This window comes from Paenibacillus wenxiniae, assembly GCF_039822605.1.
Lineage (GTDB): Bacteria > Bacillota > Bacilli > Paenibacillales > Paenibacillaceae > Saccharibacillus > Saccharibacillus wenxiniae.
The window spans coordinates 251,156-308,826 of sequence record NZ_JBCGUH010000004.1 but is presented as its reverse complement, the minus strand read 5'-3'; the positions used below and the strand labels follow the sequence as shown (position 1 = coordinate 308,826).

At 44.8% G+C, this 57,671-nt stretch carries 56 protein-coding genes (1 of these 56 cut by a window edge); 8 read left to right on the top strand and 48 right to left on the bottom strand.

Annotation, left to right across the window (positions count from 1 at the left end):
• Nucleotides 1-466 carry the end of a D-2-hydroxyacid dehydrogenase gene (locus AAHF22_RS10095; protein ID WP_347324867.1) on the top strand. The gene continues 488 nt to the left of window position 1, outside the view, so the window shows 466 of its 954 coding nt (coding positions 489-954); its start codon lies off the left edge, out of view; the stop codon is at nt 464-466.
• 619 nt (nt 467-1,085) lie between these two features.
• Here AAHF22_RS10095 and AAHF22_RS10090 read toward each other — a convergent pair.
• The 5 genes from AAHF22_RS10090 to AAHF22_RS10070 form a co-directional block, all read right to left on the bottom strand.
• On the bottom strand, nt 1,086-2,039 hold the full coding sequence (locus tag AAHF22_RS10090; RefSeq protein ID WP_347324866.1) for an MsnO8 family LLM class oxidoreductase: 954 nt from the start codon (nt 2,037-2,039) through the stop codon (nt 1,086-1,088).
• 31 nt (nt 2,040-2,070) lie between these two features.
• A complete protein-coding gene (locus AAHF22_RS10085) occupies nt 2,071-3,489 on the bottom strand; it encodes a deoxyguanosinetriphosphate triphosphohydrolase family protein (protein ID WP_347324865.1) in 1,419 nt (472 codons plus the stop codon).
• Between the two features lie 689 nt (nt 3,490-4,178).
• Nucleotides 4,179-5,075, bottom strand: a complete 897-nt coding sequence (gene nikC, locus AAHF22_RS10080) for a nickel transporter permease (RefSeq protein WP_347324864.1) — start codon at nt 5,073-5,075, stop codon at nt 4,179-4,181.
• Between the two features lie 10 nt (nt 5,076-5,085).
• Nucleotides 5,086-6,090, bottom strand: coding sequence for an ABC transporter permease (locus AAHF22_RS10075; RefSeq protein ID WP_347324863.1), 1,005 nt, complete (start codon nt 6,088-6,090; stop codon nt 5,086-5,088).
• A gap of 115 nt (nt 6,091-6,205) precedes the next feature.
• On the bottom strand, nt 6,206-7,816 hold the full coding sequence (locus AAHF22_RS10070) for an ABC transporter substrate-binding protein (protein WP_347325006.1): 1,611 nt from the start codon (nt 7,814-7,816) through the stop codon (nt 6,206-6,208).
• Nucleotides 7,817-8,313: 497 nt separating this feature from the next.
• Here AAHF22_RS10070 and AAHF22_RS10065 point away from each other — a divergent pair, with 497 nt between their 5' ends.
• Complete coding sequence (locus tag AAHF22_RS10065) at nt 8,314-10,194, top strand: 5'-nucleotidase C-terminal domain-containing protein (protein WP_347324862.1); 1,881 nt, start codon at nt 8,314-8,316, stop codon at nt 10,192-10,194.
• 418 nt (nt 10,195-10,612) lie between these two features.
• On the opposite strand, the gene AAHF22_RS10060 is transcribed toward AAHF22_RS10065, so the two are convergent.
• From AAHF22_RS10060 to AAHF22_RS09880, 37 genes are all read right to left on the bottom strand, one after another.
• Nucleotides 10,613-10,894, bottom strand: coding sequence for a holin (locus AAHF22_RS10060; protein ID WP_347324861.1), 282 nt, complete (start codon nt 10,892-10,894; stop codon nt 10,613-10,615).
• A gap of 472 nt (nt 10,895-11,366) precedes the next feature.
• Entirely contained in the window at nt 11,367-12,323 is a 957-nt protein-coding gene (locus tag AAHF22_RS10055; protein WP_347324860.1) for a glycoside hydrolase family 25 protein, read from the bottom strand.
• Nucleotides 12,324-12,665: 342 nt separating this feature from the next.
• Nucleotides 12,666-13,268 (bottom strand): phage holin family protein, encoded by a 603-nt coding sequence (locus AAHF22_RS10050; RefSeq protein WP_347324859.1) that lies wholly within the window; start codon nt 13,266-13,268, stop codon nt 12,666-12,668.
• Nucleotides 13,269-13,353: 85 nt separating this feature from the next.
• Nucleotides 13,354-13,494 (bottom strand): CD1375 family protein, encoded by a 141-nt coding sequence (locus AAHF22_RS10045; RefSeq protein WP_347325005.1) that lies wholly within the window; start codon nt 13,492-13,494, stop codon nt 13,354-13,356.
• Between the two features lie 10 nt (nt 13,495-13,504).
• Entirely contained in the window at nt 13,505-13,828 is a 324-nt protein-coding gene (locus AAHF22_RS10040) for a YomQ N-terminal domain-containing protein (RefSeq protein WP_347324858.1), read from the bottom strand.
• Nucleotides 13,829-13,840: 12 nt separating this feature from the next.
• Entirely contained in the window at nt 13,841-16,084 is a 2,244-nt protein-coding gene (locus AAHF22_RS10035) for a hypothetical protein (RefSeq protein WP_347324857.1), read from the bottom strand.
• A complete protein-coding gene (locus AAHF22_RS10030) occupies nt 16,074-16,694 on the bottom strand; it encodes a putative phage tail protein (RefSeq protein ID WP_347324856.1) in 621 nt (206 codons plus the stop codon). The genes AAHF22_RS10035 and AAHF22_RS10030 overlap by 11 nt, the downstream gene beginning before the upstream one ends.
• Entirely contained in the window at nt 16,687-17,826 is a 1,140-nt protein-coding gene (locus AAHF22_RS10025) for a baseplate J/gp47 family protein (RefSeq protein ID WP_347324855.1), read from the bottom strand. Before AAHF22_RS10025 ends, AAHF22_RS10030 begins: the two co-directional genes overlap by 8 nt.
• 1 nt (nt 17,827) lies before the next feature.
• On the bottom strand, nt 17,828-18,286 hold the full coding sequence (locus AAHF22_RS10020) for a DUF2634 domain-containing protein (protein ID WP_347324854.1): 459 nt from the start codon (nt 18,284-18,286) through the stop codon (nt 17,828-17,830).
• Nucleotides 18,279-18,650, bottom strand: a complete 372-nt coding sequence (locus AAHF22_RS10015; RefSeq protein WP_347325004.1) for a hypothetical protein — start codon at nt 18,648-18,650, stop codon at nt 18,279-18,281. The genes AAHF22_RS10020 and AAHF22_RS10015 overlap by 8 nt, the downstream gene beginning before the upstream one ends.
• Nucleotides 18,651-18,681: 31 nt before the next feature.
• Nucleotides 18,682-19,665, bottom strand: a complete 984-nt coding sequence (locus AAHF22_RS10010) for an XkdQ/YqbQ family protein (RefSeq protein WP_347324853.1) — start codon at nt 19,663-19,665, stop codon at nt 18,682-18,684.
• Nucleotides 19,662-20,306 carry a LysM peptidoglycan-binding domain-containing protein gene (locus AAHF22_RS10005; RefSeq protein ID WP_347324852.1) on the bottom strand — a complete coding sequence of 215 codons (645 nt, stop codon included), beginning with the start codon at nt 20,304-20,306 and terminating at the stop codon, nt 19,662-19,664. The genes AAHF22_RS10010 and AAHF22_RS10005 overlap by 4 nt, the downstream gene beginning before the upstream one ends.
• A gap of 37 nt (nt 20,307-20,343) precedes the next feature.
• Nucleotides 20,344-22,254: a hypothetical protein gene (locus AAHF22_RS10000; protein ID WP_347324851.1), complete on the bottom strand. Its 1,911-nt coding sequence runs from the start codon at nt 22,252-22,254 to the stop codon at nt 20,344-20,346.
• A gap of 47 nt (nt 22,255-22,301) precedes the next feature.
• On the bottom strand, nt 22,302-22,424 hold the full coding sequence (locus AAHF22_RS09995) for a hypothetical protein (RefSeq protein ID WP_347324850.1): 123 nt from the start codon (nt 22,422-22,424) through the stop codon (nt 22,302-22,304).
• A gap of 23 nt (nt 22,425-22,447) precedes the next feature.
• Entirely contained in the window at nt 22,448-22,882 is a 435-nt protein-coding gene (locus tag AAHF22_RS09990) for a phage tail assembly chaperone (RefSeq protein WP_347324849.1), read from the bottom strand.
• Between the two features lie 423 nt (nt 22,883-23,305).
• The gene (locus AAHF22_RS09985) at nt 23,306-23,713 is read right to left on the bottom strand and encodes a phage tail tube protein (RefSeq protein ID WP_188773551.1); all 408 of its coding nucleotides are present in this window, start codon (nt 23,711-23,713) and stop codon (nt 23,306-23,308) included.
• A gap of 100 nt (nt 23,714-23,813) precedes the next feature.
• The gene (locus tag AAHF22_RS09980) at nt 23,814-25,271 is read right to left on the bottom strand and encodes a phage tail sheath subtilisin-like domain-containing protein (protein WP_347324848.1); all 1,458 of its coding nucleotides are present in this window, start codon (nt 25,269-25,271) and stop codon (nt 23,814-23,816) included.
• Between the two features lies 1 nt (nt 25,272).
• Complete coding sequence (locus tag AAHF22_RS09975) at nt 25,273-25,611, bottom strand: YqzN/YkzM domain-containing protein (RefSeq protein ID WP_347324847.1); 339 nt, start codon at nt 25,609-25,611, stop codon at nt 25,273-25,275.
• Nucleotides 25,604-26,491 carry a hypothetical protein gene (locus AAHF22_RS09970; protein WP_347324846.1) on the bottom strand — a complete coding sequence of 296 codons (888 nt, stop codon included), beginning with the start codon at nt 26,489-26,491 and terminating at the stop codon, nt 25,604-25,606. Before AAHF22_RS09970 ends, AAHF22_RS09975 begins: the two co-directional genes overlap by 8 nt.
• 487 nt (nt 26,492-26,978) lie before the next feature.
• On the bottom strand, nt 26,979-27,140 hold the full coding sequence (locus AAHF22_RS09965; protein WP_347324845.1) for a hypothetical protein: 162 nt from the start codon (nt 27,138-27,140) through the stop codon (nt 26,979-26,981).
• A 1-nt stretch (nt 27,141) separates the two neighbouring features.
• Entirely contained in the window at nt 27,142-27,465 is a 324-nt protein-coding gene (locus AAHF22_RS09960) for a YomQ N-terminal domain-containing protein (protein WP_347324844.1), read from the bottom strand.
• A gap of 12 nt (nt 27,466-27,477) precedes the next feature.
• The gene (locus AAHF22_RS09955) at nt 27,478-29,601 is read right to left on the bottom strand and encodes a hypothetical protein (RefSeq protein WP_347324843.1); all 2,124 of its coding nucleotides are present in this window, start codon (nt 29,599-29,601) and stop codon (nt 27,478-27,480) included.
• Nucleotides 29,602-29,603: 2 nt separating this feature from the next.
• Nucleotides 29,604-29,885 carry a ketopantoate hydroxymethyltransferase gene (locus AAHF22_RS09950; protein WP_347324842.1) on the bottom strand — a complete coding sequence of 94 codons (282 nt, stop codon included), beginning with the start codon at nt 29,883-29,885 and terminating at the stop codon, nt 29,604-29,606.
• Nucleotides 29,882-30,469, bottom strand: coding sequence for a putative phage tail protein (locus AAHF22_RS09945; RefSeq protein WP_347324841.1), 588 nt, complete (start codon nt 30,467-30,469; stop codon nt 29,882-29,884). Before AAHF22_RS09945 ends, AAHF22_RS09950 begins: the two co-directional genes overlap by 4 nt.
• A complete protein-coding gene (locus AAHF22_RS09940; RefSeq protein ID WP_347324840.1) occupies nt 30,462-31,541 on the bottom strand; it encodes a baseplate J/gp47 family protein in 1,080 nt (359 codons plus the stop codon). The genes AAHF22_RS09945 and AAHF22_RS09940 overlap by 8 nt, the downstream gene beginning before the upstream one ends.
• Nucleotides 31,542-31,545: 4 nt before the next feature.
• Complete coding sequence (locus AAHF22_RS09935) at nt 31,546-31,956, bottom strand: DUF2634 domain-containing protein (RefSeq protein ID WP_347324839.1); 411 nt, start codon at nt 31,954-31,956, stop codon at nt 31,546-31,548.
• Nucleotides 31,953-32,228: a DUF2577 domain-containing protein gene (locus AAHF22_RS09930; RefSeq protein WP_347324838.1), complete on the bottom strand. Its 276-nt coding sequence runs from the start codon at nt 32,226-32,228 to the stop codon at nt 31,953-31,955. Before AAHF22_RS09930 ends, AAHF22_RS09935 begins: the two co-directional genes overlap by 4 nt.
• Nucleotides 32,229-32,230: 2 nt before the next feature.
• Nucleotides 32,231-33,196: an XkdQ/YqbQ family protein gene (locus AAHF22_RS09925; RefSeq protein WP_347324837.1), complete on the bottom strand. Its 966-nt coding sequence runs from the start codon at nt 33,194-33,196 to the stop codon at nt 32,231-32,233.
• On the bottom strand, nt 33,193-33,945 hold the full coding sequence (locus AAHF22_RS09920) for a LysM peptidoglycan-binding domain-containing protein (protein WP_347324836.1): 753 nt from the start codon (nt 33,943-33,945) through the stop codon (nt 33,193-33,195). Before AAHF22_RS09920 ends, AAHF22_RS09925 begins: the two co-directional genes overlap by 4 nt.
• A 1-nt stretch (nt 33,946) precedes the next feature.
• Nucleotides 33,947-35,833 carry a hypothetical protein gene (locus AAHF22_RS09915; RefSeq protein WP_347324835.1) on the bottom strand — a complete coding sequence of 629 codons (1,887 nt, stop codon included), beginning with the start codon at nt 35,831-35,833 and terminating at the stop codon, nt 33,947-33,949.
• 181 nt (nt 35,834-36,014) lie between these two features.
• Nucleotides 36,015-36,437 carry a phage tail assembly chaperone gene (locus tag AAHF22_RS09910; RefSeq protein WP_347324834.1) on the bottom strand — a complete coding sequence of 141 codons (423 nt, stop codon included), beginning with the start codon at nt 36,435-36,437 and terminating at the stop codon, nt 36,015-36,017.
• Nucleotides 36,438-36,952: 515 nt separating this feature from the next.
• On the bottom strand, nt 36,953-37,414 hold the full coding sequence (locus AAHF22_RS09905) for a phage tail tube protein (protein WP_347324833.1): 462 nt from the start codon (nt 37,412-37,414) through the stop codon (nt 36,953-36,955).
• A 1-nt stretch (nt 37,415) separates the two neighbouring features.
• Entirely contained in the window at nt 37,416-38,732 is a 1,317-nt protein-coding gene (locus AAHF22_RS09900; RefSeq protein WP_347324832.1) for a phage tail sheath family protein, read from the bottom strand.
• Complete coding sequence (locus AAHF22_RS09895) at nt 38,733-38,906, bottom strand: YqzN/YkzM domain-containing protein (protein WP_347324831.1); 174 nt, start codon at nt 38,904-38,906, stop codon at nt 38,733-38,735.
• 56 nt (nt 38,907-38,962) lie between these two features.
• Nucleotides 38,963-39,382 carry a phage tail terminator family protein gene (locus AAHF22_RS09890; RefSeq protein WP_347324830.1) on the bottom strand — a complete coding sequence of 140 codons (420 nt, stop codon included), beginning with the start codon at nt 39,380-39,382 and terminating at the stop codon, nt 38,963-38,965.
• 642 nt (nt 39,383-40,024) lie between these two features.
• Nucleotides 40,025-40,489: a hypothetical protein gene (locus AAHF22_RS09885; protein WP_347324829.1), complete on the bottom strand. Its 465-nt coding sequence runs from the start codon at nt 40,487-40,489 to the stop codon at nt 40,025-40,027.
• Between the two features lie 237 nt (nt 40,490-40,726).
• Nucleotides 40,727-41,233 (bottom strand): ArpU family phage packaging/lysis transcriptional regulator, encoded by a 507-nt coding sequence (locus tag AAHF22_RS09880; protein ID WP_347324828.1) that lies wholly within the window; start codon nt 41,231-41,233, stop codon nt 40,727-40,729.
• Nucleotides 41,234-41,725: 492 nt separating this feature from the next.
• Between AAHF22_RS09880 and AAHF22_RS09875 the strand changes: the two genes are divergently transcribed.
• Complete coding sequence (locus AAHF22_RS09875; protein WP_347325003.1) at nt 41,726-42,169, top strand: helix-turn-helix domain-containing protein; 444 nt, start codon at nt 41,726-41,728, stop codon at nt 42,167-42,169.
• Nucleotides 42,170-42,262: 93 nt separating this feature from the next.
• Nucleotides 42,263-42,676 (top strand): ImmA/IrrE family metallo-endopeptidase, encoded by a 414-nt coding sequence (locus tag AAHF22_RS09870; protein ID WP_347324827.1) that lies wholly within the window; start codon nt 42,263-42,265, stop codon nt 42,674-42,676.
• 500 nt (nt 42,677-43,176) lie between these two features.
• On the opposite strand, the gene AAHF22_RS09865 is transcribed toward AAHF22_RS09870, so the two are convergent.
• Nucleotides 43,177-43,896 carry a metal-dependent hydrolase gene (locus AAHF22_RS09865; protein WP_347325002.1) on the bottom strand — a complete coding sequence of 240 codons (720 nt, stop codon included), beginning with the start codon at nt 43,894-43,896 and terminating at the stop codon, nt 43,177-43,179.
• 196 nt (nt 43,897-44,092) lie between these two features.
• Between AAHF22_RS09865 and AAHF22_RS09860 the strand changes: the two genes are divergently transcribed.
• Nucleotides 44,093-44,611 carry a hypothetical protein gene (locus AAHF22_RS09860; protein WP_347324826.1) on the top strand — a complete coding sequence of 173 codons (519 nt, stop codon included), beginning with the start codon at nt 44,093-44,095 and terminating at the stop codon, nt 44,609-44,611.
• 296 nt (nt 44,612-44,907) lie between these two features.
• Here the strand turns inward: AAHF22_RS09860 and AAHF22_RS09855 are convergent, their stop codons facing one another.
• Nucleotides 44,908-45,741, bottom strand: a complete 834-nt coding sequence (locus AAHF22_RS09855) for an EcsC family protein (protein WP_347325001.1) — start codon at nt 45,739-45,741, stop codon at nt 44,908-44,910.
• Nucleotides 45,742-45,998: 257 nt separating this feature from the next.
• Nucleotides 45,999-46,166 carry a hypothetical protein gene (locus AAHF22_RS09850; protein WP_347324825.1) on the bottom strand — a complete coding sequence of 56 codons (168 nt, stop codon included), beginning with the start codon at nt 46,164-46,166 and terminating at the stop codon, nt 45,999-46,001.
• Nucleotides 46,167-46,928: 762 nt separating this feature from the next.
• Here AAHF22_RS09850 and AAHF22_RS09845 point away from each other — a divergent pair.
• The 3 genes from AAHF22_RS09845 (at nt 46,929) to AAHF22_RS09835 (ending at nt 49,612) form a co-directional block, all read left to right on the top strand.
• Nucleotides 46,929-47,342 (top strand): hypothetical protein, encoded by a 414-nt coding sequence (locus AAHF22_RS09845; RefSeq protein ID WP_347324824.1) that lies wholly within the window; start codon nt 46,929-46,931, stop codon nt 47,340-47,342.
• 545 nt (nt 47,343-47,887) lie between these two features.
• The gene (locus tag AAHF22_RS09840) at nt 47,888-48,595 is read left to right on the top strand and encodes an AIM24 family protein (RefSeq protein ID WP_347324823.1); all 708 of its coding nucleotides are present in this window, start codon (nt 47,888-47,890) and stop codon (nt 48,593-48,595) included.
• A gap of 351 nt (nt 48,596-48,946) precedes the next feature.
• The gene (locus tag AAHF22_RS09835) at nt 48,947-49,612 is read left to right on the top strand and encodes a toxoflavin lyase-like VOC family protein (RefSeq protein ID WP_347324822.1); all 666 of its coding nucleotides are present in this window, start codon (nt 48,947-48,949) and stop codon (nt 49,610-49,612) included.
• 433 nt (nt 49,613-50,045) lie between these two features.
• Here AAHF22_RS09835 and AAHF22_RS09830 read toward each other — a convergent pair whose 3' ends face one another.
• The 3 genes from AAHF22_RS09830 to AAHF22_RS09820 form a co-directional block, all read right to left on the bottom strand.
• Nucleotides 50,046-50,651: a hypothetical protein gene (locus tag AAHF22_RS09830; RefSeq protein ID WP_347324821.1), complete on the bottom strand. Its 606-nt coding sequence runs from the start codon at nt 50,649-50,651 to the stop codon at nt 50,046-50,048.
• Nucleotides 50,652-51,385: 734 nt separating this feature from the next.
• Nucleotides 51,386-51,718 (bottom strand): hypothetical protein, encoded by a 333-nt coding sequence (locus tag AAHF22_RS09825; protein ID WP_347324820.1) that lies wholly within the window; start codon nt 51,716-51,718, stop codon nt 51,386-51,388.
• A 216-nt stretch (nt 51,719-51,934) separates the two neighbouring features.
• Complete coding sequence (locus tag AAHF22_RS09820) at nt 51,935-57,496, bottom strand: fibronectin type III domain-containing protein (protein WP_347324819.1); 5,562 nt, start codon at nt 57,494-57,496, stop codon at nt 51,935-51,937.
• Between the last annotated feature and the right edge of the window lie 175 nt (nt 57,497-57,671).

The window sequence follows — 57,671 nt, the reverse complement described above, 5'->3', positions numbered from 1 at the left end:
GACGGTTGGTGTACGTCGCTCTGGAGCACCGCTGGACGAATTTGATACGATGTATCGGATGGAGCAGCTTGATGAAGCGCTAGGTGTTGCTGATGTAGTGGTGAATATTTTGCCACTGACAGAGCAGACAGAAGGCCTGTTTGATAAGGGACGCTTTGCTGCGATGAAGCCGGAGGCGTTATTTATTAACGTTGGACGCGGAGCTACAGTACAAACGGATGATCTGGTCACTGCTTTGCAACAAGGATTGATTGCCGGTGCGGGTCTGGACGTATTTGATCCGGAGCCATTGCCAGCGGATCATCCGCTGTGGTCGATGGAACAGGTTATTATTACGCCGCATATTGCAGGTAGCAATGAGCATTACACCGAGCGCGTAATGGACATTTTTCTAACGAATCTGAAAGCGTACCAGCAGGGCGAAACATTGCCTGTCAATTTGGTGGATTATTCCAGCGGATATTGACAGACAGTAATAACTACTAAAAATGGGCAGAATAGTAGGAGTCAGTTGTTCGGTTATCGATTAATCTATAAACATCATTTTTTACAATTTAATATAAAATGAATAAAAAAAGGCTCGATTCCTTTATATGGAAGAGAGCCTTTTTTTATTCACTTTTATGTTTAAATGGATCGGACATATAGCTAAGTGACAAAGCTATTTTATAAGCTATCGTATTCGGCGAAATTGGGTAAATTGCCCAGCTAGTACATGTAATGCTGCTGCAAGATTGCTCACTATGACAGCCAAATCGAGCATACGCTTCTTTTCATATAAAAAAGGAGCGGTGCAGAAATGCTCAAACCTTCTGCTGACAACTACATGGTAACAATGCTCTATATCACCATTCATCACGCTGCATAAATATGACTTGTCAGTACTTTTATTGTTGCATTGTGCACCGCCAGTCAAAAAGCACTGCATATGCTCTACCTACCTGTTTCATCTCTATTACACTGCACCTCGAATTGCGACTATAGCCATACAAAAACGGTTCCTTTCGACTGCCATAGCTTGCATATATCTGCAACATTTTTGCTTGTCCCTGTTACTAATGAAGCATAATGATGGGGGTATACGATTAGCTCAGCGATTTGGGAACCGCTAACCATCTGGCAGCATGTTCATACACATGCATACGATCATCATAATGATCCAACGGACAAATCAATAGTAGTTCATCTGCATCATAATCGTTTACTAGTTGATGCATTCGTTGGGGTAACGTATGAGGCCCCCCTACGATCGGCTCTGGCATCTCTTCACCGGTTGCCGCAAGACCAGCTGGCGACTGCTTCCACCGTTTATACAGCTCCTCTGCTTGTTGCTCGGTCGAAGCCGCGATCACCTTTGTTGCCAGTATCACTCTAGCTTCCTGTTGCGACTGGGAAGGCTGAAATTGTTCGCGATACTGGGCAATCGCCGCCTGTCCATCATTGGAACTCATAAAATGACCAAATACATACCCTGCTCCATGCTCAGCTGCCAGTGTAGCGCTTTTGCGATTCGTGCCAAGTAGCCATAGCTGCGGGCTGTATGCAGCGATTGGGCGAGCTGTCACTTGCGCCCCTTCTACGGTATAACGATCCTCTAACAAATGACGCAGATCCCGTACACGTTCTGGCATTTCGGCGACATGAGCGAGATAATTACCGCTCAGTCCAATCGTTGCATGAGCAGAGCCGCCAGGTGCTCGTCCAATGCCTAGATCGATACGATCCGGATACAATGCTGACAGCATGCGAAATGTCTCGGCAACTTTCATCGCGCTGTAATGCGGCAACAACACAGCTCCTGATCCAAGCCGAATCGATGACGTGCGCACACCGATATGCGCAATCAATATTTCTGGCGCTGTGCAAGCAAGCTGAGTCATATCATGATGCTCAGATAACCAGAATCGATCATAGCCCCATTGTTCTGCTGCAATCGCGAGCTGCACCGAACGTTCCAGCGCCTCTTCTGGCGATGCCTGTTCCAGTAGTGGCGACATATCCAGTATGCCCAGCGGAATGGGTAAATAGGGCTGATTCATGCTGCTTCCTCCTTCCGCTGACGGTCCACCTTCAATCCACATCATAGATCGAGCCGACCTTTAGACCGTACAGCTCGTTATAAATTTTCTCGGCAAACGCATCGGTCATGCCGGCAATATAATCAATAATCATACGTTCCCACGTCCATACCGGATGCTCGCTTGCTTGATCCTGCTGAAAACGTTGCAGCCAATCGGAAGGCATAATCGCCATCGACGTTTCCTGATCGATAAAAGCCTTCCATAAACGACGAATAATCCATTCGCTGCGTTTTTGCAGACGCTGTACGCGCAGATCGCGAATCATCGTTACCCAGGCAAAACTTTTAAGTACACTCACCGTGCGCAGCATATCGTCATCCTCATGACCTTGACTAACAAACGTAATCTTTTTCCAATCCGCTTCATCAATCACACCCAGCTGGCTTACAAAATGATTTACCCAGTATGCCTTCACCTCACGCCGGGTGCGGGAATAATCGTTGCCACATGTCGGTAACTTCTCACGCCATATGCGCAAATAAGCGGTCAATACCTGTTCTACTTTTACCGCGATCCCTTCATACTCCCAATCTTTCCAGAACCAATCTTCCAGCGTCATAATCTTCTCAATAATCAACTTATGAATATGCGGATCATTCATAAAATGCTCATGCACTTCAATCTTACCTGCTTTGATACCATCTTCCAGATCATGTGCCGAATACGCGATATCATCGCACAGATCCATCAGTTGCGCTTCTAACGTTGTTTTCTTGTCGGGAATGCCCCAGCGCTGGCGAATATCGCGGATATATTGCCACTCACGTTCATACAATCCTTTTTTATTATCCATACCTGAATACGGATATTTATTAATGCCAAGCAACACCGCATCACACAGATTCAATCCATCTAAGTTTTCGCGTTTTTCCAAAAACATAATGAGCCGGAAATTGTGCGCATTGCCTTCAAAATGCTCATATTTCGCGCGCATCTCTGCATGAATACGCTCATATTCCTGCTCGGTTACCGATTTGCCGCGCAGCGCCTCGACCGTTTTGCTGGCAATCCAATCATCAAGTATGCTTGCCAGCACCTCTTCACCTTTATGACCAAAAGGCGGATGACCAAAGTCATGCGCAATCGAGGCGCATTCCACCACTTCGGGATGAATGATCAAGCCCGGATTATCCGCTTGTTCCTCACGAATTTCGGGATGGCGGGTAAGCAATGTCTTTGCTGCCTGACGAGCGATCTGGGCGACCTCCAGCGAATGCGTCAGGCGTGTGCGATAATAATCGCCTGTTCCCGCACCAAATACTTGCGATTTGCCTTGCAGACGACGAAAGGTTGGGGAATGAATTAAGCGCGAATAATCACGTTCATACGCTTCGCGCGAAGCTTCATGTTTATCTTCAGCATACTGACGATGCTCGCGCAGCGTCTTTAATTGTGCAAATTTGTCCATAGCATTGTTCTCCTGTCAGTTCGGCATCTTATGTGTTCATAGTTGGAGTGATTATACACGCTTTTTGCATTGGCGAAAAGATCAATAGACAAATCTGTTTGTTGCTTGATGTGTGTAAGCCTTCTCTTTTATGGAAATGAAGTTGTTAGCTTAGGGGAGTTGTGTGCATAGTGGATATGCGCACATTGTATATCGTTTGCTGCGTGAGCATTCCTTTTTATTCGAACATGTGTTAGAAGATCGCTACTGCTATATCGTGTTAACTAGTTTACTCGGCAAATAGCCCTTTGATTGGAACACGTATTAGGCAGGCACTACTATTTTAGAATAGGTTATGTTACAGCTATTAGCGAGTGTACGTGCAAGCTGGCATCCCATTTAAAATAGAAGTCATTCTCGCACATGCAGTATTGTTTATTTTCAAGCATTAATTTACACGTATATTATAGAAGAAAAAAATCCGAACCCTGGGGTCCGGATTTTATAAAACGGTCATTCGAGCACAATTCGGCTGCTTCTATACATACCTTTTGCAGGGACTAACTAGCTATATCAACTACATTGGATACTCTAATTAGATGTTACAGTAGAATATAGTAGAAGAAATCAGATTCGCCTTGCTTGCTATAGTATTTCACTACCAAATTACACTCTACTTTATTACACTCCACTTTCGCTACAGCCATTACCTAGCGATTTTTCAGCTTCGGATCAAACGTATCTCGCAGTCCATCTCCCATCAAATTAAAGCCAAGTGAAGTGAGCAAAATACAGATGCCCGGGAAAATAACCGTCCACGGTGCTGTCTGGATAAACTGGCGTGAATCGGATAGCATTTTGCCCCATTCTGGCTCAGGTGGCTGTGCGCCCAGACCGAGAAAGCCAAGACCTGCTGCTTCGATAATAGCTGTCGCTACGCCTAACGTCCCCTGTACAATAAGCGGTGTTAGACTGTTCGGTAAAATGTGCCGGAACAGCAATCGTGTATCCCGCACACCAATCGCTCGTGCTGCTGTAATAAATTCTTCCTGCCGTAGCGATAGTACACGCGCACGTACAAGCCGACCATACGTCGGTATATTGACGATCGCAATCGCATACAGTGCATTTTGCAGCGATGGTCCGAGAATCGCAACGATCGCAATCGCCAGCAAAATCCCCGGAAACGCGAGCAAAATATCGAAGAAACGCGAAATGATCATATCGACCCATTTGCCATAAAAGCCAGCGATCAGACCTAGTAATGTACCGATCACAATCGAGCCAATAACGGATAGAAAGCCGACCCATAACGAAATGCGTGCGCCATAAATCGTCCGGGTGAAAATATCCCGTCCCAGATCATCGGTCCCAAACCAGTGCTTGGCAGAAGGAGGTTGAAGCCGATCCGCCAGCACTTGAGCTGTATATTCATAACGGGTAATCCACGGTGCCAGCAGTGCCAGCACGATAAACATGAATACGATAACTAACCCCACAACAGCGGTACGGTTACGCATAAATAGACGGATGCCGTCACGCCACGGACCATAACGAACCGTTTGGACGGGTTTGTCTGATCCTGTACCCAGCGAAGCTTGTGTCATACCATCACCTCTACTTGTACTGGATACGCGGATCAAACCATGCGTACAGAAGATCCACCAGCAGATTAATAAGAACGAAGATTAGCGCAATGATCAGAATGCCGGATTGAATGACCGGATAGTCCCGATTGCTGATCGCTTCATAAATATAACGTCCGACACCAGGCCAGGCAAAAATCGTCTCGGTCAATACCGCGCCGCCCAGCAACGAGCCTGTCTGAATGCCAATGACGGTGAGTACCGGAATGAACGCATTTTTCAGACCGTGTCGGTAAATGACTAGAAATTGTGAGATGCCTTTGGCTTTGGCAGTACGGATATAGTCAGATTGCATAACTTCGAGCATGCTGGAACGTGTCATCCGTGCAATGACTGCCATCGGAATCGTACCGAGTGCTACAGACGGCAAAATCAGATGCTTGATTACCGTCCATAGCTGTGACCATTGACCCGACAACATCGCGTCAATCACGTAAAAGCCGGTGATACTTTCCAGTGGATCACGCTGATTCATGCGCCCGATCGATGGCAACCAGTGTAGCTTATTCGCAAAAATCCACTGCTCCATCAAACCAAGCCAGAAGATTGGCATCGATACACCAATCAGCGCAATGAGCATACAGATATAATCGAACCATGATCGATGCTTCCAGGCGCTGATAATGCCTGCATTTACGCCGATAATAATCGCAAACAACATGCTCGCAAACGTTAATTCGATCGTCGCTGCCAAATACGGACCGATCTCCTCTGTAATCGGCGCTCTTGTCCGAATCGAGTTTCCGAGATCGCCTGTGATCAGATCACCCAGGTAGGCTGTATATTGCTCCAGCCACGGACGATCCAGTCCAAGCTGCTGACGAAGCGCTTGCTTGGACTGTTCTGTAGCTTTTTCGCCTAGAATAGTGTCTGCCGGATCGCCCGGAATCGCATGAATGATCGAGAACACGATCAGCGTCATTCCAAATAGTACCGGAATCAGCACCAGCAGTCTTTTTACAATGTAGGAACCCATATGGATGCTCACCCGCTTTGTACTTTATACGTTTGGTGTAGGAGGCGTATTCCAAACGGTGCTATGATGCATCAGCTGAGTTTGTATACACGCCCTAACCGATTTGATTTTACAATTATTGTTCCATGTACACATCTGCGTAAGGCTCAGAACCGGTAGGTGAAGGCGTATAGCCTTTCACTTTAGCACTTGCCGCCAGCAATGGTGTGGAGTGAACAAGCGGAATCCAGGGTGCATCTTCTTTGACAATCACTTGAGCCTGCTCATACAGCTTGGCGCGTGCGTCTTGATCGGTTTCGCGTTGTGCTTGAACAAGCAGTTTGTGGAATGGTTCGCTGGCATACTGACTGTAGTTGTTACCGCCAATCGAATCTTTATCCAGCAGTGGGTAGAAGAAGTTGTCCGGGTCACCGTTATCTCCCGTCCAGCCGATCATATACAGATCATCCTTCTCACCTTTGCTCAAGTCATCCAGATAGGTTGCCCATTCTGGCGATTGAATGTTTACTTTGACACCGATTTGCGCAAAGCTGGCTTGAATAACTTCAGCAACTTTTTTGCCATCTGGCATGTATGGACGCGATACAGGCATTGCATAGAAGGTCAGCTCCTGATCGATACCGTTCGGGAAGCCAGCTTCGGCGAGCAATTGTTTTGCTTTTGTCAGATCATAATCATAGTCTTTGACATTGGAGTTATAGCCCCATAGCGTTGGCGGAATTGGGTTTACCGCTGCTTCAGCCTGTCCTGCATAGAACGCATCGATGATGCTTTTCTTATCGACAGCATGGTTAAGGGCTACACGTACTTTTGCATTATCAAACGGCTTCTTCGTCAGGTTGAAGCCGATATAAGCCACGTTAAATGGAGGACGGTTAAACTTCTGTAGCTCGGAATTGCCTTCCAGCGTAGCCAGATCATCCGGGCTTAAATCTTCCATCAGATCGATCTCGCCATTTTGCAGCGCATTAAAACGAGCGGTGTTATCTGGAATCGAGCGAATGATCACCTGATCCATTTTAGGCAAACCTTGTTGCCAGTAGTTCGGGTTCTTTTCCAGGGTGATCGAGTCGCTGCGTTTCCATTCTTTAAATACGAATGGACCGGTGCCGACTGGATTTGATTTGAATTCGGCTCCTTCCTTTTCAACGGCTGTCGGGCTAGCAATGGAGAATGGAGGCATAGCGAGATTTTGTAGAAATGGCGCCTGTGGATGGTTGAGCTTGAACTCTACCGTATGATCATCTACCGCTTTCACACTGGCGATAATCCGCGCACCTTCTGGGCCAAACATGGAGTCATAATAATCGAATGAGTCACCTTCGAACTTATACTTGCTCTTCGGATCGTTCCAGCGCTCAAAGTTAAAAACGACCGCTTCCGCATTGAAATCTGTTCCATCATGGAACTTCACGCCCTGACGCAGTTTGAATGTATACGTCAAACCATCGTCAGAGATTTGCCAGCTTTCTGCGAGTGCTGGTTCTACTTCAGTCGTTCCGGATTTATAAGCAAGTAAAGGATCAAATACTTGCTGCGCAATTTTGATCGATTCGCCATCCGTAACGATCGCCGGATCGAGAGCTGCCGAGTCGCCGCCACGTCCAACAATCAGCGTACCGCCCGCACTTGCAGTCTCTCCTCCTTCTCCAGATGCTGTAGGTTCAGACGATGTGTTGCCACCTCCACCACTGCAACCGGCAACGATCAAAGCAAAGGACAACATAAACACGATGACAAAGATTCCGTATTTTCTCAAATTCCTTTTCCCCTTTCAGCATATAGATCTGAGTCTACCCATCCTATGTACACAATTACTGTGTATCATTATGTAATATTGTATATATTCCAATGTTTGGAATAGACCGTGAGTGAATACAATGTACATTACATATCTTCTTTTGGCAATATATTTTACAGCACTTCGCTTTATTTATATTTTTATAACTTTAAATGTCACATTTCAAAAGATACCACCTATATTTTTCTAAATTATATATAATATTTTGGATGTTACGTTATAATTCGTATATCAGCTCGGGGCAGGAATTGTACATCAAATGATGTATATTACATTATCATCATTATTATTGTGTATTTTATTCCATATATAGTGTATCAAATCAATTTTTTTACATACTCAACCAATAAATCTATTCCCAGCGTTAATATAAAGCTGATAGAATGAATAAGAACTGATTCAAAAGGAGGCTTATCCTATTTATGTTTAAAGGCAAAACGATTTTCGCACTCGCTATGTCAGCATTTATGACTTTTAATGCTGCAAGTCTGGTAGACGCTGCGGCTCCAGCGACATTGACTGTGGATGGAATCAAGCAGCAAATGCAGCAGGATGCTGGCACAGGCACACATATTACCCTGTTACATACGAGCGACGTTCATGCTCATGCAGTGGAGGAATCCCCATCTATGGGTCTGGCCAAAATCGCTGGCTTAGCTGATCTGTACCGTGCAGCGAATCCGAATACACTGCTGCTGGATGATGGCGATGCGGTACACGGCACTTCTTTTGCCACACTCGTGCGTGGTGAAAGCATGATTCAAGTGATGAATAAAATGGGTTATGCGGCGATGGAGCCAGGTAACCACGAGTTCGATTATGGTTATGAGCGCCTGCTGGAACTTGTCAAAATGGCAAACTTCCCGGTCATTTCTTCCAACATCGTGCAAAAGGATACAGGCAAAAATCCATTTGAGCCGTATATTATTCGTGAAGTGAATGGCGTAAAAATCGGTATTTTCGGTCTGGAAACACCGGAGACTGCCTACAAGACGAATCCAAACAATGTGAAAAATGTAGAGTTTACCGATCCGACTGAAGCTGCTCGTAAAATGGTAGCTGAGCTGAAAGGTAAAGTGGATGTGATCGTGGCACTTGGACATATCGGTATGGACGAATCAACCGAGCAGACGAGCGTTGATATTGTCAAAGCTGTACCCGGTATCGATGTGTTCATTGACGGTCATAGCCATACGCTACTGACGAATGGACAGACTGAAAATGGCACACTCATCGCCAGCACAGGCGAATATGGTGAGCATCTCGGTGTTGTTGATCTGTGGGTCGACAAAGGCGCGGTTACGAAAAAAGAAGCTTACACCATCGATGAAAAAGCAGCTGCTAACGTTGCTCCAAATGCCGAAGTCGCTAGCCTGATCAATTCGATTAAAGCATCCCAGGAGCCGATCCTGAATGAAGTGGTCGCTCAATCTCCAGTTGCCCTTGAAGGTGCACGCGAAAAAGTGCGCGCTGGCGAAACGAATCTGGGCGATCTGATCACCGATGCAATGCGCTCCATCTCCGGTGCGGATGCAGCGATCACAAACGGTGGTGGTATCCGCGCTTCCATCGATGCAGGCCCGGTGACCAAAGGCGAGATCGTGACGGTTCTTCCATTTGGCAATCTGGTCATCTCCATCAAAGTAACAGGTAAAGATATTCTAGCTGCACTGGAAAATGGAGCAACTGACTATCCAACGCCAAAAGGTGCATTTGCTCACGTATCCGGCATCACGTACAAAATCGATCCGTCCAAGCCGGCAGGTAGCCGTGTGCATTCTGTAACGGTGGACGGTAAAGCATTGGACCCGAACAAAACGTACAATGTTGCAACGAATGACTTCCTCGTAGCAGGCGGTGACGAATACAAAATGTTCGTCGGTAAGCAGCAAACAGGTACGTACGGTACACTGGATGAGGCGCTGATCGAATATATGCAGAAAAAAGGCAGCACCAGCCTGACTTCCGGTAAACGCATTACCGAAGCAGCCATGTCTGCTACTGCACCAGCTACAGGCACACCGGCGAAGCCTGTCACGCCTGCAAAACCAGCAACACCTGCCAAACCGGCAACGCCAGTTAAGCCACCTGCGGCTACAAAGCCAGCAGAGCCAATCAAAACTGTACCGGCACCACCGATTCATAGTGATAGCGATGTATATGTAGTGAAAAGCGGAGACACACTGTACTCGATCGCCAAAAACCACGGCACAACGTGGAAAGTATTGCGCGATCTGAATGATCTGAAAAACCCACACTGGATCTATCCAGGTCAAAAACTGGAATTACCAGCTGCATCGTAAGTAGATGTAGATGTAAGGATGGAGATGGAGATTGAGAGATCTATTTCAGATCAACAAACAACGGTCAGTGGATTTAGTGAACACAGTAACGGTAGTTAAACGGAAATAGCAAAAAGGCGATCCAAAGCTTTGCTCATTGGTATAAACTCTTTTGCAGACTAACAGCAGATCAAGTTCCGATAAAAAGGAACGTATGCTAGCTAAAGTCATGCCAAAAGAGCGCTACCGAATGAGCAGAGCGCGGACCGCCTTTTTACTTTTCGTGCTTCGTGCTTCGTGCTTCGTGCTTCGTGCTTCGTGCTTCGTGCTTCGTGCTTCGTGCTTCGTGCTTCGTGCTTCGTGCTTCGTGCTTCGTGCTTCGTGCTTCGCAAGGATTGTATTTTCCGCTAACGCATCTGTCAACTTTTATTGTTGTGAATTAGCCTTCGCGAGTCGTACCATTTTTCGGATTGAAGGCAAGTTCAAACAACCCTGTGGCAGCAAGCCCGGCCAGACCGCCGGACCATAGTCTTGGCACAAGCGCCAATTCTGTAAATGGATACGCCACCGCTCCGATCAATAAACCGACGACCAGTCCAATTAAAGGCACCCCGTTTTTCGGTACATTGACCGTTGTTTTCACCAGCTGCACGAGTGCAAGCACCACTACCGCTAACGTAGATGAGAATGCGAGTACGCTGTTCAGTAAATCGTTTGTCATAGAGTTATCCTCCTTGCGTATTTTTTATACATATTTCATGCAGGAAGTGTCCGAAAACTTCAAAGGCTACCTGCTTTTCAACCTTGTCCCCTTCCTCTATAGAGTCCAGAATTACAGAGTCCAGAATTTTGCTACAGGTTTTGTCAGGCTACATCAAGAAAAATGAACATAGTGAAGGCGAACAGAACGTAGAAGATACACAGGAGCAAATTTTCAGACACAAGCTCATGCTTTGACCATGTTAAATTTCAACTTGGATTGTATGCTGGCATGTCTATCATTCCGAACTTGAAGCCAATTTAAATTTAAAATTAATCTCGGTCAAGATACTAGAATTAGAATGGAATTAAAACGAATTAGATTGAATATACTTGTTGCTAATGAATTTTATGTCATCATGCCTTTCATGTTTGCTACTTATATTTGGATTAACTTACTTTCCTGGTGGGCTGCCGGCTATACTTCTTTCTGTTCAGATCAGTCCTTTGCGATCAAGCACGGTCAGCAGACGGTAAAAATCATAGCTCCCGCCATCGCTCTCGTGAATTAGTCCTGCCGCTTCGGCTTTTTGTACCGCTTCACTTGCCCAGGCTGGAATCGGCATCGCATGGTTTTGCTCCATCTTTTGTAGACGCTGATCCACACCGGAAATGCTTGTTTTTAACAGATCACGGCTGTCTGTTAGCGTAGCGATCCGATCGGATTGTGCTTTTACCGTCGCTTGCAGTGCAGCGAATGCTTTCTGTTCATCTGTAGTCATTGGATTATCCCCTCCCTGTTCTCCACCCGTGCTAGTATAACGTGCCTTCAACTCATCCAGCGTCCCACGATACACATTCACATCGACACCACCACTAATGCCGCTCACCTGACCAGAATCGGTATATTGCCAAAAATGCCATGCCTTCCAGGCAGGTGCGTCGTCCGGTACACGTGTATTGCTGTAACGGGCGATCCATAGATCGTAGCTGCTGAGTGCAGAACTGAAATTTTGAGCAAACGCATTGCCGGTATACACGATCGGCTTACGACCGCTTAACCGCTCCACCTCCTGCAAAAAAGCAAGTGCAATCGCATCGATCGCACTACGACTCAAATTGCCGGGATTACTCTCATAATCCATTACCGGCGGCAATTCAAAGCGATTCGCCCCACCTGCATCCTGTAAACGACTCACAAAATTAGCCGCCTCCAGCTTCGCATCAGCAACATTCACCGCATTGACAAAATGATACGCACCTACCAGCATCCCTGCCATCCGCGCACCGTTTACATTGACCAAAAACTGCTGATCCCGATAGCGCTTACCCTCGGTCGCTTTAATAAAAGCAAATTGTTTACCGGATGACTTCACCCGGTTCCAGTCGATACTTCCCTGCCAGTGGGATACGTCAATGCCTTGAACCTGACTATTCTGTCTGCCTTGCATATTGGCTCCACCTTCCATTGAGCGAATTTTCATAAACATCATTGGATGATGTTTTAATCAAAATGGCAGGAAAGAAGAGGTTCTTCTCGCCTGCCGTGTCCATCCGTTTTGACTGTTTTAGAAGCCTGTATAGAAAATCTGTTCATAGAGATATTTCTATAAACGATTTATAGAAACTATCTATCGAAACGTTCTATAGGGCATTCTATACGAACGTTCTATCGATACTTTTCATAAACAACGCGTTGAATATCATTTTGCCCATTTACTGACTCTACTCATGACGATAAATTGATACCCATAAGCGCTTTGGCAGACAACGCTGTTCATTTCTACAACAGACTAAGGCTGCTCCGGCTCACGATCGTTCGTCTGTGTCTGATCTTCTTCCGGCAATAGCGGAGCTAGTTCAGAATGGGTAGTAGCTACGCTGGAAGGATGAACTACAGACGCCGGTGGAGGCTGCTCTTGCGCAGTCATCTCCTCCTCTTTCGCTTTGACTGCTTCTGGCTGAGCTTCCTCAATCAGATTCGGATTTTCCGGCGGAGCCGTTTTCGATTCAAAAATTTGCACCGCATTGCGTAAAACATCCGGCATCGGCAAACCCATTTTCCCCATATTTTCAATGACAGACAGCAGCTCGTTCGCTAAATAAAAAAAGATCACAGCATCCTGGAAATAACGTAAGCTTCCCAGCGCCTGATCAATAAAATGGGCAATCGCTACAATGACAAAAATCGTAACTTTGCGAATAATACCTTTAAATCCGATGCGGCTTTTCAATTCGCCCCGCATCCACGCAGCTGCCCACCCGGACAACCAATCTACAACGACAAGTAACAATAACAGATTGATTAACACATCCCAACCCCCAAACAGGTAGCCCGCAGCACCGCCAAATGCTGTCGAGACTATCTTGATGATTTGCGGCCAAGGCTCCCCCATCCCCTTCCTTCTCCTTTCACGGTGGTTCTGCTCGCTAAAATCACATCTACATTTGCAGTGGAAAAGCATATTCTATGCACTGTAGTTACATTTCAGACGATACACCGGAATCATTTTTCTGTTTTAACATTTCATATTCGACACGTAGCTCTTCTGGCACCGAGTCTTCGGTACGCCGCCCTGCCTGTACAAGCACCCAGTATGCTTCAGCGAACTTCATTTTCATAGTATTCAAATTAATGACCTCCTTGCGCAAGCATCATCTCATACAGCGATGCGATTAGTTCTTTGTTGTCCAGATCCGACTGCTCCAGCCGAGAAATTTTCTGTTCGGATGTTTCGGTTACTACTGGATGAAGTGCAGCAATATCTTCGGCAGACATTCCTTCTGTCCAGATCGATTTATCGAAATTCCAATGTGGCTTATACAATCCAGAAGGTACAAATTGAGAAATAATCGTACCTTTACCCTCCAATACAGAAGTACCAATAAAAGAAACATCAACAAGTACATCCTCGATAAAATAGCCTTGTTCATCTACAAGTGGCACAGCTTTCATAGATAACTCCTCCTAATCTGTTGTAAAAGTAATGCCTGCAAGCGAGATATAAGGTCTTCCACCTTGTCCAATAGTTACTGATCCGTCAATACGAATAATAATCTCGGCTAAACCAAAACTTCCATCCGATAAAGTGTAACCATAGCTAGAAAAATGATGCTCTTTTTTAGGTCGAAATGTATCTGGTAGTCGAAAAATCACTGTACCCACAGTGGTAGTACCATTAACTGCAATACCAGATAAATAGACAGTATTATCTTTTTTGCGATATGCTGCTGTATTGTCTGCATACGTTCCCCAGCCGTTCAACATGGTGGGGCTAATCCACATTGAGTTATCTCGATCAGCTTTTTTATTTTCTACTATCGATATGCGATGTGTTGTTTGCTGTACATCATGGATAAGATCATCAAGGATTGCTCTTTCGTTATTGGGAGAATTAGCTACAAAGGTAACAGAAGGATACTTTTTAATGTCCATATAAGTTACAGTATAAATAGCATTTATATCATATTGAGCTGCTGGAAGTTGCGCTTGTTGCAGTCCGAGCATTCCTTGAAAACTAGCTGTACCAAGATAATTCCAGCGATCAATATAACTATTTTTGTAAATTTGCAAAAAGTTCTGAACACGACTAAATAATGAAGATGGTGGGTTTGTAGCCCCATTTATCCAATAATAATTCCCCGAAATTTGTGGTTTTGCAGTTTCACGAAGTATTATCCCGCTACCAACCTCGATTATATTTTCTCCTTTATTGAGACTAAGACTGCCCTCTGATGGTGCTGGCTCCGTAATTGCAGTTGCACGCTTGTATATAAACTCATACGGCTTCCAATCAGGCTGCGAATATTGATCTCGGAAATAGGTTTTTGGTAAATCCACAGTACCTGAACCATTATCATTAACTAAGCCTCGCCAAGCCTTCGTTCCTGTTTTGTTATATCCAATCGTAAACGTCCCATTGGACGCCTGCGTGCCCATAACCCATCCATAGAAATAAGCTTTAATCTCATCAACTGAGGGCACATAGTCATCTCCCCAGCCACTATCCGAATTTGCAACCGTTACAAGTACGCTATTGGGTATACTATCACTACTATCCAATACGACGTGCTGATCCATCTTCGAAGGAGAGACTCCTTGATTAACACGTGCTGTGACCAAACCATCAAACTTGATCATATATCCTGTATCTTTTATAGGAGCTACTGGTAATTGTAGGCGAATCCATTTGTAGCCAGAATAATTGGCACTGGTGATGACGCTGATATTCTCTCCTGTCAAGTTATAACGATAGTAATTAGAAACCTTATAATAAGGTCCATCTATACCCTGCTCCAATCGATCTCTTTCTACATCATTCGTCGGAACAGGCGGAGCAAGCAATTCCGTATTGAAAGCAAGCATTGCCGCAACATCCGTTTTCGCTGCCGATGTCCAGCGGATCGCATACGGATTTTTCACACCGGCTAGACCTTCGGTATAGGGATATTGCGCCGCGACTTCATCGGCAGATAACGAAGTCAAACGACCATACTCTTCCGTGGAAATTTCATATACAGCTACTTCATCAAAATAAGCATATTGCCCACTTTGACCTTTTACACCCATATAAGCCGAAATGCTGCTACTGTTAGACTTCGTACCATCATACAGGGCAAAACAATTCACAAATCCATCTGTACCTTTTACTAGTGGCACACTATTTACGGCATAAGCGGTTGTATCCGTAATCTGAATATACGCGCCATCGCCCGAAAGATTACCATTTTTGATAGAGCCTCTAATCAAATACTTTGCACCATTCGCACCAAGTTTAGCATTATAAATGGGAACCCCTGCAAAACCGGTGCCATTACTGCCAAGCGTCAATTTTAGGCCGCTATTTCCAGAAACTTTGTTCGTTGTATCCAGCGTACCGGAAGCATTCAGGAAAAACCCTGGCAATTGCTCAAAGCTACCTTTTCGTCCAACCAAATTAAGCAACATACGTCCGCTCACATTTGTAATATTGACTGGCAGATCTCGTGCTACGGTAATAGTCTGTGTGCCTGGTTTGAAGGTGATCGCGTTCATTTGAGCCGTATTCAATCGTGGCAACAAATCGCCGTCTACTTTATCGCTAATCTGATCTGCAAAAGCATCCACTTTATCCCAGTTCGTATTAAGCATGGTGTCCACATTAAAATACTGCTCGCCATCTGCCACCGGATCGACCTTAAGCAGATTCAATTTCTCTGTATTACTCGACATGTACGGTTCCTCCCGCGAAATCTGACATTTTTCTTTGTTGAAGCTGTTTGATCGTCATCGTCCTATGAATTTCTTTGATCCGCAAATAACGGAATATATAACGCGCTAACAGATGAGCTGGCTTCATTTGCTCGATCATCGCCTGTAAATCGGACAAATTGGGCGGAACTCCAATTGTATCGAGAAAAGTAATCGTAAATGACCATGTACTCGGCTGAAACGTAACCTGTACTGCTCCACGTTCATATGCTGCCGCTACATTTTTCACCTGTGCACCCGAAAATTTCCCACCGCCGCGCAGCTTCGATTCCGCTACCGCACGACGCTGCTCCAGCGGTTTGGTCGTATCTGATACAATACCAAGCTCACGCTCCCAACGGTCAATCCCCCAGGTTGCTGTACGCACAAAAAACTGCTGAAATGTCTCATCCAGCGCATCGTAGAGCGCATCCATTTCTGCACCTTTACGATCGGTATCCACGCGCATAATACGAGAGCGCTCGTAATAAGCAGGTAAGTAGGAAAACAATTCTGCTCCTTTGGGACTGGAAAACGCGGCTGGATTCGAGCCTGATATCACATCATGAACAGTAGATTGCACATCAGCCATTGACCGTCACCGTCCCGAGCACAGCTACCTGGCTTGCGCCAATTTCGATATTTTTGTCACTCGTACCGTTAACGGTTAACTTGGAGTAGTCAATAATAGGCGGAATATCCAGCAAAATAGCTGCAATTCGTGTATAACGCACCAGCGAATCGGTAAAGGCCAGCTGCTTAAGATAGCCTGTTACCCCTTTTTGGATTAGTGCTTTCACTTCTTCCAGCGTGGCATCACTTGCCAGTGTAAGCTGGACGCTAATGTTAATCGCTACTTCCTCGGCTGGCATTACAGTGACGATCGGTCCTGCCGGTGCTGTACCTTCCCCCTGTCCATCCTGTGTTGGGTCGATATACTTCTGCACTTTGGCAACGATGTCCGCATTGGCTGCACGTTTGTCCGTATCGAGCACATAAATGCCAACCGTTCCTGCTCCTTTCCATAGCGGAATGACACGACTTGCACCTACACCGGCAATTTCGCTCGCCCATTGCATATACTGTGCTTTATTGCCACTTGTGCCCTGGTTACGCACTTTGGCATAAAAACGCTCCAGCAGGGAAGTGTCCGTCTCCGTATCTGCACCGCCTGTAATGGAAGCCGGATTGGTCACTCCGGTCACACCGCTTACCGCAGTCGATAAAATAGTGATCGTACCCGCAGCGACATTACCACTTTTACCTGCAACCAGTGCGCGAATCGGCGCATCGCCTGTACCCGATCCATCTAGCACAATAGCAGCCGTCGTCTCATATTCCTGCGAAGCTTCACCAGATACCTCATCCGCAGGGGTAGAAATCACGGTACCTACAGGTACCGTTTTGCCCGGTTCACCTGTAAAACGAATCATCCCAGAAGCCGATACAGCCACGCGACGAGTCACGCCATGCTCGGCTGCACGCAAATCCAGCTCTTCCGAGCGATAGCTATCGTCGCTACTCGCTGCTGTACTGGCAAACCCACGCCGCAGCAGCTCCTGCGCCCAGATCGCTGCCTCTGACAGCATAAAAGCAACCGGTGCTCCGGCGTCCCAAATAAAAGAACCTTCGGATTTATCGATATCCGAAGGCACTTTGTCCAGCATGCGCTGCATAATCTGTTCTTCTGTTTGTCCATCCAGATAATATGGGAAATCTGCCAATTCAGATCACCTCGCTTTCCAAAATTTCAACATCATCCTGCACACTCGTCACACGGCATGTCATTTGGCAATGATCGTCAGCCCATGTAAACGCGAACTGATCGACTGCCGCTGTACGTGCATCGACTAACAATGCTTCGGTGACCATACGTGTTAGCTCACTTTCCAGCACTGCACGTCCCTGTCCGGTGCCGATCAACGTATCCAGCTCACTCCCATAATCACGCGAATAGATCACATGCCGATAGCGCGGTGTAAGCAGCGCCTTATGACACCACTGCACCCATGCTTCTTTACTATCAGCAACAGCGACACGTCCGCTTGGCGTCATCACAAAATCGCCAGCATCATAGTCATACCGCCAGCTTCGTCCGAATTCAACCTCACTTCGATCAGCAGCGGCGACAGCTTCTTCATCACCCCATATAAAATCGTCTGTACTTGGAAACAAATTAGCCACCTGCACTCACCACCTTACATACGATGACCACATCATTGCCGCTATTCACACGCAGTGCCAGCACACGGTCACCCGGCTTCAAGCCTTGCTGCACATGTAAAACAGTATCTTCTACTTTGGATTCATCAAATGCATAATCGCTCAGCGTAGCGCCTCCGTGAAACGTCCCCTGTCCTTGCGAATGCACGCTGCCCCTATAGATACGTTGCGGCAGTTCCAATAAACCCGGCAGTTCGGCGATCATATAATCCTGAATCTCGTGCTTGAAGTCGTCCAGTTTCACACCGGATGCGGTCATCGTACCGAGTACAGCACCGAGACCGCTCACTGCTTGCTGGGTATGCTTGGACATGGTGGAACGCATCACATCGGCAAAATGTCCGTATGGATCTTTTTTACTCAAGATAATACCTCCTTCTGACATAATCCTGGGTCGCCAGTTCCAATGTCATCGTGCCCGGATTACCCAAATCATGACTGGCTGTCATCACGATCAGATTCATACCACTGAGTAGGACGGCATCACCCGCACGGATCGTATTGATATCCGGTGCGGTTACGGTAAATGTTTGTTGTACCCCAGTTAGCATGTTTTTAGCGTATTTTTTAGCAGCATCTGCGGTTTTGATCTGGTCGTCATTAACGAGCTTTTGCAGCGTACCGAGCGTATCAGTGTCTTTGGACTCCATAGCGAGCACTTTGGAAGGTACTTCCTTGCCACTGGTAGCTTCATTGGCTGCCAATACTTTTACTTTCGTAATCGCACCTTCCAGTGTACGCATCTGGGTTAGATCAATCAGACGATCCAGCTCCACTACTTTACTGTTGCTGCCCAGCTCAAATATTTCCAATCCTCGGCTAGTCATCCGTGGATGGAACATGGGACCGCCAGACTTGGCCGTTTCTTTAAGATCGGCGAATATCATTGCAAAAATCGTTTGGGCGCGATAGACGGCTTTGCCCAGCTTCGTTTTCGTATCTGGAATAGCGCCAAGTGAAATATTCCAGTCTTTTGCATAGGTTTTGATTCGTTGAGTCGCCGTCTGATCTTTAGGCAATAAATATTCATCTTCCGACTTTTCTAAATAGATCATGCGGTCATAAACGGTCATATTAAGCCGTTTGCTGCCACTATTCGTACTCTCGATTTCCCAGATCACACCGGGATGCAGAATTGGATGTAGCTGCTTACTGCCAAATGGAATACCACTAATTCGAATATCCATTCCCGGCGATAAAGCAGGCAGACCTGCGCCACTTCGTACCGCCAAACGAATACTTGCTTGATATGCAATCTGATCCAGGGAGTCTTTTAAACTAATGGTTTCTACTAGCGAGGTCAGATCATACTCGTTTTTCGCAATGACCTTGTAACTCATGATGGCATCACCAGCTTTTGTCCGGGTTTGATGACATTTGGATTGCCGCCGATTACTTTCGTGTTTAGCTTATAAATGGCATTCCATTTGGAGCTATCTCCCAGTTCCAGCTTGGCGATTTTGGATAGGGAATCTCCAGCTTTAACGATGTACGTTTTACCCGTTTGTTTGAGATCGGTACGAGAACCGGATTTCCCGGTCGTTTTGCCTTGAGAAGCAGCCTTTGAGGGTTGTACTTTAGCATCTCGCCATGTGCGAAAGGTTAACTCAAAGGAAATATCATCAGGCTCACCGCCACGGAAAGTTGTATTGTAGGTGATCAAGTATACAGGTACGTTGACACCTGTGCCGGTAATGACAAGCTGTGCAGGCTTTTTGGAGACGAGAAACTGATTGAGTTGATTCGTCGCTGCCTGTGGAGTCGGTAAATTGCTGTAGCGGCAATAGGACGGATCGTAATCTTTAGGGAAGAAGGACGAGAAGCTGATTTCTTTAATTTTATCGCCCTGAGTGAAATCAAATTCGCCGTGTTCCAGCATATTGACTGTCTCGTAGCCTTTGGAGCGAGAGATCGTAATTTCCTCTGGATTAACGGGGAAATGGAAAAAGTTCCGTGTGCCGTCGATCAGGTAGATGTCCATGGGGTTCCTCCTTTCGTCGCTAAATGCAAGGATTGTATTACGCCATGATTGGCTTAGCCGATGTTGTCGCTGGTGCGGTTGGTTTACGATTTTGCATAGATTTACGCAGCTCGTTAACGACACGCTGTCCAATCTGGATCACCAGCGCATCGTAATCAATTTCGTTTTCATGGACAGTCACCTGCACAGCACCTGCTGGAACATTCACAGCAATCGAGTTGGTCACCTGAGCTTTGAGGTCAGTTAAGTAGCCGGAGATGGTTTTCATTTGAGTCGGATCCAGTTGAACTTGCTGTAGCGCGCCGGATGGGTTTGCTTTTCCAGCTACGGCTGGAGCTGGCGGCCGCGCAGCCGCATTCACAGCACCTGCACTAGCGATGGATGCCGCTGGTAAGGTTGCTGCTGGATTAACAGCTGGGACTACGGGAGGTGGCGATGTAGTTGGTTTAGTCGGCCCGTTAAACCAGCTCATAAAACCTTCTTTAATATTTTTCGTTTTATCTGACAAGTAGTCGAATGTTCCGGTGATGCCTTTGGAGACAGCGCCTATTGCATCTTTTGCAATCTTCGTTTCTCCTAGTTTCTCACCCACATAACTTCCAAGTGCTCCACCAGCCATTGCACCTATCGTTGTTCCGACAACAGGAATCACACTTCCTAAAACACCTCCAAGTGCCGCTCCAGCTGTACCACCAACAGCAGATCCGATCGCGCCACTTCGTTTTCCTGGCTTTGCTCTTGCAACACTCGCAATACTACTTGCAATTCTTAAAGGAGCAAACAACTTGGACCCGCCACTGAGTAAGCCTTTACCTATTCCTTTCATTATGCCGCTTTTACTGCCTTCAAGTTTATCGGTCACTTTTGATGCCATTTCTCCCATCGCCGGCATTCCAGTTAAACTAGCACCGCCAAGACCAAGTAAGCCCGCTCCGCTAGCGATACCTAAACGAGCACCTCTACCTAATCGGCCACTATTTCTAGCATGAGAACTTGGATTTGGAGTAGGTGTACTTGTACTAACGACCACTTTTGGTTGAGATCCTGTGCTTGTTCTTCTTGGATTAGGAGAATACCCTCGAGTACCAGATGAATAACCTCTGCGTATCGATTTAGATCCTGACGAGGATCTATTTCTTTTTCCAGATTTACCTTTTTTCTTAGAACCGCTTCCCACGCCATGATCACAAGAACAATTCACTGTAACTTTGGGATAACACTTTATGATTGGCTTCTCTACAATTGTCTTTACCCTACCAAAATCTTTGGGTATTTTTGTTTTACCTGCTCCTGCTGTCTTATCCCCTGCATCAGTTGTCGAAGTTGCTGGAGGAATCACAGTATCTTTCTTCTTTGCTGCTTGCCGATTTTCTTTAACTTTGACTATCGTGTTATATAAATCAAGCGGTGCTTTTGCAAGATCAAATGGTGCTTTCATTGCATCTAGTGGGGCTTTGAATCCTTCATATCCAGCTTTCTTAGCATTCATTTTCGCAAGATAAACATCATTGTTTGATTTTTGATAGTTGGCTGCAATAATAGCTTTCTCTTCAGTTGATTTTTCAGAAGATGAATTAGCTTTACTATTAGGAAGCGAACCTAGTTTATTGATCAAAGACTCTAACGCAGTTGTCACTTTACTGTTTACTGTCACTTGCACCTCAAGAGTAAGCTTAGAAAGCTTTTTATCCATACTTTTAATATTACTCAATTGTTGTTCCGTTCTTTTTAACTTCTCATTAAGAATATCAATATTAGTAAATTGCATACCTGATAAAAGCTTACTTTTTTGTTGAACCTGGTCGAATAGTTTTTTTGTAAGCTGCAAAGACGTATTGAGTTTATTGATATTAGGATAATCTATACGTGCCAAGCGCTGACTAGATCGACCTATTTGATCAAAATACCTGGCAGTCGATTTCAAATCCATATTGTTTATGGAAGACAAACTACCCCCTCCTTTTCATAAAAATCGATCGATTCCTAATGATATAATCAATCATTCATCGAACTCATTTCTTCCTGCGAAAATGCCATTAACATCATTCTTTCCCCGCGCGACAACTGCCAGAAATCTCCCGGTCGAAGATGATGACGTACCCACATATGGTACATCATTGTCGTCACTCCACCGGAATGAATTAGTTTTTTAAGTCTTCAAGCTCCACGCCAAAACCGGACAATTCCAATACTTTATCGCCAACAGCGTCCAACTCACCTGCCAGCAGCATTCGGCGCACTGCTTGCTCGCCGCCAGACAATTTCAAACGACTTGTAATACGCGGATCACCCCAACCATTTAAAGCTAGTCCCTTCACTTCCAGTTGTGCTGTTGCTTCCGAAATCAACAATGCATTAAAAGTCTCGCCGTCTACCTTCTCCTCGGTATGACCTTTCACCGTCTTCCGCACCGTACAACGCTCCCGAATACTATCCACCTTGCTCGAAGTCAACCCACGCAGCGTCATCAACATATCCAAACGCTGAATACGCACCGTTTCCTCCGGCAGTTTATCCGCCGCTTCAAACAGACTATCCAAAATTTGTTCTTCTGACATATTTTCATTCAAGCTCATAATTAAATGCCTCCCGTAAAATAATAGATATTGTATTGGCATAGTAGCTTAATTCGACTTCCTATATCCTGAATCATAGCCATCATCTTGCTATGTTCCATGCTGCTTGTGCTTGCTCTTTTTCTTGTGCTTGTTCCTGCACTCCTGCCTGTACCCGCATACTCCGTACATTCAGCCGATCCACTAGTAAGATAAAGAAAAGGCACAACGATATAGGACAAACCCGCTTAGCTTAGCTGACCTGCCCGATCGTGTGCCCTACCTTTTTCTTTATACTTTCTGTCGCGATCATACGCTATTGCCTATTTTTTCTATTAATCCCTATTAATTACTTAAAATTCCCATTATTACCTATCACTTCTTATTACTGCGCATAATCGCCTATTCACTTGCTACTTCTTATCTGCCCCATACCAATATAAATCAGTTCGCTACGATCGGATCAAGCAGCTCGTATCCTTCAAACGTAAATGTCGTTTCTTCCGGCACTTCCTCACCAGCCGTCCAGTTAGCCAGCTGGATTTTGTCAGCCATGCAGCGGATCAGACGCACGCGTTCGTGACCATACGATTCGGGATCATCCAGTTTGGAAATAATATCGAATTTTTGGAAACCACGTTGAATCATATCGGATGTGACTTTGTAACCGGTCATTGTGCCGGTTCCTTTTTTCACGCCATTTTTGTGTACTTTCCAGTCATTACCGACCAGGTTCAGTTCGCGCTTCTCGATCTCCACGCTTGCTTCCAGCTTGTTAATATGTGTTTGCCACACACCATCGATGTGCAGTTGTCCATGTGTACCTAAAATCACTCTTGAAGCGTCCAGCATAGTTTGTTCCTCCTCAGGAATCGTTAGTATGATAGTTTGATATTGCTTGTATTACCTGAATTGCTTATATTGCCTAAATTCAATCGCAACCTGTTACGGATTACTGCACGTAAAATGTGCCAAACAGCTGCTCCATCACATCGGTCAGCTTCACATTCCATTGCAGGAATACTTGATCTGCCTCCGGCTTCTGTACTGGCGCATCGCCATAATAAGCCGGGTCCAGAATGACGTCAAAGCCAGCGGCTTCGATCACACTGCTCTGTGCCAGCAAACCGAGATAGTCTTTCATCGCGCCGATCAGTGCGAGTCGGCCTTCTTCAGTGTTGTTCACTTTACCGATATAAGATTCTTCTGCCGCACGCTGCAAATCACTGTTAATTGCATCCATAACGCGAATCGAACGAATTTTTTTCCATGCTTTGTTTTGACCAGCACCTGGAATAACGAGACTGTTCACGCCACGTAGTGCTTTTACCTGACGACCATCGTGGAAGAAAATGAATACGCCATTTTTCACAGCCTGCTCCTGCTCCGAGCGTGTCCAGCGGCGAGTTACATCGTCAAATGGAGCGACATGATACGTCGTCGATTCATTCAAACGTTGACCTGCGATCAGACCTGCCACATACGCACTTGTCTGTGCAGAACTGTAGTCGGTTGTACCGATACGCACGCCAGTACCGACGTTGATCACACCTTCATGGTTCAAAGCGAGGGAACGTGTTGCTGCCGTTGTAGCCGCTTTGGAAGACACATCATCCGCAGCACTACCGCCAACTACCATCGTGATGCCTTTTCCTTCACCACGTACACGTTTCACCCATGCCGAGAAGCTTTGCAGCAGCGCCGAATCCGCAGCAAAATCGAGTGCGAGCACGTCAAAACTTTCCGCTTCCAGCGCTGCTTGCGCTTCGATATAGTCAGCGTTGAGCAGACCTGTATTACCACTAATACCACCTGCAAATGCAGCGGTAGCCACATTCGACAGTACGCCACCTGCACCAAGTACGGATGCCACCACATACGCATTATCTGGATCGCCATTGATCTGTGCCGCAAAATCTGCTGCTGTACCGGTAGACGATACATAGGAGCGCAGTAGTCGTGCACCTTCATACAGACGCAGTTCCAGCTTCTTGCTATCAGCAATGCTTGGCTGGACAGTAATGCTAAAGCCATTACCACGTGTACCGGTATATTTGGCTTCCAGCTTCAATACGGCTGTCGTGTCCGCATTCAAACTGATGCTCGCCGCTTTAGCCGTATCATCTGCCAAACGATACGCAAGCAGCTTTTTCGGCCCACCCAGCAGTGCCAGATAAAGCGAGCCGTATGCGGTTGCACCGTTGTCGCTGTCTCCAGAAAACGTAGTCGTGATCGCTGTTTCACTGCCAATTTCAACAAATTGTTTCTCTGGACCCCAGTTGCCTTTTACGAGTACAACCACCGTACCGCGGTTGCCGCCCTGAATCGCTGAAGCTGCTGCCGCCTGAAAATTCATATACAAACCCGGTAATACCGGTCGATTCGTGCTTTCCCAAGTTCCGCCTGCCATATTAGTCCACCTTCGCTTTCATAAATTGTTGGATGTGTGTGTGTACTTCTTCAATCGTAAATGTGCGATCTGTCGCATCATGGAATACACCATGCATAACTTCCGGTTTGACACCAAATGTCGTTTGCGCATACGGCAGCAGATCCTGCAATGAATAGCGCGCCTGCTGTTCTGCCGATGTATCGGTCGTTACCGTCATGCAATCAACCTCATTTCTGTTCGTAATCTCCATACCATGTTCTGCGTGCTGAGCAGGCCTGTGTTCATGCTGCCCCAACCGACTACGGACGAATCCATATACCTGCTCGGATAAAAGCTGGAAAATCTTTTGTCTACTCATCCAGCACCGGATTCTGATGCACCTCACGCATAAGTGGGGCATTGGGCAAATCACGCGATGTACGCCGGAACAGCGTCAAGCGAATTTGCCCATTCAAAAAAGCATCTGCCTGTACATCGGCGGATGCTTCACCTACCGTCACATAACGGCGTTCTTCGGTATGAAGCGGTAGCTTTACTACAGCATTCAGTCGCTCTACCAGTTCGGCAGCGATACGCTTGTTCTGCTGTTCGCTCATCCCATACACATGACCGATCCACTGCTTGCGCAGCTCAAAAGTAGATGTGCCTACGGCTGCACTGCTCACCCCGGTCAATCGCCACAAAATCGATGGCGCCACATAACCGGAAGGCCAGGCATCATTATACAATGTCCATTCTTCGCCCAGTTGCTCATGCGTCCAGCGATTAAGCGCTTGTAGCCACGGATCAGCAGGCTCGATCGATGATGAAGCCGCTGTGATTGTAGCCGTTGAAGAATTGACCAGCGTCGTTGCTTCCTCACCTGCCGGCTCTGGCACATACACTCCAAAACGGATCGGCCTTGTCAACAATGTACCGGTCAGATCCAGATGATCGCTGTCCGCTGCTCCCAGATACACGCATGTAAACGCAGCACCCGTATCATCCACCAATCGCGTCTGATGTAGCTTACGGATCAGCACATCGCACCATGCTTCCACCTGTTCCATTCCGCCAGCCGTCGGTGCCGCGTAAGGCCACACTTTAACAATGCGTCGATATCCTGCCCAGGATGACTTTTGCACTTCTTCAGCAAAGGTAATGACTGCGCATGATCCGCTTAATGACGTGGTCGCAATTGGAATATCCAGCACCTTCCCCTGCCATTCCGGAATCAGCTCTGCCAGTTTGGCTTTCAACGTTGCCCTGATCTTTGGAATTGCATTCCCCTCCCTCCTAACAAATTCATACAACAAAACAGAAATGAAGCACTGTCACAATCTACCGCATTAAAAAGGACCAGCTCTATTGGCTGGTCCCGATCCATTAGCGTATGTGCTTTCGGTGATGTGCTCTTTTGCTTCATTTCCGATAATACAATAATACACCGGTTCGCTCCTAATGGAGACGGTGTATTAGACGGAAAAAAGACGATTATTGGTGGAAGTATGCGAGATAATGAAGTGGGAACGTTGCAAAAAAGCAGGCTGTTTACGTGAACCGTGTCACCATCTATTTTGGACACAAAAAAAGAGCTTCCGGCACATGCGCCAGAAGCTCTTAAGAGGCTACGAATACAGTGTAAATAGGCTATAGCACATATATTGCATCAAGCAGCAGATCCTCCTGTACATCGTATGTGATGTATATTCTGATCTGTTGTGCAACCTGTTTAATATCGTCAAATTAGATTGCTGTCGTCTCACCTGCATGTGTAGTCGGTAGCTGCGCAGCCTTAATCGCCTCATACGCCGTTCGTAGCTCTGCTGGAATCGATTGTTCCGTTCGGCGTCCTGCCTGCACAAGCGTCCAGTACACTTCAGCAAATTTCATTTTGGTACTGTCCAAATTATTGACCTCCTTGTGCAACCAGCATCTCATACAACGATGCAATCAGCTCTTTATTGTCCAGATCGGATTGTTCCAATCGTGTGATTTTCTGTTCGGGTGTTTCGATGGCTACTGGCTGAAGGGCGGCAATGTCTGCGACGGACATACCTTCTACCCAGATAGATTGCTCGAAATCCCAGCGTGGCTGGTAAAGACCTGGTGGAACAGGTGTAGAAATGATTGTATTTTTATTTGTTGATAACATCGTATTAGTGAAAGATTCCTCAACGAGTACATCTTCGACAAAATAACCTTGCTCATTTACAAGTGGTACAGCCTTCATACAATATACCTCCTAGTCTATAGCAAATATAACAGTCCCTAATCCAATTTCATTATTATTACCATCACTTATAAGAACTTCTCCAGTCGGGTAGATAATAAGTGACGCGCCAACTACAGCGGACCCAGACCAACAGTTAACAGCGTATTTAGCCGTGTATTTAGGGCGATACTCTGTTGGTAGCCTAAAAATAACCGCTCCTACGGTTCCGGATTTGATCTCACCTCGAATCATAACCATTCCATCTTTTTTACGATATTGGAGTGGCTGCCTACTACTTGTATTCATCCAGCCATTCAGTAATGTGGGCACAAGCCAGATTGGATAATTTTGATCTGCTTTTTTACTTTCGACTACCGATACTCGCCGTGTTGCCTGCTGTACATCGCGAATAAGATTATCCAGAGTAGCTCGTTCGTTGATCGAGATAGTGCCTGGAAATACGCTTGCTGGAAACGTATTACGTGCAAAGTAAGTGACTGCATAAGATGCTGTTTTGTCAAATTGATTCCCTGACAGAGCTGCCTGCCTCGATCCAAAGCTATCACCTTCATTATTTTGTCCCCATGTATCTAATAAGCCATTTCGATAAATGAGTAGGGGTCTTATCGAATTATAAGTCAATGCAGACGCAGCAAAGGTAGCTCGTGCGTTAATATAATAATTTGTCCCATCTCCCGACACAGGTTTTGCAGTTTCACGTAGTATTAAACCGCTACCAACTTCAACTATATTTTCTTCTTTAATTAGACTCAGGCTACCCTCTGATACTACAGGCTCGGTGAATACAGAAGCCCGCTTGTATACAATCTCATACGGCTTCCAATCAGGCTGCGAATATTGATCTTGAAAATAAGTTTTTGGTAAATCTACAGTACCCGAACCAGTATCATTGACTAATCCTCGCCAAGCTTTAGTTCCGGTTTTGTTATATCCAATCGTAAATGTTCCACTGGATGCCTGAGTTCCCATAACCCAGCCATAAAAATAAGCTTTAATCTCGTCGATTGACGGCACATAATCTTCGCCCCAACCACTGTCCGAATTGGCAACCGTTACAAGTACACTGTTAGGTACACTATCTGTGCTATCCAGTACAACATGCTGATCCGGCTTGGAAGGAGATACTCCTTGATTAACACGCGATATCACTGAACCGTCAAATTTAATCATATATCCTGTATCTTTTATAGGAGCTACAGGTAATTGCAGACGAATCCATTTGTAACCGGAATAATTAGCACTAGTGATTACGTTAATGTTCGCCCCGGTCAAACTATAACGATAGTGATTGGACATCTTATAATACTGCCCATCCACACCCTGCTCCAACCGATCCCGCTCTGCATCATCTGCTGGAACGGGCGGCGCCAGCAACTCTGTATCCAAAGCGAGCATCGCAGCTACATTCGTCTTTGCTGCTGATGTCCAGCGGATCGCATACGGTTTTTTTATAGCGCAGAGACCTTCTGTATACGGATATGTTTGCTCTACCTTACTGGTCGTCATATTACCGAGCTGACTATACTCTGCTGCCGAAATCTCATACAACCGAATCGCATCCACATAAGCCGTCTGGCCCTGTGTTGCCTGAAGCACAATCGCAACCGTATGGGTGGATGATGTTGCTGTAAATCGCATATACGATGTTGCAAAATTGCTTGATGATGTCACAACCGAACCATTGACGATGCCTGTTATACTAACGGCTGCCCCTGTTGCGGTTCCCAGCTTGATTGAAGCTGCCAGTACATACGTTTTTCCTGCCTTTAGCTCTACATTTCGCGATATAATGCCCCCACCTGAACCGGCAGTAATCTGAATCGAAGCCGTACCTATAACAAACTGGCTCGTATTCAACGTTCCGGTGCCTGAAAATACCCAACCATTCAGGCTCTCACAATTCCCGTTTCGTCCAAGCAGATTGAGCAGCATTCGCCCAAAAATCCCCTTCAAATGAAACGGGGTGTCACGAGCCACCTGAATCGTCTGCGTGCCCGGCTGTAGTACAAGTTCGCTCGTTGCTGGCGTGTCCAAGCGTTGATGCAAATCGCCGAGTCCGGCTTCGATGCGGTTCATATCCTGTTCGGTAACGGTATCGTTATAGGTCCAATCCGTTTTTGCCTGATAATCCATGCTTAAGCTCCTTTCACTTCTACATATTGTTTGATGACCGTATCCGCTGCGATGGGAATGAATACATCGCTACTTCCCAGCACTTCATTGGTCGCTGAGCGCAGTTCCAGCAGGTTAATGGAAGTGATATCCGCGGCCGGAATCAGATATTCCAATTCGATACGTTGATCGGAAACCCGTTTTACGGTAAATGTCGTGATATCGTATTGACCGTTAAGCGTCACTTTGGCAATCAGATTGTTCGTATAACTGGCAATTTCCTGCAAATATTTAGTTTGAATCATATAATCTGCTGCTCCTCTCCCAGCCTGATAAATGGCGTACTTCCCAGCTTCCAGCCCGTAGATAGACGAGTCGCACGTTCACTGGCATATCGATATGCCGTTTCCTGTAATGTAATGCGATCTTGTAGCGAGGTTTGTTGGATATATTTCAAGTTAGCTGGCTTGATCGTTTGCACCGTATAATTGACCTCTTTGAAAATGGCTGCGTCGCTCAAGCTTGCTGTGATCGTTAACAGAAATTTCTGAATATCAACACCAGCCGTTGCTTTGCCTTCACCAAGCAACTGATCCAGCTTTTGCTGCAAATACCGGATCGTAAAGGGTGGCTTGGTCGTATAGCGATTGACGATGCGGCGACGGCGAAAATCGAGCGTTTCTAGCTCAGGATCAGCTTGAATGTGCAGCTGTTGTTCCCGGCGACGAATTGCCTGCTCGCTGGACGTCATTACAAACTGATCGGCAAACAGCTTTAAACGACTTGCTTCCAATGTATCCAGCTCGATCTCTTCTGTATCCAGCAGAGCGATAAATTCGCGCACTGGATGGTAATAGTCTGGCTCATATTGCATTAGCCGATTATTCAAGCTTGCCCACTCCTCCCCATACGGCAATTTGTTCCGCTCCAAGCGTCACATTGCCTGCTTGTCCGTTAATCGTCGTGTTGCTAACATCAGCGACACCTTTCACACCTAGCATACGGGCATCCAGTTGACTGACACGCACGATGATTTGTTCCTGATTACGCCAGTCTGCTGTCAACGACTTGATATAGGAGGACAGTGCTTCATTCACATCCGCCTGTACCTGACCGATCGTTGTACCGGGTGTGAGCGTAAGCTTGGCGCTAACCGTAATGACGACTTCCTCCACCCCAGCAATCGTGACGCGATGTCCAATTGGCGCCAGTCCCAGCCCCTGTCCTTTATTCACTTCAGGATCGATGGCCGTCTGGATACGAGCGATCAATTCACTGGATGGCTTGCGGCCGTCACTGGAAATGACCGTGCATTTGACAGTTCCGCCGCCCTGCCACGCTGGAAATACCTTGACGCCGCCAACGCCTTCCATCGCCTGAATCGTTTGCTTATAATCCGCAACATTGCCGCCAAACGGCTGCTCGTTAATCGCCTGCAAATAACGGCTACGAAGCGCTTCATCATGTTCTGTATCCTCACCAGGTACGAGCACACCATCCAGTGTAGCTACAGCCAATCCAGCGATATAATCCAGCGGTAACAGAGCGCCAACGGCGGTATTGCCTATCTCACCTTTTGTCTCACATTCCAGTGCATATTCGCCTACAGCCAGTCGTCCGGTCACTTTATAGATCAGCTCACCACTAGCAAGTCGACTACCGATCGGCACCTCGGTTTTAGAACCATCTGCTGCATAAAAAAGCCCCTTTCGCACTGACGCAGAAGCGGTCTGACGCTGAATACCATACTCTGCCGTCCGTCGTTCCAAATATTCACCCGTCGCTGTATCTGCAAACGACAGCTTCGTCTGCACATCCAATTCCACATACATTTGCGCCAGCTCGATCGCCGCTGGCGCCAGTGCATCATAAATGATGCTACCTTCACGTTTATCCATCTGATCTGATACACGAGCCAGCATACGTTCCAATAATGCTTCATACGTTTGAGCTTCGTACATACGCTTAGCTCACCTCCTTCTCGATCTGAAATGATCCATACAGCGTCTGTACCGTAAAACTCACTCGGATCTCATCCGCCGCTGCCCAGCTCGTACGGAAATCCAAAATCGCTTCAATCCGATCATCCTGTAGCAACGCTTCGGTAATCAGCCGGCGAATTTCAGCACGCACATACAGATGATCTTTACCTAAAATCGATTTCCATTCGATCCCATAGTCATTGCTATAAATAAGATGCTGATAACGCTCCGTACTCAGAATTTTCAGTACCGCCTGCTTCACTGCATCCAAACCGTCTACTTTTCCAGCAATCACGCCCTTTTCCACATTCAAACTGTAGGTAAGTCCAGGCATAACAGAAGCGGTCGTATCGATATCCTGATCGGGCAGCAATTGCATTCCAGTTGGAATCATGAGCCATTCACCAGCCGATCCAGCACCACATAACTTTGCCCGCCCTGTACGCGCAGCATGAGCACGCGGTCATTTAGCTGCAAACCGGTTTGTGTACCTGAGCTTAGCTTGCTGATCGTCTCTGGAATGACGAGCACCGAAGCAGGAAGAGTAAAGCGCTGATCGATGTTAATTTCCAGCGGAGTCGTATTGATGACTGTTCCATACACCACCGCCATCGGATTCGTATTGGATACGGCACCCAGACTCGCTTTGCGAATAATATCAAGCATAGTTACACCACCTTTACATCCAGGGACATCGTATGATCGGTCCCTGTAAACTTATGACTGCATTCCTCAATCAGATAGACCTGAGTATCAAATTCATCCAGTAAAATATACGCAAACCGTCCTGCACGCACTTTGACATCACCAATCGCATCAACCGATAGTGTCACCTGTTCACGGTTATACAGAGCAAGTCTGCGGTCAATCGCTTCCTGAAGCTGTGCCTCATTCCAGTCGTCTTCAGCCTTTTCATACTTTTGCAGCAGTCCCCATGCACCAATATTGTTGCTATCCTTACGGATAAATATGTCACGATGCCCGGTTTCTTTGTTATCCCGATAAAATTTGATCTGGTTATACGTCTCCGAATCAATACTCTTTTTAATCGAATAATCATATAAAAAATGACCTTTGCCCAAAATGGTCACTGGCTCGGTTTGCAAAATGTTCTGCAAACGCAATTGCCCAAAATCATCGTAAAATACGAGCAATTGCGTTTTATAAGCGAGCGTTCGATCCAGCGCACCCATAATGATATCGAGCAACTTTTTGTTATCTTCTAGCATCGAAGGGATCGTATACGCTCCTTTATCCAGCTTGCCCACCTTGAGGTTGTTTTTGACAGCGATCTGGCGCACGACCTCATCTGCCGTCACATTGGTAAACACAAAGGTATCATTGCCAAGCAAATAGCGTACCTGATCATATGCCGTAATTTTTAATTGCTTGTCTGTCCCGGTACTAATCGTGAACACATAACCATAAAAAAGGTTCGCTCCATTGTACGTGAAGCGAACCACATAGCCATTTTGCACCTCAAAATCTTTCCATTGATATAATCCATCCCCAACGAGCGTGAATTCAAGTGAAGCCGGTTTACCAATTCGGCTCGTCTTCCACGTAATATCAGATACGATACCAGACAGATCCCACAGCTTGCCCTGTTTATTATCGATATGCAGTCCGATCATGACGATGCCTCTTTCTGCGGCAGCTTGATGACCAGACCGATCGGCAACTTACGCAGCTCGCTGTCTTTGATACCATTGAGCTTCTGAATTTCCTTGTACCGACCGCCGTCACCCAGATGCTTTTTGGCAATTTTCCAGAGCGAATCACCGGCAACGAGCTTGTACGTTTTGGGCGTTTGCTTCGTATCGGTACGCTTCTTAGCTACCGTCGTTGTTTTGGTATCTGTTTTTACTTTGACCTTGAGTGCACGGTAAAAGACATACTCCTTGAGTGACAGTTTAAATTGAATATCTCCCGAATCGCCTGCCGCTATACTCCAGTCGAATTTCTCAATACTCACCGCCATATTGATCGCCATAAACGTCTCTTCCGAAGTAAACCGTTCCAGCTCCAGCTGCGAGCTTTGCGCCAGACTGCTCGATAGCGCCCGCTCCGGCAATTGCAGCGCTGAAAAAACAAAACGGATGGGACGCTTCGTCTCCATCCATTTACGGATCATCTCGATATAATAATAAGGTGTATGCAGCGTCTCTCCCACGACAAACGGATAACGCTGTCCGGGGAAAAAGCTCTCCAGCGTAATTTCACGCAATTTATTCGGCTGAATTGAGTTAATTTCACCCAGATCGATGATGGTATAGCTTTTCCCATCTCCGCTGCTGTTGATTTCCAGCTTTTCTGGATTAACCGGTAAACGCAGCACTTCCGCCTGGTTGTTATATGCCAGAAAAAAACCGTATTCCTCCATCTTAGGTGTACACCCCCTGTGCCGTTGAAACAAATTCCTCTTCCAGCTTACGTCCGATGTGCCCAACAATCGTATCCAGATCGGCACCGCTATTAATGTCGCCGGTCGTCATTTGTACTGTTGGCGTGAGCGTGACGAAGTGCTGAATCGCCTGCATTTCGGCGAGATCACGCATCATTTTGAGGTCTTCGCTGGAGATGTCGACCGTTCCGCCGACATGGGCGAGGTTGTCTACATTGCCCACATTATCGATACTGGTTGGAAAAGCCGATTGATTAAAATAAGGATTTGTCGTTGCTGTATCCGTTTTTCCTTTTGGAGGAGGATAATTTCTATCCTTACCAAAAAAGTTGCTACCCAAACCGTTACCCATATTAGTTATATTGTGAGCAATATCTTTGCCCTTTTGCATTAAAGCTGTAGTATCATAGTATTCTTTACGTGGCAATCTTACTACATTTCCAGTTGCAACTGGAGGCTCAATTGCATCCATACTTGCTTTTAGTTTATTACTCCAATCATGACCAGTATTCTGAATCTCTTGATCTGTTTTAACATGGATCGTCGGCAAATTCGTTTTTTTTACTTTATTTATTAATGGCACCATTGCATTGTAATATTCACTGACTGATGCTAAGGCTTGATTAATTGTAGTAGCAAACGCAATGGCAAAATCTTCTGTTGCCTTTGTGATTCTGTATAACATTCCGATAATACCTACCTTGGCAGAATACACAAATTGTTCAAGTGCAAACTGAGGGTCTACAAAAAGATTTGCTAGAACTTCATATAATGCAACAAAGTGATTATATATAAAAATAAATCCGTTCAGTAAGGTTCCAACAAACACTAAGAAGCTGCCAATCAAAAGCCCTAATACATCCTCTCCAGTAATACCAAGCACGCTAAAATAATTAATAATACTGGTGAGAATCGCTATTGTAAGAAGTAATGGAATACTTAAAGCAAACAATACAGTTCCTATCATAAGAATCTGCGAAATAATCGTCACAAGGAATATGGTCGCAATTGCCATCAAAATGGGTTTAATAAGCCCCCAATTATTTTGCACCACAGTCACAAGATACATCAAACTCTCTATTAATACACCTACTACGGCAGCCACTACATTAAATGCGCTACTCAGTATTTCAATGAATGGGGCAAAATCTCCATTTGCCAATGCATCATTTAATTTTTTAATTGAAGGCATTAATGTTGAAAGTGCGCCTTCTCCCATTTGGGATAAGCTCGATTTAAAATTCCCAACTAGTGTACTCCACTCTCTTGAAGGCGTATCAATCATATGATTTAGTGCCGCCTCTGTCTTAGCAGACTGATTCATAATTTGTTCTAATGCGTTTAAAAAACCATTTACATCGCCTTTAGAACCTTTTTCTTTAATATCGGACTGATCGATAACACCTTGTGAAATACCAAAATTAGAAGCAAGAGAGGAAGTGTCTCCATTGTAAGCTGCAATGATAGAATTGGAGGCATCGCTCATACTTTTACCATCTGGCGAGAGAATACTTAATGTATTAGCATATTTAGCCAACTCGTCCAGATTTTTTTGTTCATTAGTAATAGAAAATAAGCTTAAGCCTCCTTTTAAATAATCCTGAACATCCTGCCCTGTCCTCAGAGCTTCCTTTCGAAAATCTTCAAATATTTTGTTTCCTTTCGCATTACCCCCTGCGTTCACAATGATCAGATCTTTCAAAAACTGACCTTGTGATACTGAACGTAATACTTCATACAAAGTTTGAAATACAGTTTTTACATTACTTAGAAATTGTTTAAAAGAATTAAGCAATCGATCCATTTGCCCTTGTATTCCTGAAATAAGTGTATCAGCAATTCCAATCGCTTCTAAAAATGCTGGCAATAATCTCACCTCTTTCCTTTTGCCTTCCGCTGTGCCTGCTTCTCCGCTTCCACACGAATCGCAATCATCGCATAAATAGCAGCTCGTTCGCGAGTCGACATGTTCATCAGATCATGCGGAAGAATACGCAACTCATGGAGGGCGTAGTAAGCGAAATTGGCCTCACTGTCGCCCCCGTTGATTAGTTTTTTACTTCAGTTACCAGCTCATTCATGTCACGGTTAAAACCGTTCAGTTCCTGCACACGCTCGCCAAGAGCAGCAAATTCACCCGGCAGCAGCATTTTGCGAAGCAGGGATTCAGCACCCATCACACCGTACGATTTTTGTAGCTCGGCATTTTTCAGATCAGGATAAACAACGCTTGCGCTCATCAGCTTCGCCATATAATCGTTCGGTTCAATCTCCGGGGTGTAGACACCGTTTTTGCCTTTCACTTTGCGTGTTGCTGCCTTACGACATTCCTGGTTTTCGTCCTCTGTCATACTGCGCAGCTTCCATGCGACTGGCTCACCGTCTGCATTTTTGAAACGTGTGGATACGATAAAATCTTCGGTTACGTCTGAAGCTACATTTTGTGCAAAAAATAAACTCAATTCACTCATAGGAAATGGCCTCCTGATTTATGGTATAGGGTTAAATTATGTTCATAGCACGTTAATGGTGCCTGCATTACTGTTCATTGACATACAGATAGCGTGTACGACCTTTTATTTCGATCGAACATTCGACATCTTTTCGTTAACAGGAATAGATATGCTCATGAATTCGATTTATTGCGAAGAACATATAGCACATCCATTCCACGTTATTTATTCGTTGTTATACGTATTTAATTTACAAAATTCTACGTTATACATTTTGGGAATAGCGGTTTCGCTGCATCTGTGAACGGTTGGTATCCGTATATAACGAGCGACTTACACCCGATCGCCTCTATAGCGAATATCGAAGTACACTGAATATCTACATCCATCTGTAACCAGTCTCTACATCCAGATGCACTAAGCATTCGCATTCAGGTACATCAACCCTCTTCATATAAATACATCAAGCATCCAGATCCACCGAGCCTCTATCCAGCTACATCAAGCATCCGCATCTTATGGTTTAGCACACTTTATTGCGCCGGAGCATTAAACGCCTGGTTAATATCTACCCCGTCAAACGTGAACGCCACTTCTTCTTCCAGCGCGTCCGACTCCGTATCCAGCGAAGCCATAATGACACTATCCAGATTGACGTCGCGCAAAATAATCGTCTGGTAGCCAATGCTGGACGTTGGGTCTTCGTTAGTCACTTCGATATCGAAGTACGTATCGACACCTGTTTTCATATAATCCAGCATCATCTGACGGAAACGGGATGTCATGTAGAAAATGGTCATCGTGCCGGAACCAGACCAGCCTGTTGCTTTATGCTGAACGCCGCGGCGACCGAGCGTTTTCACTTCTGCTTTTTGCTTTTCAACGGTAGCTTCCAATGTTTTAATATAAAACATTTCCTCCACCTGATTGTTAATCGTTGCAAATGCACGGCCTTCCTGACCGGAAATGGTGTCCTTCGCCTTCAAAAATGTCATCTTAAACCACCTTCACTTTCATGTATACTTTTTCCACGGAATCGACCGGTTGTACATTCAGTTCAACGACGATGCTATCACTTTCATTGCCAGCCGTTACAGTAATATCTGATTGTGCATCAAAGTTCTGCACCGCTCCGATATTTTGCAGATCATTCAAGTAGGCTACACATTGTGAGCGGAACAGGCTGCGTCCGTCCGTATTGTTGTTCACTTTACCGATAAAGTACGATTCAAAAATACGCTTCATATCGTTACCGATGCTGTCCAGTACACGCACGACACGGTTTTTAGCAAAATGACGTGCTTTTTCCGGTGTGTACGATACAAGTGTATTGATGTCCTGCTCCACCACTGCGCGATCATTGCCAGCGGTAAACAAGAACTCACCTTTTTGCAGCGCCGCTTCCGTCTCGGAATGAGTCAGCTTGCCGTTGACATCAATCGCATCATCGTAGGCTGTATACGTCAGTGACGCATTTACCGCCGCACCTGCGGTAGCACCGGTTACCCATGCGACCGTTTGCTTCGCATCCAGCACTGTACCATCGCTCAGCACAACACCATTTTTGACACTGATGATGCCTTCTTGATCCGCAGTGGGATAATTGGCAAGGACTGCCTGTACTTTTTTGCCTTCGGTATTACGCAGGCGTTTAATATACGCAGCATAGACCGATTTCAGGGAAGCATCGTCCGAAACGAGACCGACTGTTTGGAATTCCAGTGCTTCCAGTTGCGCCAGATACGCGGTATGATCCGCATTCGTTGCTGTAGTGCTTGTACCTCCGGTAAGTGGTGCACCTGCTGTAGCAACCGGTTTACCTTTACCAGAAAAAGTGACATACGCATTCGTAGTAAGTTGCTCTGCATCGCTGACCGTTTGCGTATCTACATTAGTACCATCCAGCAATGTGATCACGTCAAACAGCTTTTCATCATTGATATTCTGCTGTACAACGATAGCAAGCTGATTACCACGAACACCGCTATAACGAGCGGTAGCCGTAAGTGGGGCAACCGTAACGGCTGCTGGCGTACCATCGTTCAGACGATAGACGATCAGCTTATGTGCACGTTTAAGCGCTTCGCGAACGGGCAACATTTGCGGTGCAGTGTAGTCATACCCAAGCGTTGGCAGCGTATTATCGCCAGCGACAATCGTAATCGGTTTCTTCGCTACACCCCAATCCAGATTCAATGCCAAACTTGCGATGCCACGCTCACCGAGTGTTCCCGGCAGTTGTCCCTCTGATACAAAATTAATATAGACACCCGGGCGAATTTTATTTTGTGTTGTATATGTTCCTCCAGCCATTTAGTTGGCCTCCTTATTCATAAATTGATCTAGCAAATGCTGGGCTTGTTCCATCGTATACATATTGTCTGACTGAAGCAGACCCGCCAGCACATCCTTTTCCAGACGTGTGAATCGATCTGCTGTCAGAAATTGTTCCTTACGATAGGCTACCGCCTGTTCTGGTTCACTCATCGCTACTAAGCTCCTTTACGTGCATAGTTTTGCAGCTGTGCGATCCACTGATCATATCAACGTACAGATGAAGCATGTAGATGCTGATCCATCGTGCCCATCCGCACACCTGGAGCCGCAGGCTGTACCGTTCGTACTGGATACGCAATGCGCATACGCGGCACACCATCATCCGTATCCCAGCGCAGCTCACTCGCACGGCATAATGTCTCCCCACTACCAATCGTCTCCAGCGCTTCAAACAAACCTTCGATCTGTTCATCTGCGTATCGGTTATGGAGCGGCACATAACGAATTTCCAGCGTATACACACGTACAAATCGATCGCTTCGCTCTCTTGTAAAATCAACCGCTACCAATCGGTATTCCAGTCTTGGCTGCTCCGATTCCTTTTGCTCTGCACGATAAAATGGAACATCCGGAAAGCGTGTCGCCAATGACGTTTGCACGAGCGCAACTAACTGCTGTGCATTCATAGCAAATTCCTCCTTTATGGGGAAGGATGGCACCTCACCTCCTTCAACCAAATTTGTCGAAAAGCGAGTGTTGGTAGTCTGTTATGTTTCAATCCACGCCGACACCAACCTCCATACCTATGAATGAAATGATGTGCCTCTATCATGAGGAATACGGTGTTGCTCGTTTTCCGATATTACAATCTTATCTTGTTTTTCCCCTAACGAAGACGGTCGTTCGGACGGAAAAAGGACGATTATCGGCGAATATATGCGAGATCATAGAGTACGAAAGTTGCCAAAAAGCAGACGACACTGGAGATCGCCTCATAACTCGTAAGAAAACACAAAAAGAGCCTCCAGCACCTGCACCGGAAGCTCTTAAACCACAATTGAAATTCATTTTTCATTTCTATTAAGTATGGATGTATTTTAACGTATGGATGTATACCTAGCGCATCCTGAGCTGATTTCGTCTCATTATGTCTCGTTCCAGCTCATTTTTTCTCATTTCATCTCTTTACTTTATACATCTATATATTTATACAGCAAAAATTCAATACCACTCATCATATCATTATTGGCCGATTCTCAAGTTACATCCAATCCAAAAAGCACACTAGATATAACTTCATGCAACTTCGACTCTTCCATCTCTTCTACCTATACCGCCGCAGAGGCCTGACTCAAAAACAAGCTCGAATACAAATAAGAAATCATACCGAAGATCGGAATACACCATAGCACCATTGGAGATTCAAACGCATCTGGCAATGGCAATGCGCTGATAACGATTTGTGTTAGCAGTAATGCTACTATATTAAATAGAAGAAACTGAAGCAGCATACGACGAACATTGGAGCGAATCCAGCCATTAAGCGGCGCTAACACGATCAATCCATAGCTGACGAGCGGAATAAAGAAAATTAAAAACAACATAAGCTGCTCTCGCAGACTAACCGGCTCCATGACGGTCATCTGTTGTAGTGCAAAATTCAGATAGATCGCTCCGAACAAACCGACCACTAGCGATACAATCGTACTATCAAACAGCCAGGCACGACGGACATGGTTGGACCAGACGCGTTCAGATCCAGATGGGGTGGTGACAGGCGATTCACTTTTCACGGAACAATAACTCCTATCTATACATATTTATGTAAGGGGCATCACGTATTTTTTACCATAAAATAACATAAAATAATGAAATATGCTATCGATTCTGCCATTATGGTGACTTTTTACCCGTACAGTATGATTCTCTCTATGTGTACATAACCGGAGCAAGACGGCTACGAATCATATAAATAAAAAGACTGTCCGTTATCGGGACAGTCTTTACACTTCTGCAAACAGGTGATTATATTACAATGAGCTGCAATTCATATCTGTGCGGCGTATGCGTTTTTTCGCAGGTGCCAATTCATCGAGACGGATCATACTGCTATCTGCAAAAGCAAGTGCTAGTTTATAGAACGCTTTGCTGCGAATTTTGACATAGGTGTCTTTACTGATCGGCGGATCAAACAGATGACTGTATACCTTATAATCAAACACATCATCCTGCTTCAAATATCGTTCGCGAATGAGTAGCTGTTCACGTTCACTAAGACGAGCGACGATCAATTCTACTCGTTCGCAGTAAGCACGTCGTGCAGCAGGAGTATCTACATTGTAAATGGCTGCGCCAGCTGTCGGGTCGCTAGTCATATTTGTCGGTCCGTGCATTCTTGCTTCATAGGAAGCAGTTACTGACGTTTCACGAATTTCAAAGGTGATCGTTTTATAAATACGATATTTTTCAAAGACAGCCTCCACAGCAGTACGAGTCTGACGGCGGTCCAATTCGGGCAGAGAAATCATCGGGTTCATGTACAACACTCCTTTAGTGTAATAGTTATAATGAGTGGGGCTTTAAAATAGAACTTTAAAAATAGAGTTTTAAATGAAGCCATAAGCAGAGACAATTCGTTACAGATAGCATCTTATTTTGCCTTTTGGCAACAAAAACACAATGACATATGGCATGATGGCTGTTTGAACACGTCCTTTCCATCATACCAATTCCAATTTTTTGATCTTGTTCGCATCTTGTTCGCATTTCTTATTTTTAAGATATCATGTTAAGCGACTTTCGTAAACTGCCAAATTCCGTAGATTTTCCTATTCAATCCTTCATTTACTCTCTTTTCCTCACTCGATTATGCCTTTTGGCAAAGAGTGCATTTCCAATGTTTACCTAATGGCAATAATGGGGTATAGTTAAAGAAGGAATATATGCTGAATCCAGACGGATCTCGAACAGATTCAGCTTTGATATTGCAATCTGCGGCGCAAGAGGCCGGGAGAAAGGGTGTTTTGTCAGTGGAGCAATCTTCATTTGGACTATATTTGAAGCATATGCGTGAACAGAAAAAATGGAGCATTAACCAGCTGGCAGATGCAGCCGGTATTAGCACCTCCCAAATCTCGCGCATTGAGAATGGCAAGCGTGGCGTTCCCAAACCGCAAACGATTGAAAAAATGGCAGGAGCACTGGGCATTTCGTATGCTGAAATGATGGATCATGCTGGATATCTGCGTCCAGAAGAACACCCACCTATTCCAGAATGGGCAAGCTCACGCGATAAACGTGACTTCAAAAAAATGCTGGAAGAAGACGGAGAATTGATGTTCGATGGCGTTCCGCTGGATGAGGAAGACCGACAGCGGATCAAGGATGTGCTAACCGGGCTATTCTGGGAAGCCAAGCATATGAACAAGCGTAAACCGGTAACGCCTGCTCCTAAGGAAAGGCGTGGCTCCTAAAGCAGGCGGATGATGTGCTTCAATCGTCAGACGGTTCCACAGCTTCCTACCGGATGCTTCAATCCTAATGCTTAATCGAGGTGAATGATACCGATGGATGATATCGCAGCCAGGCTCGTACATCAATATAAGACCAATTGCCCTTTCGAGATTGCTACCGCGCTCGGCATACATATTCGCTACATGGACCTCGGCAAATCCACCAAAGGGCTGTACTACGCCAAGCTGAGACGACGCTTCATCGTCATTAATCAGGGGCTGTCCGAGCAATGGCAGCGATTCGTATGTGCTCATGAATTAGGACATGACCGCCTGCACAAAGGGCTTAGCCGTTTCTTTTTAGAAGAGCACTCTTATTTCTGGCCCGGTAAGCTAGAAAGACAGGCGAATTCGTTTGCGATTACCCTCTTAACGACAGGCCGCGAACAGCGTGATGATGAGACGCTGGAGGCATTTGCTATGCGTACTGGCATTCCACCGGAAATGCTATATTTTTTTGACGTTTAATCGAACATACGTTCCTCAATTTAAAAAACCCTGCTGCTCTGGATGCCGTCTGCTGTGCAGATGCGTTGTAGAGGGGCAGGGTTTGCTTGGTTTGCTTGGTTTGCTTGGTTTGCTTGGTTGGATAGGTTTGCTTGGATTGGTCGGATCTGCTTAGCTAGGCGTGTTCGTTTGGACGTTTGGGTAGGCTTGAACTCTGGTTTGGAGAATATATCTACGCTATGTTTTAATGAACATGTTGTAAAGATGAAGAAAGAAAGTTCAGTTTATTGTGTTGTAGCGACATCATGTGGTGAACGATCAATCACTCTGGTAAGGAATAAAAGGACGACCTCCCGCCTCGCACAGCAATCTATAGATTAGAAAAGAATGTAGATGCCCGTGCTCAAAACAGTAAGATATTTCGCTTGCAAAAATCACTTTTCATTGAACCTCAACAGCTTTATAAAATCTTAAACGCCTATGCCGACTCCATCCTGTTCCGCTTTATTAACATCTGCATCCTATCCACCACCTGTTAACTTCGGCAGGAACACCAGTCCCGTAATAATAATCGTCAGCAAAATGCAGACATTTTCTACGGCGGAGCCTTTACGTGTGCCGGTGCTCATCAGGTTGAAGCGTAAGCGCCATTTGAGTGGTGGCAGGAGACGGACACCGCGGTTGGTGAGTGAATCGGCTAGCAGGTGAAGCAAGTATGATACGCCGCCAGCAAACCAGATGCTATTGCCGGTATGAGAGGTCGTTCCATATAGTAGCGCTGTCCATGCGGCTGTGCCGTAGATCGTATGGGTTAAACCGCGGTGCGGCAAAAAAGTACATATGATAAGCAGGCTGCCGCCCATATAATTCCACGGTGAGATCTCTCTTCCGTATATAATGATGCCGACTCCAATCAGACACATCACGACTTTACGTAAAGAGCGAAGCGGCAAAAAGACGATAAACAGGATGGCTACTGCAATGCCCAGATCCCACGGCATACCGAACAAACCTTTCCACAAAATCCAGACGATCGCTCCTAACATAATGGTCTGTAATATGCGCAAAATCGGCTCAGACAACGTTTTGGAAACGAGGATTGAATTAGGCTCGTCGATATCGGGTAATAATGAACTAACAGCAGCGGCGACTACGGCAGCAGATGTAACCGGAACGCCTGCCATCGTCATAATGGAGACGGTTAGACCCGTACTAATGATGAAGTGGGATTTGCCCATCATAATGCAATATTCTTCCCTTCTATACTTTTGTAAATCCGCTGTTTTCACTCCATTAACCTCATGTTAAATTTTGGCTAATGATATAGCTAATGCTTCACTTTGTAGTATCGTTAATCTATACTCGGATAGTTTGTATGATTGATCCGGATTCACGATATGACCGAGAACACCATCCGGCACATAAGGAGAGTCTCTTATGAATCAATTCCAGCATTGGCGACGCATCGTACCGGTGATCACGATCTCTTCTTTGCTGCTGAGCGGCTGCAATATGTTCGGCACGCATTCAGCAGTTGAGCAAAATCAACTTGTGCGAAAAGGCGGCGATCAGCTGCCTGTGATCAAGCTTTCACAGTCCAATCGCACTCCTGCCAAAACGGCGCAGGAATATCCACTTCCGCCTGAACAACTCGTTAACCATATCCAACAAGGCAATTATGAATTGATCTACTCTCAAACGTCCGATCAATTCAAGCATGAAGTGAGCTGGGATGCTTTTCTCGATACGTTACAAGCATTTACTGGAGATGAAGCCACATATACATTGTCCTACAGCAAACAAGAGCAAAGCAAACTTCGCCAGCTATGGACGAATGTACAACATCATAAAGGGATTGTAGTTGTGTTCGCCGAGCATCATCCTAAATACCCGGATCATACGATACTGCATATGCGTCTAGGCGAGCTTACGCCTGCCGGCGATACGATTCAGTAAACGATATAAGTCTGCATCTGCGTCATCTTCACATCTACGGATACACCATATATTCACACTATTCCGTATCGTACTTCTACTCATTCAACCAGCAGGCAGGGACATACCTGCTCGATTGAACATCCACAGCGCGCGACGACTGCGGATCAAATAGATGATGATTATGATATGTAAAAGGTTAGCGAACAGCTATTCGTATTATAGCACATATGTTCGCTTTTGTGGGAAAGAAAACGCTGATGTTTGCACATCCATGCAAAATCAGCGTTTTTGTTGTATTTAGTCTTATTTATACGTTATGCCTCGGCTACAGCAGCGCCATCCAGCTCACGCAAGCGCTCCATAATCCGGCGTTTACGATACAGCATCCGTCCTGCCTCAGCAATGCCATCCAGTGAGTTTTTATTAACAACAGAGCCAAACAAAATTCCTGCAACCGGAACAGCCTGGAACATTTTACGCCAGCCAAAATTATCGCGATACGTTGTTACCACTTCGCGCCAGCCTTGAATTTGTGAAAATACCTCTTTGCTCGTATCTGCCTTTTCAAAGTCAGACAGCTCTTGTAGCACCGCTTTCTTGCCTACTACATCAGAAGAAGCGAATTGTAAGCATTTAAGAATAAACAAACGCTCCTGCGGATCAGCCGGATAATAGCCATAACAAAGCGCAATTTCCTGTAGCACTTTCAAAGAAATACCGATCATTGCCGGAATATCCGCAGCAATCGTGAAAATCCCACCGATACCGGATGCAGCACCCTCGATCGCCGCCAGATTAGCGCGACTGCGTGATAGATCCATCGCTGTATCGTCCATCACACGAAGCGGTAACCGTGCGACATCTCTAGGCTTAAGCTCTGAATCTGGCTGTCCGCTTGCTTTGGCAAGCTTTTTCATCATCGCCTTCGGAGAAATCAGATAGGAACCACCGGATTGGATAAAACGTCCAATTTCATTCAAAGCGATACCCAGCTTATCGCGAATGAATTTGGGAGTTAAGCGATCTAACACCGCAAATGGAATACGCCCAATACGGTCTAACCATGATGAGCCATGCTGATTTTTTTCCCATTTTATAATCTGCTGTAGTTCCTGCTCCAATTGTTCACGTGTCTCGTGTATCTCCATCATCTGATCCCTCCAGCTTTCTCAATTCATCATCTTTGCTAACTTGCCCTATACGAGCTTTTTAAGACTATTATACTCAAGCTGGCAACTTGAAACACGTGATAAACAACATGATCATTCCTTTTCTTTTGTCTGCTGTTGTTAAAGGATGAGCACATACAAAAAAAGACACAGTGCTGTAGCCTGCGTCTTGCGTGTGATCGTTATGTTTCTGCCCGTTCACGGCAGAAATGTTCATTTCAATACTAAGCCGTCTGTTACGCAGTTGGCGCAGTCGGTTCTTGCTCAATCAAAGATGCAGTTGTATCAATATCACGAACGGGCGCGTAAGTTACGCTATCAATGACAAGACCTTTACCTACAGGCTCACCGTTTACCGTAATCATGACTTTTTTGAAGTTCGATTCAAAGTTAGTTTGATGCATAATGTGTCACTCCTTGCTGTTATCATTGTTTTGTTAGTGGGATGGATCATCATAACATCGCTACGAACGATCCGACTATGACTATATAGTGTCGTTGATCCTTTATCGCTAAGGATCAAAAATAGGAAAAGTTGGTGTGAATCGCATCGCATGGACGAGAGCATTCACATGATTATTCAGGACAAATAGCTATTACCCTGTCTTATTCCACTTTAAACATAGGTATGATAGCTACTTAAAATAATGCCATCTAATCTAACCTCACTGGGCAAATGTATATCCTACAACGTCTATACATGTAATCCCAATGACAGAAAAGATGACTGCATGGAAGATTTGCTCTACTTTACGCTAAAATTTGGATATTGTCAACATTACATTTGGTATTTTTTTGATAAAAGTTTCAAATTCGGCACCTTTTCTGTGTTTATTACGTATATAATGACGGTAATTCACAAATAATACTGATGCAATTTACGTTTCTACTTTTGTTTATACACAGATCTTGTTTATATTCATTTCTATTCTTTTTAATATTTATCGCTATATCGTCTTTACATTTATTATTGTGAATACGAGATGACGAACTTGCAGATCTCATGCTTTGGTTAGGTATAATGGATTGTAGTTGTTTTAATTGTAATTCTAGTTAAAGTCACTCTTGCATACACATCAATTATGGTATCCGCATCGCCCTCTATACATGCTGTTCATATTGCCTATATAAACGCTGTTCATATTGAAGGAGGAACAACCACACGAATGAAATATAAACGCCTTATGCTGTCCGCCCTCTTCACGTTAACGCTGACATGCACCGGTACACTGTGGAATCAATCTACAGCTCATGCCGGTTGGTGGGAAGATTATAAAAATGGTATCCAGAGCTTCACCGAGCTTCCACAGGAGGTCAATCAACTCAAACAAAACTACGATCAGGCGATGACCCAGCTTGATGAAGCGAAGCAAAATATGCAAGCTTTTCGCGATGAAAACACTCGCCTTGCCGAGCAAAACGAATTGCTCGCCCAAACGGTCAAACAATTACAACAAGCTGAAGCCGAACGCGCTGCTAGCGCTCGTTTCTGGAAAACATTACTGTTTTCTGCCATCGGTCTTGTGTTGCTCTGGTTCGTGTTCACCCGCCTCGTTCGTTTTGGACTACGCCGCCGTTAATGTTACGGCGGTTTTTTTGTGCCATTATTTGTGTAATCATACTTGCTCTGGATAGATCAATAGAGAATAGCAGGCGAGAGATTCATGAGGTATACAAATGTACGTTTTCTAAGACAAAGTAGATTAGACTTTGCATGTAGTCTCATCCACATACAGTACCTTGACCGAGATTAATTTTAACTTTACATCCGATTTAAATTCTTATTCACAAAAATGCCAGCACACGATCAAATATAATATTTAACTTGGTCCATGTGGCGGCTGGTAGCATAGCTATCTGGCTGATCATTACTAGTCTAGCCTGCTCAAACTTCACGTTCTATAACAACCGCGTATTCATGCTACAATAAATGCAAATCGCCTTCCCGCTCGCCGGTTCCATTTATCACCATAAACATGTATCATAATCCACACGTATTAGGATTAACTTTCGTTTATTTACTCGTTTATTTATGCTTATCTTCATTTATGCTCATCTATACTCATCGTATATATTTCATTCACATCTCTTATTCGACGCACCCTATTCTAAGGAGGTTTACCCGATGCAACTGGAATGGCAGCAATCTTCAACCCTTCCACATGGCGGTCAGGCGATGATCGTTAAGCTAGCTGACGCCGAAAAACTGCATATGCTGCATCCAGGTCAGATTATCGCCTATGAAGGTCCCTCAGCCGGACGTAACGATCGCCTCATGGATGTGAAAGGCATGTACCGGAAACGCAATCTGATTCGGGCTGACTTTACCGGGCCTTGCCGTTTTGTCAGTTCTTTACCGCCTGGCTTCAATCTGGTGCCAATCCGCATTGATGCAGGTAGCGATCTGCTGTATGATTTTCGCCATTTGTTTTATTATACAGCCGGGATTACGATGCAAACCCGATTGCTCAAGCTAAAAAATATATTGATCACCCGCGATATTATCAAGGTGAAATTCAGTGGCGAAGGTGAAATCGGTCTGCTCACACGTGGCGCTGTCGTCGAGCTGAATCTGCATCCCCAAGAGCCAATTTATGTCGATTCGCGTAGCCTGCTTGCCTATCCCGAAAATGCTGATTTGCGGCTAAGTGTGTACGGCAATCATCTGGCCAGCCAGCATATGCATTATCAGTGGGCAATTACTGGCAGTGGTTCAGTTTTGCTGCATAGCGGTCATGATCATGGGGAGCTGGAGGAGCACCTGGAAGATAATAGCCTGTTCAAGCGTATTTTGCGTGAGGTTATCCCATTTGGCGGTATTTTCATTAAATGAACATTGGCTGAACGGTTTCTGAGTTGTTGCTGAAGCTTTGATGATTTCCCACCTAATGGGGTTGGAGTGCAATATAATCTTCTTATACCTGACATGTACAGTATGGGATAAGGGATGACAGCTCGTTGCTGCTGTATTTAAAATATACCTCATCCTATGGGATGCGTATGGGATGCGACCCAATAGGAGATATGCTTAAATACGGAATGCGATCAACATCCGGCAACGCGGCAATGCGATCCGTTGCTTAGGGTGTGTGTACATCCATTCGCTCGACGCTCTCAACGACTATACTATGCTGGTCATCGCAGGTTCCAATCTTACACCATACACAGCCTGGAGGAGATGTAGATGACTTCGATCAAACAACTTACACTATATACCGCACCGTTCCACCGTATGCTTGAATTTTATACCAAGGTGCTGGGGGAAGATCATGTGCACCAGCAAGCAGATGCGTTTACTATCACATTAAAAGAGTCGCAGATTCAATTCCGTACTGCTGCTGGTGAAACGAATCCTTTTTACCATGTAGCGATCAATATTGCTGCCAATCATTTTCAAGCAGCCAAAACATGGTTGAGTCGTTTCGGTGAGCTACTTACGGAAAACGGCTCAGATCAAGCTTATTTTAAATTTTTGGATGCGTATTCCTGTTATATTGAGGACCCGGCTGGCAATATTATCGAGCTTATTGCACGCCAGCAGGCTGCTCCTGTACTGGACGTTCCATTCTCACCAGCACAGTTGCTAAGTATCGGTGAAATTAATATAACGACGCACGATGTCCAACAAGCCGCATTGTTGCTGAAACAGGCGTCCTTGCCGGTCGAGTTAGATCAAATGGAGACGACCGGATTGAACTTTGTTGGGGAACAGGACATGTTTTTGCTGCTCGGTCCTGTAGGACGGCGCTGGTTCTTTTCCAAACAAGTTTCAGTGATTTACCCGCTGCATATTGAATGGTCTACAGGAGCCAGCCTGTCGGTACTGGATACGGGCGAATTGGTGATCTAGTTCATTGCTTACTGGACATACGTAGACGATGCAGTTGCTGTGTCATTTGCTCGTCTCTTTTGCTCGTGATCTTGTTATCTCGATATATAGAACTTCCTTCTCCTGCTCATTAACTAGATCGATATAAGCTGTTGATTCTGCTCCTTATTGGCTGGACATAATGGACATAAGTAAACAGCTCATTCAGCTCGTCATTTGCTGGCGAGTTGTAAGCTAGTGGGCTTGCTCGTCACTTATTCACCAGAAAAAACAAGTGATCCAGCTTATCAATTGGACGCAAAAAGCCGAGCTTCGCTCGGACAGCACCTGGCTGTTCGTATACGAATCTCGGCTTTTCTAGTGGCGTAGCGCTCTTTTTCTGACATCATGCTACCGGTTTATGACGATAACTGAAACGATGCTACTTTTACATTTCTCCAGAGCGATCCAGCATTTACTTTTTCATCGTCCATACATTAAACTTCGGATCGACGAGCTTGTTCAGCAGCTTGAATTGGGTCTGGTCGATATACGCGATCAGCAGATGTTGGCCCAGCGTCATATATACAAATTCGCGTTCTCCACCGCGCTGACGATCCAGCATAATCATACGATCGAAAAACGATTTGTCTACCCATTCGCTATAATACTGAATATCCCATTCTACACGCTCTCCCCCATGCAGGAAGCTAAATAACACACGCTCCTGTTCATGGTCGAGGCAACTACGGATATGGCTCATATCCAGCGCTCCGCCGGTCATCATCACCATACGTTCAGCCAGCTGACTGTACAAATCCGTATTTTCCACAGCTTGCAGATCCACATACCAGAGCTGGTCGCTTGGATAAGCACAATTTAGATCTGTATCTTCTTTACATACCTTTTCTCCAAGTGAAATAAGCAGATGCGTATACGGCTTCTCCTCATACCAGGACAGTGAATTGCCAGCTACCACCTGCTCCATATCCATGTTTGCCTGGAGGTGAATTCCGGCTTCTTGCAGCTTACTCCATTGCTCAGCTAACGGAATCGTTTTATTGCGAAAAAAACTGATCATTACTAATCTCCTCTCTGGACAATCCATCAGATTGGCATTCTTTAACGTCCCTTTTTGTCGCGCTTCCACTATTCCAGCGACATTGTTCGTTCGTGCCGCCATTTCGCATCTATTGTGTTGTTCGCCAAATGTTTGAACTCATAGATTCAGACACCACTCTAATCCAGCGCTTATATGCAACGATCGATTCGATCCACCTCAGCCCGCTATGGGCCTTCGTTATCATAACCGCTAGGAGAATACGAATACAAGCAAATGGTTAGAATGCTTCCTTATCCCCATAAGATGCATATTTTGCCTCATCGCTTCTCATTTTATTAGAGTGTCCCTTTTGCGTATCATCCAGTTATTACTAAATATACAGGGCATAGGCTATAAAATCCTGAGTCTAAAGACTCCATGCTTCAAATTTTGAGGATATTTGTCATAATGTAGCTACACATAAATGCAAGTGCTAGTCATATATACCCATCATTTTTAACATTGAAAAGGTTAAAAAGCCCGTAATACCGCATTTTTTTGAATTTTAATATCTTTTAAACGTGGACAACTTATTCGGAAAGTAAGCTGTTACATCGTTGTTGGTTTGCTATCGCCCAGTAAGGTGATCCTACCTTTAGGCTTACGTCTTTGTACCCTATTTTTCTTATCAATGTACAGATGTAATCAATATGTATATGGTGATATAAATAGCTGCTCCGCTGTATGTACAGTGGAAGCAGCTATAAGAGGGTTTAACTAAGGTCGGATTCATCCGTTGTGGAACGATAATCTTTCGGTTTATGCTCTTCCGGTCCCGGATACACTTCCCAGATCGCTTCAATAATACGGTCGAACTGGTCATCATCTTCTTCAATGATCTGCTCTACCGCTTCAATCTCTTCTTCTTTACCGGATTCATTCAGAAAATGTAAGCTATAATCCCAATCGTGTCCACGCTTGGAAAACAGCGTCAGTTCATACGGCTGTGTATGCCCTTCTACTTCAAGCTCTACACGCCCAATGTAGCCTTTTTCTGGCTCTTCTAATCGTTCTAGCTTCGGTTGACGAATATGAATGGTTACCATTTCGTTTCCGCCTTTCTATATTGTTGTTAATTGTGAGAAATATCTCCGTATATATTCGCTACATCAGTAAAAAGCTGTAGATTCTCCTATGTCAGTGTACTCTAGAAAGGTGATATGGGCAATTAATATAGAAATGCAATATCCTGTTTAGTAAAAATGAGGTTTTTCCCTGTGGAAAGACCTCATTTTAGCTATACTTCTAGTTTCGTATAAAAATTATTTAGCTGTTATTACTTTTACGGGTACTAAACGATTCGTTGTTGTTCCGTCACCTAGTTGCCCGTAAGTATTCTCTGCCCATGACCAAGCCGTTCCATCTGCTTGTAAAGCAACTACAGATCTTTCATTATTAGAGATACTAACGACTTTACTAATTCCTTTTACTTGGGCAGCAGCTTCTCGATATTTTTGGGTTCCATCTGCTAATTGTCCATAGACATTGTCTCCCCAGGTCCACAAACTTCCATCTTTTTTCACAGCCATTCCATTCTGAATCTGAGTAACCTGAGTCAATCCAGATACCTGTGTAACATTAAATTTTTTAGTGCTGTCATTGTACCACCATCGCCATACTGTCCCATCTTTTTTCAGAATAGTACTTGACATCAGCTGCTGAACATTAGTCAATTCTGATACGATCTTGGCAGAAGTCGTATCGTACTGCCAAACGGTTCCATCATTTTTCAGAGCTGCAATTCTACTAAGCTGACTAATGGATGTTAAGTTAGGTACTTGACGCAAATCAGAATTTGGGCCAAAATACCAAACGGTTCCATCATTTTTTAGTATATAATTGACTCCACTCAAACTAACGATCTGTTGAATATTTTTAAGTGGTTGTCCTCCAATTATAATTCGTCCAGGCATCTTTTTGTTAGCAAGTCCCTCACCCAGGCTAGCATCAGAGGTCGTTCCCCATCCCCATAAAGAGCCGTCTGTTTTGAGGGCAAGCGTATACTTATCTCCGCCAGCTAACTGTTTTACATTTCGGATATACGTGCGTACAGCTTGGGATTGGTTGGTCGTCGTTCCATTACCCAGTTGTCCTGATTCATTCTGTCCCCACATCCATACCGTTCCATCTGCTTTGACCCAACCCATTTTGAAGTCTAAGCTGAATACTGCCGGCGAAGGTGCAGACGATGAATCCACCTCAAGTTTCACAATAAACCAGCCCGGTTGCGACCATTCCGACCATGCGCTTCCATCTTTAACACGTACACGAACTTGATATTTAATATTTTCAGAGAACTCTTGACTTCCAATCCAGTTTCCGATTCCAGTGAAACTTTGGGCTCGATCCTGTTTTAGTTCACCTGAATCCAATATTTGTGTTCCTTGCTCATCTAGCACTTGAATCTGCATATCAGTAAATACGGTATTCGGCATATTATCTTTTTGCTCCCAATTGAAGGTGAATCGCGAATTACCGAGCACTAATGGATTTTGAGCAGATGCTCCCAGCTCAAGCAATTTAGCTGTTGGAGGCGTATTGTCGATTACCTTCACTGGTGTAGAGCGATTAATTTTTGTTCCATCGCCTAATTGTCCTTGCGCATTACTTCCCCATGTCCAGGCTGTTCCATCTGCCTGAAGAGCAATCAGCGAATAGCCATTAGAAGCTATACTTGTAACCTGATCCAGACCTTGAACTTGAGCAGGATTTTCCCTGGAAGTATTGGTACCATCTCCTAATTGTCCAGCACCATTAATCCCCCATGTCCAAACCGTTCCATCTTTCTTCAGTGCCATTCCAGTTTGCACTTGAACGATCTGGCTTAAACCTGTAACTTGACTTATTGTTGTTTTTTCAGTTGATTCATTATAAGCCCATTTCCAAACCGTTCCATCTTTTTTCAATAAATAATTTCCTGTTAATTGAAGCACATTCGTTAACTCCGGTAGTTTTTTTGAATAGCCGCTACTGGATATCCAAACCGTTCCGTTACTTTTCACAGAGTAATTCTGATAAATTTGAGAGACATCATTAATATCAGATATTTGACTTAATCCGGATGCAGATCTTCCACTAAAATACCAAACGGTTCCATCATCTTTTAGTATATATGGTACAGAAGATAAACTGATTTGTTTAACGTTTTTAACTGCTTGTCCACCGAAAGTAATTGGTTTAGGAACTTGCTTGTCTACACTCACATCACTTAACATTTTCCACTGCGAAGTTCCCCATCCCCAGACGGTTCCGTCATTTTTCAATGCAACGATATATTGATCTCCGTTAACTAATTGTTTGATATCATTCACATTAACAGGTATGGCATCAAGTCGACTATTATTTGTACCGTCACCCAATTCTCCGTAGGTATTATCACCCCACATCCATAAACTACCATCATTTTTGATCCAACCTATAGTACGATTCAAGTTGAATACACGAGGAGCAGAAGTTGTAGTCATTTCACTCTTCACGATGAACCAGCCCGGCAGTGACCAGTCAGACCACATACTTCCGTCTTTAACACGTATTTGAACTTGAAGCTTCACATTTTCTGGTAGATCTTGATGGGTGAGCCAGCTACCTGTAGCAGATGCCATTTGTGTTTTATCTTGCTTTAGTTCACCAGAATCTTGTATCTTTTCACCTTTCTCATCTAATACTTGAATTTGCATATCACTAAACAACGTATTTGGCATATTATCTTTTTGTTCCCACTTAAAGTCGCCTCTTGGATTAGCTATCTGGACTGAATGTTCAGCACTTTCTCCAAGTTCTAGCACTTTAACTACAGGTGGGATATTTTCAAGAACACGAACAGGTGTTAAACGAGTCGTTTTCGTTCCATCTCCCAATTGTCCTTGATCATTTAATCCCCAGCTCCAAGCTGTTCCATCTGCTTGTAAAGCAATCAATGACAATCCATCAGAAGAGATACTTACAACCTGATTTAAACCTTTGACTTGAGCGGGTGTTTCGCGATAATTCGTCGTACCATCCCCAAGCTGTCCGTTATATCCTTGTCCCCATGTCCATACACTTCCATCTTTCTTCAATGCCATTCCATCTTGAAGTTGTGCAATGTCACTTAATCCTGTGATCTGTTTAACCGTTGTTTTTTTAGTAAACTGATCATAGTACCAACTCCAGACCGTTCCGTCTTTTTTCAGCACGTAAGATGATGTAATTTGTTGAACATCGGTTAGCTCTGGCAAATCCTTTGCATAACTATTATCAAATCTCCAGACGGTTCCATCACTTTTCACCGCATAACCCCGAATAAATTGAGTAATAAACTTCAAATCTGGCACTTGACGCAGATCAGAGAATCTACCGAAATACCATAAGGTTCCATCATTTTTCAAGACATAGTTTGAACTGTCCATATAACCTATTTGCTGAATATCTTTAAGTGGCGTGTTTCCTAGCACAACAGGCACTGGCGTTTTTATACCACTTTGTATTACACCTAGACTAGAATCATATGCCGTTCCCCAGCCCCAAACGGACCCATCGGTTTTAAGAGCAAGCGTATAGGTGCCCCCGTTAAATATCTGTTTTACATTTTGAATATCAATCGGGATTGCGTTCAACTGAGTTATATTGGTACCATCTCCCAATTGACCCGTATCGTTTTTACCCCACATCCATACGCTTCCATCTGCTTTCAGCCATCCCATTTCACGATTTAAGCTAAATACGGTAGGTGCGCTAGGCTCAGGTAAGATGCTAAACCAACCTGGTTGTGACCATTCAGACCAAATTGTCCCATCTTTGACTCGTACTTGAACCTGAAGTTTCATATTTCTCGGCAAATCTTGTGTAGATATCCAACTAGCGTTTCCAGTTGTTATTTGAAGCTTATCCTGCTGTACTTCTCCAGAATCAAGTATTTTTTGCCCTTTTTCATCTAGCACTTGAACTTGCAGGTCACTGAATACAGTATCTACTGCTGTATCTTTTTGTTCCCATTTGAACGTCACCTTAGGATTGGTTGTTGTTTTTGGACTTTGAGCACGTTCTCCCATTTCCAATAATTGAACCGTAGGAGGTGTGTTCTCAACAACTTTCACTGGTGCAGCCCGATCTATTGTTGTTCCATCACCTAAACGCCCCTCATAGTTAAAGCCCCAGCCCCAAGCCGTTCCATCTGCTTGTACCGCAAATGTCGATGACCCACTAGCGGATACATCCACAACATTACGTAAACCTTTCACTTCTTCAGGCATCGTGCGTTGCGTAGGCATTTTACTATCGTCTATTGTTCCATAGCCTAGTTGCCCCCACATATTGGAGCCAAATGTCCATACTGTACCATTTTGTTTTAATGCTACAATGTGTCCGCTTCCTGCTTCTACTCGAATAATCTGACTTAATCCAGGAACTTGATTCACTACAATATCGTTACTATCACTTTTCGATGTCCATTTCCAGACAGTTCCATCTGTTTTCAGACCATATCCATACGTTATCTCCTTTACATCCGAAATGCCTTTTAATTGTACGATACTGGAGCCAGTATATTTCCACACGGTTCCGTCGCTCTTCAGAGCATATTCGCCTACAATCTGAATAACGGATGTAAGACCGTCTACTTGATATAAGTCGCCTGAAGGTGCACCAAAGCGCCAAACAGTTCCATCGGTTTTTAATATATAGTTCATAGCTTGCACACTAGTAACAGATAGAACAGAATCTACCGACTTACCATGCAAAGTCACTAATTTAGGTGTACCTGTATAAGGGCTTAAATCACCTATAGCATTGTCAAAAGATGTCCCCCAGCCCCACAGTTTTCCATTTTCTGTGACGGCTAATGTATATAGACCTCTTCCTGAACCACCACCATTAGATAATTGCTTTACATTCTTGATGTTGATTGGAATGGCATTCGTTTTAACAATTTTAGTTCCATCACCAAGATTGCCTTCAATATTGGCACCCCATACCCATAAGTCTCCATTCTCTCTACTCCATGCTGCATTTCCATTCAAAGCAAAAATGAATTTCTTGTGCAATGGGCTAGCTATAGTAGAAACTTCCAAAGCATCACTTAATGAAGATTCTGTATCGGTATTGCTAATCGCAGTAACTTGTACTTTATAAACTTTACCTGGCACAAGCTGTTCCAATTCAACACTGGTATCACTTATCGATTTGTATAAAGCATTATTCAGATAAACCTTATACATTTTAATGCTAGATTTCTGACTATCTGGAATTTCCCAGCTTAGATTTTTCGTATACATATCTACATTGGTAGCGGATAGATGAATCGGCGCTGCTGGTAATATCAATACAGCTGGAGATGAAGATATTCCTTCCTCCGTTACAGCAGTTACCGAAATCGTATACGACTTGTCTTTAGTGATCGATTGCAAACTATATTTCGTTTCAACAGTTTCAGTAACAACCTCACCGTTTACTCGAACAATATACTTTTGAATCGCGCCTTGACTCGTGGATGTGTTCCATGTAACTGTTGCCGTTCCGTCTACTGGCTTGCCCATCGTCAGGCTTGCCGGTGTAGTCGGAATATCGCTATCCAAAGTTACAGGTACAATCTCACTTTGCTCTGATTGCTTACCGGCATCATTCACACTCTGAACTGAATAGTTATAAGTCGTTCCAGAACGCAAATTTTTGATGCTATACGTCAAAGTAGAAGTTCTACCAATCTCTACTCCATCTTGATAAATAACATACTCTTTAATGGCAGACGCACTATTTGACTTGTCCCATACTAGATCTATCGTATGCATGGTAGAACTTTTCACCTTCACATTAGCTGGCTTAGAAGGTACATCGATTGCTGTCTCCATCGTTAATGGATCACTTGGTTTGGAGACCTTTTCCGTTTCGCTGACAGCTTCAACAGTAATTACATATTTTTGGGCTGGTTGAAGTGCTGCCAGGGTATAGGTTTTAGTTGTAGAAGTGCCGACTTGCTTGCCATCTACAAAAATTCGATACTTCTCAATTTTGAATTTGTTTTCA

Coding starts and splice junctions, on each gene's coding strand:
- AAHF22_RS10090 (WP_347324866.1), bottom strand. CDS start 2,039: ATGAATCAGCCCTATTTACCCATTCCGCTGGGCATACTGGATATGTCG.
- AAHF22_RS09960 (WP_347324844.1), bottom strand. CDS start 27,465: ATGAAGGCTGTACCACTTGTAAATGAGCAAGGTTATTTTGTCGAAGAT.
- AAHF22_RS09920 (WP_347324836.1), bottom strand. CDS start 33,945: ATGGAGGAATACGGTTTTTTTCTGGCATATAACAACCAGGCGGAAGTG.
- AAHF22_RS09975 (WP_347324847.1), bottom strand. CDS start 25,611: ATGAGTAGACAAAAGATTTTCCAGCTTTTATCCGAGCAGGTATATGGA.
- AAHF22_RS09995 (WP_347324850.1), bottom strand. CDS start 22,424: ATGATGTACCATATGTGGGTACGTCATCATCTTCGACCGGGAGATTTC.
- AAHF22_RS10010 (WP_347324853.1), bottom strand. CDS start 19,665: ATGAGTTACAAGGTCATTGCGAAAAACGAGTATGATCTGACCTCGCTA.
- AAHF22_RS09925 (WP_347324837.1), bottom strand. CDS start 33,196: ATGATCGGACTGCATATCGATAATAAACAGGGCAAGCTGTGGGATCTG.
- AAHF22_RS10040 (WP_347324858.1), bottom strand. CDS start 13,828: ATGAAAGCTGTGCCACTTGTAGATGAACAAGGCTATTTTATCGAGGAT.
- AAHF22_RS09910 (WP_347324834.1), bottom strand. CDS start 36,437: ATGAGTGAATTGAGTTTATTTTTTGCACAAAATGTAGCTTCAGACGTA.
- AAHF22_RS09980 (WP_347324848.1), bottom strand. CDS start 25,271: ATGGCAGGCGGAACTTGGGAAAGCACGAATCGACCGGTATTACCGGGT.
- AAHF22_RS10045 (WP_347325005.1), bottom strand. CDS start 13,494: ATGAAAATGAAGTTCGCTGAAGCATACTGGGTGCTTGTACAGGCAGGG.
- AAHF22_RS10085 (WP_347324865.1), bottom strand. CDS start 3,489: ATGGACAAATTTGCACAATTAAAGACGCTGCGCGAGCATCGTCAGTAT.
- AAHF22_RS09990 (WP_347324849.1), bottom strand. CDS start 22,882: ATGAGCTTGAATGAAAATATGTCAGAAGAACAAATTTTGGATAGTCTG.
- AAHF22_RS09985 (WP_188773551.1), bottom strand. CDS start 23,713: ATGCTGGACGCTTCAAGAGTGATTTTAGGTACACATGGACAACTGCAC.
- AAHF22_RS09900 (WP_347324832.1), bottom strand. CDS start 38,732: ATGGCTGGAGGAACATATACAACACAAAATAAAATTCGCCCGGGTGTC.
- AAHF22_RS09855 (WP_347325001.1), bottom strand. CDS start 45,741: ATGGAGATACACGAGACACGTGAACAATTGGAGCAGGAACTACAGCAG.
- AAHF22_RS10035 (WP_347324857.1), bottom strand. CDS start 16,084: ATGTCGAGTAATACAGAGAAATTGAATCTGCTTAAGGTCGATCCGGTG.
- AAHF22_RS10055 (WP_347324860.1), bottom strand. CDS start 12,323: ATGCAAGGCAGACAGAATAGTCAGGTTCAAGGCATTGACGTATCCCAC.
- AAHF22_RS09890 (WP_347324830.1), bottom strand. CDS start 39,382: ATGAATGCACAGCAGTTAGTTGCGCTCGTGCAAACGTCATTGGCGACA.
- AAHF22_RS09850 (WP_347324825.1), bottom strand. CDS start 46,166: ATGCATCAAACTAACTTTGAATCGAACTTCAAAAAAGTCATGATTACG.
- AAHF22_RS09905 (WP_347324833.1), bottom strand. CDS start 37,414: ATGACATTTTTGAAGGCGAAGGACACCATTTCCGGTCAGGAAGGCCGT.
- nikC (WP_347324864.1), bottom strand. CDS start 5,075: ATGACACAAGCTTCGCTGGGTACAGGATCAGACAAACCCGTCCAAACG.
- AAHF22_RS10005 (WP_347324852.1), bottom strand. CDS start 20,306: ATGGACATCTACCTGATCGACGGCACACGGAACTTTTTCCATTTCCCC.
- AAHF22_RS09950 (WP_347324842.1), bottom strand. CDS start 29,885: ATGATTCAAACTAAATATTTGCAGGAAATTGCCAGTTATACGAACAAT.
- AAHF22_RS10070 (WP_347325006.1), bottom strand. CDS start 7,816: ATGTTGTCCTTTGCTTTGATCGTTGCCGGTTGCAGTGGTGGAGGTGGC.
- AAHF22_RS09895 (WP_347324831.1), bottom strand. CDS start 38,906: ATGAGTGAACCAGAACAGGCGGTAGCCTATCGTAAGGAACAATTTCTG.
- AAHF22_RS09865 (WP_347325002.1), bottom strand. CDS start 43,896: ATGATGGGCAAATCCCACTTCATCATTAGTACGGGTCTAACCGTCTCC.
- AAHF22_RS10050 (WP_347324859.1), bottom strand. CDS start 13,268: ATGGGGGAGCCTTGGCCGCAAATCATCAAGATAGTCTCGACAGCATTT.
- AAHF22_RS09820 (WP_347324819.1), bottom strand. CDS start 57,496: ATGGAGACAGCAATCGATGTACCTTCTAAGCCAGCTAATGTGAAGGTG.
- AAHF22_RS09830 (WP_347324821.1), bottom strand. CDS start 50,651: ATGATCAGTTTTTTTCGCAATAAAACGATTCCGTTAGCTGAGCAATGG.
- AAHF22_RS09880 (WP_347324828.1), bottom strand. CDS start 41,233: ATGAACCCGATGATTTCTCTGCCCGAATTGGACCGCCGTCAGACTCGT.
- AAHF22_RS09835 (WP_347324822.1), top strand. CDS start 48,947: ATGACTTCGATCAAACAACTTACACTATATACCGCACCGTTCCACCGT.
- AAHF22_RS10075 (WP_347324863.1), bottom strand. CDS start 6,090: ATGGGTTCCTACATTGTAAAAAGACTGCTGGTGCTGATTCCGGTACTA.
- AAHF22_RS10060 (WP_347324861.1), bottom strand. CDS start 10,894: ATGACAAACGATTTACTGAACAGCGTACTCGCATTCTCATCTACGTTA.
- AAHF22_RS09935 (WP_347324839.1), bottom strand. CDS start 31,956: ATGATTCCAACTGGAATGCAATTGCTGCCCGATCAGGATATCGATACG.
- AAHF22_RS09930 (WP_347324838.1), bottom strand. CDS start 32,228: ATGCTTGATATTATTCGCAAAGCGAGTCTGGGTGCCGTATCCAATACG.
- AAHF22_RS09940 (WP_347324840.1), bottom strand. CDS start 31,541: ATGTACGAAGCTCAAACGTATGAAGCATTATTGGAACGTATGCTGGCT.
- AAHF22_RS09845 (WP_347324824.1), top strand. CDS start 46,929: ATGAAATATAAACGCCTTATGCTGTCCGCCCTCTTCACGTTAACGCTG.
- AAHF22_RS09955 (WP_347324843.1), bottom strand. CDS start 29,601: ATGGATTATCAGGCAAAAACGGATTGGACCTATAACGATACCGTTACC.
- AAHF22_RS10015 (WP_347325004.1), bottom strand. CDS start 18,650: ATGCGTTCCACCATGTCCAAGCATACCCAGCAAGCAGTGAGCGGTCTC.
- AAHF22_RS09870 (WP_347324827.1), top strand. CDS start 42,263: ATGGATGATATCGCAGCCAGGCTCGTACATCAATATAAGACCAATTGC.
- AAHF22_RS09825 (WP_347324820.1), bottom strand. CDS start 51,718: ATGGTAACCATTCATATTCGTCAACCGAAGCTAGAACGATTAGAAGAG.
- AAHF22_RS09860 (WP_347324826.1), top strand. CDS start 44,093: ATGAATCAATTCCAGCATTGGCGACGCATCGTACCGGTGATCACGATC.
- AAHF22_RS10030 (WP_347324856.1), bottom strand. CDS start 16,694: ATGGCTGATGTGCAATCTACTGTTCATGATGTGATATCAGGCTCGAAT.
- AAHF22_RS10065 (WP_347324862.1), top strand. CDS start 8,314: ATGTTTAAAGGCAAAACGATTTTCGCACTCGCTATGTCAGCATTTATG.
- AAHF22_RS09840 (WP_347324823.1), top strand. CDS start 47,888: ATGCAACTGGAATGGCAGCAATCTTCAACCCTTCCACATGGCGGTCAG.